Source organism: Arthrobacter senegalensis (genome assembly GCF_059091765.1).
This window is the reverse complement of the sequence record NZ_JBNHGZ010000002.1, coordinates 507,288-562,117: the sequence shown is the minus strand read 5'-3', so window position 1 is coordinate 562,117 and position 54,830 is coordinate 507,288. Positions and strand designations below refer to the sequence as shown.

Genomic DNA, 54,830 nt, shown 5'->3' with positions numbered 1-54,830 from the left:
GCAGGTCCCGCCGCAGTGCGGAGACGATGCTGATGATCATGATCCAGAGCAGGATCAGGAAACCGAACCGCAGCGCGGTGACGACAAGCTCGCCCATTAGGCCCCGCCGCCCCGTGTCGGCAGCAGGCGGAAGGTAATGCGGGTGCGGCCCATCGTGATGACGGAGCCGTCGGTGAGGTCAATCCGGCCGTCGATCTTCTGGCCATTGACATAGCTGCCGTTGGTGGAACCGAGATCCACGGCCACGGCCGACCCGCCGTCGGTGCGGATCTCCAGATGGCGCCGCGAGACCCCGGTGTCGTCCACCATGATGTCGGCCTCGGAGGAGCGTCCGAGCACGATGGACGGCGCGTTGAGCGAGTAGCGCTGCCCGTTGATTTCCAACACGGGCGTCAGCAGGGTGGGCTGGCGCGACGGCGCCGCGGGGGCACTGCGCTGCAGGGGCTGCGGCTGGTGGCCCTCGGACTTCACGACCGTGGCCTCGACTTCAAAGTCGCCGCCCTTGAGTGCGTCGTCCTTGGTGAAGGAAACGCGCACCGGGCCCTGCAGGGTGTACTTCTGGCTGTTGACGTGGCGGATGACCACGTCGCACAGTTCTTCGGCCAGGGTGGCGCCCCATTGTTCAGCCATCGCGTAGTCGGAATCGCCCAGCCTGACGTCGAAGACGTTGGGAGCCAACGTGCGGCCCTGGGCCAAGGTGATGGAACCGTTGTCCAGTTCGCGGCGCAGGCGGCTTGCGATCTCCACCGGCTGCACCTGGCCCTTGCCGCCGACAGAGAAGGCGCCGCGGACCATCTTCTCGATGCCGCGCTCCATACTGTCCAGAATGCCCATCGGGCCGCCTCCTCCCAGAGTTGTGGTCAGGTCTGCCCCCCGCTGCGACAGCGGACAGGGCACACCTGTCTGGCGATTCTTCCCTTCGATACTACTTGGGCGTGTCCCAAAAGGCCCCATTCGGCAACGATCGCCGCGGGCGCGGCGGCGCCGGGGCGTGGTGAAGCTCACCATCGCGGAATCACGACGGCGGGGCGTGCCGCCCGCGGCGCAGGCCCTCCGATCCCCGTCGTTGCGCGGTATCCAAGGGGGCCGGCGCCCCGATTGGGAATTTGGGACTGTTTCACGCTACTATTGATCTCGCTGTTCTTGAGGAAAGCGAACCGGGAAACCGGTTGGCACGCCGAGAGGGCAGGAACAATGCGCGCGAGTGGCGGAACGGCAGACGCGCTGGCTTCAGGTGCCAGTGTCCGAAAGGGCGTGGGGGTTCAAATCCCCCCTCGCGCACGCAGAGCAAGAGCCCCGGTCTTCGGACCGGGGCTCTTGGCGTTAACGGGCACCGGGCCCTCGCTGACCGCTTGGTTAGCGGGGGAGGGGGCCCGCCTCGCTCACCGCTTGGTCAGCGGGGGAGGGGGCCCGCCTCGCGCACCGCTTGATCAGCAGCAAGGGGGGCCCGCGGCGCGCTCAGCCCCTGCTGATCAGCCTTGCTTGCCGGCGGCCTTCACGCGCTGCTCCTCGGCACGCACGGCGGCGAACGAGGCGCGTTCCGCCACCAGCCATTCCGGCGGATCCTGCAGTAAAGCGGTGATTTCGGCCGTCGTCAGCGGCTCCGTGATGCCGCCGCGTGCCAGGCCGGAGATGGAGACGTTGAGTTTACGGGCCACCTCCGGCCGCGGATGCGGACCGTTGCGGCGCAGCTCCGCCAGCCATTCCGGCGGATCGGATTGCAGCTGGTTGAATTCCTCCCGCGAGATCAGGCTGTCCTGGAACTCCTGCGGGGCCGCGGGCAAGTAGATGCCCAGTTTCTTGGCGGCCGTGGCCGGTTTCATGGATTGTGCCGATTTCGCGCTCATAAGCCCAGCCTAGCCGCCCTGCGCTACGGTGATGAAGTGCAGGATGCAGACCAGGAGCCGACGACCACGGCCCAATTGGCCGGACTGAAGGTCGGCTATGTCCCGGGCGTGACACCGGGGAAGTGGACCCGCCGGTGGGCGGAGCGGCTGCCCGACGTCCCGCTGACCGCTTTCCAGTGCGGCGAGGAGGAGCAGACGGCCATCCTGCGCGACGGCCGGGCCGACCTGAGCTTCGTCCGGCTGCCCGTGGACCGCGAGGGGCTGAGCGTGATCCCGCTGTACGCGGAACTGCCCGTGGTGGTCGCGCCGAAGGAACACGATGTTGCCCTCTACGACGAAGAAGTCCCGTATCGGGAGATCGCGCACGAGAACTTCCTGGACCCCGGGGAAATGGGCGGCGCCAAGACCGGCATCGAGGTAGTGGCGTCCGGGGCGGGACTGATGATCCTGCCGATGTCCGTGGCCCGGCTCTACAACCGCAAGGACGTGGTGTACCGCACGGTCACCGATCACCCCGAGACGCAGATCGGCCTCGCGTGGCTCACCGACCGGACCGAGGCCGCCATCGAGGAGTTCATCGGAATTGTCCGCGGCCGCACGGCGCGCAGTTCGCGCCAGCCCTCGGTGCAAGAACAACAGGGCAAGGGCAAGACCCGCAAGAACACGGGGAAGAACGACGGCGGAGGCTCCGGCGCGGGGAAGGGCACCGCTGCGGGAAAGGGCTCCGCACCGGGCCGGACGCCGGCATCGGGCAAGGGCGCGAACAAGCCGTCCGACCAGGGCAAAGGCAGGCCGGGTGGCGGCCGCACCCCGAAGGGCCGCGGGCCGCGGCGGGGCCGCCGGTAGCAACTGCCCCTGCATGCCGCGATCGCCCCGCCGTTGGCTAGGCTTCAGATATGACCGTGAGCAGCCCTGACCATCTGGACGACACCGAACTCGCGGCCTGGCTGGTGCGCGCCGCCGGAACGCTGGCCAACGGCATGCGGTCGGGGGTGACCACGTTCGAGGAGAAGACCAGCATCTCCGACGTCGTCACCGCCGCCGACCACGCCGCGGAGAAACTGGTAGTCGATACGCTGCGCGAACTGCGGCCGGAGGACGCGATCCTGGGCGAGGAAGGCTCCAGCCACGAGGGAACCTCGGGCCGTACCTGGGTCATCGACCCGGTGGACGGCACCTACAACTTCTTCACCGGCGGGCACTACTGGTGCTCCGCGCTGGCGCTGACGGATGGAGCGGGAAGCCGGCTGGCGGCGGTCTACCACCCCGCCGAGGACGTCCTGTGGATCGGCGGACGCGACCTGCCCACCACCCGGAACGGCTTGCGCGTGGGCGAAATCGCCAGCGCTCCCTTGGCATCCAGCTGCGCGGCGGCGTACCTGCACCACACGTATTTGCGCGACAACGCAGCGGGCGAGCCGTACCTGCGCGCCCTCCTCGGTTCGGCCACCTACCGTACCTGGGGGTCGGCGTCGTGTGAGCTGGCTGCAACATCCGCCGGGATTTTCGGCGTCTGGTACCAACAGGGGCTGCCGGACTGGGACTGGCTTCCGGGCAAGACCCTGGTCGAAGCGGCCGGAGGTTCCACCGCCGTCCTGGAGGTCGACGGCTACCGCTGGTCGGTGGCCGGGGGACACCGGCAGGTGGCCGACGTGGTCGCCCTGCTGGGGGGATGACCACGTCCGATTCTGGGGGCCCGGCGTGGCATAGTGGGGCTGTGGAAAAGACTTACGAAACGATTCAGCTTGAATGCCTCGGCGAATTGGCCACCGTCGTCATCAACCGTCCCGAGTCGCTCAACTCCCTGAACACCCAGGTCGTGGCAGACCTGGCACAGTTCGTCACGGACATCCGTTCGCCGGAAGGCCGGGAAGTTCGGAGCATCCTGATCACGGGTGCCGGCGGGAAGGCCTTCGCGGCCGGCGCCGACATCCGGGAACTGGCCTCCATGGGACCGGCCGAAGCGGAAGCACACAGTGCCGCCATGCAGGACCTGACCCGATTGCTGGAGACCCTGGACCTTCCGGTGATCGCCTGCGTCAACGGGTTTGCCCTGGGCGGAGGCTTGGAATTGGCGTTGGCCTGCGACTTCATCTACGCGACGGCCAACGCGAAGTTCGGCCTGCCGGAAGTCGGACTGGGCCTCATTCCGGGCTTCGGCGGGACGGTCCGGCTGCCGCAGCGGGTCGGCCCCGGAATGGCCAGGGAACTGATTTTCACGGGCCGCAGCATCGGCGCCGAGGAAGCCCTGCGGATCGGGCTGGCCAACGCCGTCTTCGCCAGCAAGGACGACATGCTCGACGTCGCCGCCGCCACCTGCCGGGAGATCTCCGCAAAGTCCCCCGCCGCCGTCGCAAACGCGAAACGAACGGTCGATGCGGCGCTGGGCCGTCCCACCGCCGACGGGCTGCAGGTGGAGCGCCGGGCCTTCGGGCAGGCCTTCACCACTGAAGACTCGCGCATCGGCCGGGATGCCTTCCTGGCCAAGGAGGCGCCCGCCTTCACCGGGCACTGAAGGCGGGCGCGGGCAGGGAATTGATCAGCGACGGCGGTGCCACGCCGGATCGTACTGGGTGGCCAGCCGAGCCAGTGTCAGTCCCGCCAGCAGCAGGCCGACGTCACGCAGCGCCACGTCGTAGAACCCCGACAGCGTCAGCAGGTTGACGATGATGCCCGCCAGCCAGAGGGAAACAATGTGGGCGCCGTACCGCGGCTTGAACCAGACCACGATGCCGGCGGCTATTTCCACCACGCCGACGATCAGCATGGCGGTGTGCGCGCTGAAGGGCAGCAGGTTAACGACCCAAGGGGCTAGATACTGTTCCCAGTCAGTGAGCAGGTTGAAGAACTTGTCCAGCCCCATCAAAATCGGCAGGACGGTGAAGCCCAGCCTGAGCATCCAGAAAGCACCGTAGGCGGGCTCGGTGCGGACCCGTTGCAGCGCAGGAGTGGTGGTTGCCATGGGAACCTCCGGTAAATTCTAAAAACCGAATAAGTAGTTTTAGAATGCTCCGCTGCGGAGGGAAAGTCAATGGTCTTGCTGCTGCTGGTCAGGATCCCAAGATTCGGTCTGGGTCAGCCTCTTGACCAGGGCAGGGCCGCCCACCCTTGTGATGGCCGACCTTTCGCCCACGATGACCAACAGGCTGCGCGCGCGGGAGAAGCCTGAATAGAGCATCTCGCGCGCCCGCTCGGGGTCGCCGAAGCCGTTGACCGCCAGGACCACCACCGAGCGTTCGAGTCCCTTGAAGCCGAGCACGTCGCCGTAGAACACGTCGTCGTCGTCAAAAAAGGCGTCCCAGTATCCGCGCCAGCCCAGTGCGTCCACCGCTTGCTGATGGGCCGGATGCTTGCGCTTTGTGGTCAGCAGCGCCACCTGCTGCGGGGCCCAGCCTTCACGCTCGACCAGCTGCGCCACCGCATCGCCGGCCCGCTGGATGACGTTCCCGGCCGTCGCCTCCACCAGCCGGATGCGCGGGCCGGAGAGGCCCCGCGGAATCGCCAGCTCGGTGGACAGCGCGCCGCAGAGCGCCGCGATCTGCTTCGTATTCCGCAGGTTTTCATTCAGCACCAAGGGAGGCACTTCAATCGGCGGCCAGCCGTCGCGGCCGAAAAGGCGCTGGTCTTCGTCCATAAACACATACAGGCCGCCGGCAGCAGGTTCCTTCAGGCACTCCAAGACGGCCTCCCACCACAGCGTGCCAAAGTCCTGGCCCTCGTCCACGACGATCGCGTCGAAGAGTTCGCGGACCGGCTGGTTCTTGGCCAGCCGTTTGAGTGTCCGGGGGAGGTAGTGCTCGTAGTACTGATTGGTGAGCAACCGGGGATCCAGCGGATGGTGCGCGGCCCAGCGGACCGGCAGGTCATAGAACATGCCCACGTGTGCCGGGCGTTCGGCCGGCTTCCACCCGGCCGTCTCGGTCTCGAAGTACCGGGCCAGGCCGCGGCTGGAGCACAGCAGCGCCACCCGCTTTCCGTCGCGCGCCAACCGCCGGGCCTGTTCCAATGCGAGCCAGGTCTTGCCCGTGCCCGCGCCGCCGATGACGCGTGCCCGCGGCTGGTCCTTCAGGACATCAAGGATCGCCGATTGGTCCCGCGTCATCTGCTCGGCGCGGCCTTCGTGCTCGGCCGCTGCGGAGAGCGCCCCGTTGCCCGGCCGGGGGCGCGTCAACCATGCCACGATGCGGTCGGCGATATCCGGCGCGGTTTCGCCGTCCCCGTCGCCGCAGAAGTTGATGGCTTCCCTGACCGTGTCGTCCGGATACTTCAGGTCCTCGCTGCCGATCACCATGGAACGCCTGAGGCCGGGGATGTCCCAATGCCGCGGAAGCCGCGTGTCCGGAAAGGCCAGCAGGTGGGCGAAGCGGACCCTGCGGCTGAGCCCCAACTGGGAGCCGAGGTAGCGCTGGAGCATGTGCCGGGCGTCCTGGGCGTGGACCAATGGATCCTTGATGCGGTGCTGCCGGCCGTTGGCGGACTGGTACCACTGGCCCGCGTCGTAGCTGATCTGCCCGCCTTTAACCTCGATGGCGGCGATGCCGACGCCGGGCCAGACAACGAGCAGATCGATCCGACGGGCGGCACCGTTTTCGACGATGTCGACCGAATGCAGCAGGGCGGCGGACGGCGGCAGGGTACGCTTCAGCGCCTCCCAGACCTGCCGTTCGGCAGGCTGGTCCCGGCCGAACTCAGGCTGTTCCGGAAAACAGCGCGGCATACCGCCCCCTCAACTTCAACGCAGTGGTTTACCACACAGACTACCAATGCAGGACATCGTCCCTTCTCGTCCCGGAACGCGGGCCCGGTTGCAGTCAACCCTCCCGCTTGTGGAGGCGTGGCCGTTCATTGCCGCGCCCCGGGCCGTTCTGTAGCGTTAACTGCAGGTGGCAAACTCATGGAGGCGGTGCCTGCGGCGCCGTTCCCTCGGCGGAATGAGGATGATCATGGCAACCATCGAAGAAACAGTCGAGATCTCGCTGCCCGCCGCAAAGGTTTATGACGAGTGGCTGCGCTTTGAGTACTTTCCCTCCTTCATGCACGGCGTGAAATCGGTGATCCGGACGTCCGACACCACGCACCATTGGGTCACGAAAGTCGGCGGCGTGCAGCGCGAATTCGATACGGCCGTGACCGAGGACGAGCCCGGAGAGCGGATCGTGTGGAGGAGCGAAGGCGGAATCAGGCACAGCGGCACCGTGACGTTCGGGAGCATCGATGCCGACACCACGTCGATGCACGTGCACCTCGATTGGGAGCCGCATTCCCTGCTGGAAAAGGCCGGTTCGGGACTGGGATCGGACCACCGGGAGGTGCGCAACGAGTTGTGGCGCTTCAAGACCTTCGTCGAGTCCGGAGGATCGGAAACGCACGAGCCGGGCAACCAGCAGTTCTACGGCGGAACCTTCGCCGGCGGATTTCCTCCGGCAGCCTCGGCCCAGCCGGACATCCCCCAGAACGAGGATGACAACGCCTACAACCGGGAGCCGGACGTCCGGGAGCCCGAGGACCGGGAGAACCGGAGGCGGGGTCCCGGCAGCTAATCTGCTACTCGGGGCCTGCGGCCGCTGTCAGGAACGGGCGCTGATCCGCTCCACGGAAGCCACGGCACGCTTCGACAGCTCCTCGGACAGCGGCGCGCTCTTGGCCGAGTCCGCCGCGTCGTTCTGGCCCTCGGGGCTCAGGACATACTGAGCGAACGCCTTGACCAGGTCCACCTTCTCCTGGTCCTCGTACGTGGTGCAGTAGATGTGGTAGGAGACCAGCATCAGCGGATAGGCGCCGGCGGCGGTAGTCGTCCGGTCAACTTCCAGGGCCAGGTCGTATTCCGGCCGCCCCTCGACGGGTTTGGCTTCGTCCAACGCCTTCGCTGCCGCTTCCGCGCTCACCGGGACATAGTCCTGGCCAACCTTGAGGTTGACCTTGCCCAGGGGATCCCCGACGGCGGAATCGTCCGCATAGGTAACGGCGCCCGCCGTGCCGGCGACCATGCTCACAACGCCCGTTGTACCCTGCGCGTTTTCCCCTGCGTATTCTCCGGGCCAGGTGTCGCTGGGCTCCGGCGTCCAGACTTCTGGGACCACGGCGTGCAGGTACTCGGTAAACGTCTCGGTGGTGCCGGAGTCCTCGGAACGGTTGACGGGAGTGATCGCAAGATCGGGCAACTCCACGTCCGGGTTGTGCTCCGCGATGGCGGGGTCGTCCCAAGACCGGATTTCGCCCTGGAAGATCCTGGCAATGGTTTCGGCATCCAGGTTCAGCTCGGTGATGCCCGGAAGGTTGAACGCCACGGTGATGGGGGAGATGTAGGACGGGACGTTGAAGGCGCCCTCGGGGCCGCAGACCTTGCGCGACTGGTCAACTTCTTCGTCGTCCAGGTAGGCATCCGAGCCGGCGAACTCGACGGCGCCGGCCAGGAAGGCGGTGCGTCCTGCGCCGGAGCCGTCCGGCGAATACTGGACCTGCGCGTCGGAATGGAGCAGGCCGAAGCCGGCCACCCACGCGTCCATCGCCGCGTTCTGGGATGATGCTCCGGCCCCTGTCAGCGTGCCCGACAGGGAGGAGCCCTGCCGGGCGGCGGCTTCCTGGGCCGGACCCAGCGGGTAGTCGGAGCCGCAGGCGGCCAGGGACAAGGACATCAAGGTGGCGGTACCAAGGGCGGCCGCGCGGCGTTTCAACTGAGGCATCCGCACTAGACTACCGGTGCGGCGGCGTCAGTCCCAAGGGGGCTACCGTGCCTCGAGGTCCTTGACGGCGGGGCCTTCCAGCACCTTGCCGTCGGCGCTGAAGCGGGACCCGTGCAGGGGGCAGTCCCAGCTGCCCTCCGCGTCGTTCCAGGACAGCACGCCGCCCAGATGCGTGCAGACCGCGCTGACCCGGTATGTGGCGGAGTCCACGGTACAAATGCCCACCGGCCGCGAATTTTCCCGCACCACACTGCCCTGACCCTCCGGCGGTGCCGCATGCGTGGTCCTGGTCAATCCGCCCAGCCAGCCGGACAGCAATTCCAACCCGACGGACAAATTGGTGCCGGCGGTGCTGGCGGCGTCCCGTCCGGAGATGCGTGACTTATAGAGGTCCTTGGCCCAATGATTGTCGCCGCCCAGGATGGAGGCCGACAGCGCCAGTGCCGCCGCCACCCCGTTGGTCATGCCCCACTTGTTGAATCCGGTGGCCACCATGATGCGCTTTTCCCCGGGCAGGATCGGACCCACGTACGGCACCGCACCGGCGGGTTCATAGTCCTGCGCAGACCAGGCATGCGTGGGCTCGGCACCCGGAAAGTGCTGTTGGGTCCAACGGAGCAGGTCATCGACCAGACCCCGGGTATGGCCGTGGCGGCCGACAACGTGGCCGTTGCCGCCGACCAGCAAGACCTCCCGGTCGCCGTGGCGCGCGGTCCGCAGCGAGCGGGTCGGCCCGTCGATGGACAAATACATCCCCGACGGGATGCGCCCGGGCACCGTCAAGGCGGCGGCGTAGGAACGCATTGGCTTGAGCACGCTGAAATGTCCGCCGCGGTTGAGCATGGGCGTGCCGGTCGCCAGCACCAGGATGCCGGTCTTAATGTCGCCCAGCCCCGTGCGCACGGTAAGGTTTCGCGGCCCCGCCCCGTCACCGCCGTCGTCCGCGCGGGCGATGCCCGTGACCCGCATGCCCTCGAAGACCAGGCCTCCGCGGCTGCGCAGTTCTGCAACGAGCGCCGCCAGGAGGTGCATCGGATGGATCTGGGCCTGGTCGGCCAACCGCAGCATCCCGGCGACCTCGAACGGCAGCTCGCCGGCACCGGAGACTTTTTCGACCGGCAGGCCGGCGGATTCGCTGGCGCGCTGCTCCGCCGCCAGGTCCTCGGCGCCCTCGGGGGTGGTGGCGTAGGTGAATGCGTCCCGCCGGTCGTATCCCACCCGGTGTTCGTCGCAGTACCGCAGGATCCACGCCTGGGCTTCCCGCTGGGCGGCCACATAGGCCGCGGCGGTGCCGGAATCGTGATGGTTCGCGATGCGCGAAAGCTGGCTGCCCTGCAGCAGGGATACCTTGGCGGTCGTGTTGCCGGTAGTGGCGGCGCCGACCGACCGCGCCTCCGCCACGGCAACCCGGTGCCCGGCCCGCGCCAGCAGGACAGCAGTGGTGAGGCCGGTAAGCCCTGCTCCGGCGACGACCGAGTCGAACCCGGTTTGGCCGGAGTACGTGTCCACGGGAATCTGTTGGGCGGTATCGAGCCAGAGTGAGTGCATGACGCTGTCCTTTCGGCCGGATGGTAGTACACACCACACCCTGTCGCTGCTGGCGCGTCAAGACCCAAACTGCGGGTGCACCTGACAGGATGGAAGCGAGGACGACCGGCGGAAGGCGGAGGGCATGAAAACTGCGGTGCTGATGATCGACTTGCAGAACGCGTACTTCGAGGACCCTGCCTTGGCCAAGCGGCAGGAAGCCGTGGTGGAGTCAGCCAATCTGTTGATCAGGACCGCGACGGCGGCGCAGGTGCCGGTGCTGCTTGTTTACACGCAGCACCTCAGGGACCGTTCAACCTGGACCCTCAGCATGCTCGACGATGACCAGGGATTCTTGTTCGAGGGGACCGAGCAGGCCGAATTCCTGCCCGGGCTGCAAACAGAGGGCCTCGAGCGCGTCGTCAAGACACGCGACAGCGCGTTTTTTGGTACAGGCCTGGCCGAGCGGCTGCGGGACGCCGGGGTGGAACGGCTGGTCCTGGCAGGCGTGGCGACCCACAACTGCGTGGCGCAGACGGCGGCCGATGCGTTCGCCCACAACTTCCGCGTGGTCTTCGCCAAGGACATGATTGCCTCGACCAATGAGGACTATGCCGGTTCCATGCTGCAGATCCTCAGCGATGAGTACCGCCAGCCCGTGCTGGGCCGCGGGGCGCTGGCCGAATTGCTGGCGGGCGCGCGCCAAGGGTGATCCAGCTGGAGGCTTACCCCTCCGAGAGCAGGTGGCACCAGGAATCCGTCAGGGTTTCCAGGCACATCTCCCGATCCATAATCCAGCCCGTGCGGATCCACCGCTGCGAGAGGTATTCCAGCTGGCCAAAGGCGAGGACGCAGCGGACCTGGCGGCTGGCCGGGTCGAACCGCCCCGACCGATCCAGCCCGGATGTCATGTCCGCCGCAACATCGCGGAACCAGTCCTCCATGACCTTTGCAACCTCGGGCTCGACCGGGGCCGCCTGATAGACGGCATGCAGATAGGGGCGGGTTGCTTCCCATTGGTCGAATTTCCGGCTGATCCAGGCGCGGATCAAGTCGCGGGTACCCAGTTCCACCACGGTGGATAGGGCCGGGTCGTCCACGCTGGTGAGAATGGAGTCCACCGTCTTCACCACGTCGCCCATCAGCTGCGCCTTCGACGCGAAGTGCAGGTAGAAGGTCGTCCTCGTGGTGCCGGCACGGGCGGCAATGTCGTCGATCGTGGTGGCCGCGTAGCCCTTGGACTCAAAGAGGTCCAGGCCGGTGTCCAAGAGAAGTTGCCTGGTCTGCTGTTTCTGAGCCTCGCGGAGTGTTGCCATGCCACACAGGATAGCCGGTGTCCGCGGCTCGTCCGGACCAGCCGAGGCTGCCCTCCGGATTTCCCCGCACCGCTGTAGCACTTCAGCCCGGCGACTCTTGGAGCGGAAGCCCTCTCAAATGACACGTCGAATGTTCACTTGACACCGTGTATTTCGAATCACTACTGTTAGCCCCATCACGATGGGCCTGTCGCCTGCGTCACAGGGTGCCGCAGACAGCACAGGGCGTTGCGGCAGGGTCTCGTCTACCACCGGTTCCAGCGAGTGCGGACGAATGCGGCCGCCCATGCCCGGACCGGTTCCGCCGAGCACCACCCGTTCACCACACCGCTCACACCATGACAAGGAAGTTCATATGAGCCAGGACCAGGGGACCCACACGTCATCGCCGCAGTCCGATCCGCCGCCCCAAACGCCGCCCGTGCAGGTCACACCCGCGCGCACCAGGGGCACATTGGTCGCTGCATCATTGGTGGTCATGGTGGCGCAGATCGCCAACGCTCTGCCAGGCGCGCTCAATGGCGAATTCCAGGTCACCTTTAACACGTTCGGTTCCCAGCTGACCTGGATCACCGCCGCGTTCATGATTCCGGTGGTGGTTTTCGAGCTGACCTTCGGTGTGCTCGGTGACAAGTACGGCCACCGCAAGCTCGTCGTGGGCGGCGCCGTGCTGGTCATGATCGGCTCGCTGGTCTGCGCCATATCCCCGACGGTCCAGGCCATGTGGATTGGCTCCGCCCTTAACGGCCTGGGTGCGGGTGCGATTTTCCCCGCATCGTTGGCCCTGGTTGCTTCGGTGGCGCGCTCCATGCAGGAGCGCGTGCGAGGCATCGCCATCTGGGCAGGCTTCCTTTCGGCGGGTTCGGCCCTGTCGCCCTTGCTCGGCGGCGTATTTGCCGGCTTCGGCTGGTGGCGCGGGGCCTATGCGGTGGTGGTATTGACGGCCCTCGCCGCACTGCTGCTGACCGCCCTGCGCTCCGCCGAGGCCAAGGTGGCCCGGGAGCGCCGGATGGATATCTGGGGCCAAATCACCTTCGCACTGGGCCTGATCCTGGTTCTCTTCGGGCTGGTACAGGGTCCCGAAGACGGCTGGACCAGCGCCCACGTGGTAGCCGCCCTCGCCTCCGGTGTGGTGCTGTTGGCGATCTTTGTGGCCATCGAACTGCGAGTCGAGTCCCCGCTGCTGGAGCTGAGGCTGTTTCTGAACCGCCAGTTCGCCATCGCGTCGATCGTGGCCGTGGTCGGCATGTTCGCCTTCCTGGGTGCCTGCTTCTCCACGAGCATGTGGCTGGGGCCGGTCCAGCACCAGAACCCGCTGTACCTCGGCCTGCTGTTCCTGCTGCTGCAGGGGCCCGCCTTCGTGCTGATCCCCGTGCTGTCCCGGCTGCAGGCCCGCGTCTCATCCCGCTGGCTGATGACGTTCGGATTCCTGGCCATGGCTGTCGGCGCATTGATCAACTCCACTGCCGATGTCACCAGCCGCGACGTGACCGCTTTCATCCTGCCGTCCCTGCTGGTCGGACTTGGTTTCGCCTTCACGCTGAGCCCGATGACCGCTATTGCCGTTAACTCGGTGCCTCGGGAGATGACCGGCATGGCCAGCGCCACCACCAACCTCCTGCGCGACCTCGGGTTTGCGCTCGGACCGGTGCTGGTGGGCGCCATTGCCCTCTCCACCGCCGGCGGAAAACTCATGACCTCCCTGCAGACCTCCGGTTTGGCTCCGGACCAGTTGGGTCCGGCGATGGGCATTGCGGAAGCGGGCGGTCCGATCGCGCTCAACAGCATCCCCGAGGGCGTTCCCGGATCGGGCGGCAGCCAGTTCGCCCTCGAGGCCCTGGGCAGCGGATTCACGCAGGCCTTCCTGGTGGTTGCCATCGCGGCCCTGGCCGCGGCATTGCTCAGCTTCTTTGGGTTGCACGGCGTCAAGGAAACCGAACCGGAAGCAGCGGCACCGCGCACGGCCGCGTAGCATCCCGCAGCGCCGCGACCGAGACAGAGGAAGCCGGCCATCCCTTGGGGTGGCCGGCTTCCTCTGAGCGTGCGGGCGGGGCAACCGGGCCTTAGTGGCCGGTGTTCTCCTGCAGGCGCCGAACGAACGGTGCGCACACGACGGCCGCGAGGCCGAGGATGCCGCCGACCGTGAAGGCGACCCGGACGCCGTCAACCAGGGCGACGTTCGCCGCGATGCCGCCGGCGGCTGCCGCCGCCGTGCCGATGGTCATGGCGGCAACGAGAACCGCGGTACCCGCGGCGCCGGCCAACTGCTGCAGGGTATTCATGATCGCGCTGCCATGGCCGTACTGCTCACGCGGCAGGGCGCCCAGAGCCACGGTCATCAGCGGAGTCATCAGCATGGCCATGCCGACGCAGAACACAGTATGGAAGACGACGATCGTCGGCACCGGGGTATCAATATGGACGCTGCCCAGCAGCCACTGCCCACCGGCCAGCAGGAAGGCGCCGGGAATGACGATGGGCCGGGGGCCCACCTTGTCGTAAAGGCGGCCGACGAGCGGGGACACGATCCCTTGGATCAGGCCGCCGGGCAGGAGGGCCAGGCCGATGGTCAACGTGCTCAGGCCCATGCCGTTCTGCATGAAGATCGGCATCACCATGACCGTGCCCAGCATGGTGGCCATGGCGATCATCACGATGATGACCGAGATGCGGAAGTTGTGCACCTTGAACGGACGAAGGTCCAGCAGGTCCGACTCCGTCTTGCGCAGGGCACGCTGGCGCTGAATAAAAAGGACCAGCGCGACGGCGCCGACAACCAGTGCCACGCCCGGGGCCCAGGAACCTGCCATCAGGTCGGCGATCGAGGACAGCGCATAGACGATGCCGCCGAAGGCGAAGGCGGAGAGGATGACCGAGAGGACATCCAGCGGAGCCTTGCGCGTCTCCTTGCCGGTCTTGATGGCAATGACGCCGAAGAGGAAGACGATGGTGGCCACCGGCACCATCAGGCCGAAGACCCAGCGCCACGTCAAGGAGTTGATGACGGCGCCGGAGAGGGTGGGGCCGATGGCCGGAGCCACGGAGATGACCACGGAGTTGAGGCCCATGACAGTGCCGCGGTGCCGGACCGGCACGGAGGTGAGCGTGGTGGTCATCAGCAGCGGCAGAATGATGGCCGTGCCGGCCGCTTGGACGATGCGCGCGATGAGCAGCACCGCGAACGTCGGGGCGATGGTCGCCAGCGCCGTGCCGAGGATGAAGAGCAGCATCGCACTGACGAAGAGGCTCTTCGTGGTGAACCGCTGAAGCATGAAGCCGGTGGTCGGAATGACGACGGCCATCGTGAGCATGAAGCCCGTGGTGAGCCACTGCGCCGTTGTGGCCTGGACGCCCAGGTCCGCCATCAGGTTGGGCAGGGCGACGGTCAGCACGGTCTCGTTGAGGATCATGATCAGCGCTGACAGCACCAAGGCGGTGATCACGGCGGCGATGCGCTTGGGCGAGACCCTCTCGGGCTCCACGGCCTCTGCCGCCTCCACCTCTTTGGGCGGAATTTTCTCCTCTAGGACGTCTTTCATGGACACCTTTTCTGTTTGTGGGGTGCGGCAGACAGGTGCGCCGCTAATAGTTACAAAAGTATAAGTATATAGAAAAAGAAAAGCCCGACTGGCCGACGGTTCAGCGCTGGTCGGGCTCGTTGATCAGCGCCGCCAGGCGCTGGAGGGCGGGCAGGCTCGCGGCGATCTGCTCCTGTTCCCCGGGGTGCAGCCTGGCTGCCGCCGTCCCGAGGGTTTCCGCCCACGCGGTTTCCAGCATGATCCTGATCCGCTGGGACTCGTCGGTGGGGTGCAGCGTCACGTAGCGCTTGTCCGCCTCGTCGCGTCTCCTCGTCACGAGCCCGCGGGCCACCAGTTCGCGCAGCTGGGTGCTCACGTTGCTGAACTGGCGGTCAAGCCTGGAAGCGACCTCGGCCACGGTTATGCCCGGGTGCGCTTCGATGACCCGCATGATGTCCACCATGCCGTTGGGCAGCAACGGGACGCCGGAATTCTCGTGGGATTTTCGGCGGACATCGGAGGAGATGTCGATCAAGGCCACCGCCAGATCGCGGTTGTCCTCGACGGCTTTCCGCGCCGTGCCGCCCTCGGTTGTTTCCATTACCCAAGGATAAGAGGTGCGCCGGGCACCTCCGGCCGTGACGTTCAGGATCGCTGATCACCACGGCCGGGGAAGCCTCGGGGGCACCTCGAGGGCGCCCGGCCGGCGGTCGGGGCTGCCGTCGCGTTAGTTCGCCCCATCCTCGGCCTTGCAGGCGGTGAAGGGCAGGACCAGCCGGGACCGGTGTGCAGCGTCGCGGTAAATCTTGTGCGTCACCGGGCGTCCCACCGGGAGGTGGAAGGCGTCCGGAGGCAGCAGTGCGTTGTGCTCGTCGGCCAGCGGCTCGCCGTTGGAAAGCTCGGCCACCAGCCGGTGTCCCGGCCTGAAGGTGTTGGCGAACGGGTAGAGGCGCAGGACATACTCCTCGATCTTCCCCGGCTCCACCGGCACGGCTCGGGTGTGCGGGTGGATCGGGCTGCCCTCGCTGGTGCGCTCCTCGTCCAGCTCGCGGTGCGAGGCCTTGAGGTAGCCGGTGGTGATCAGTTGGCGCTTGCCGTTCGGGGCGTAGTCCCACAGGCGCAGGATGAAGTTCGAGTCCGGCTGGTCGATCTCGGCGAAGATGTGCGCGGCGCCGGTGCCGATCATCTCCGTGTCCTCTTCGAACGGCCCGGTACTCCAGCTGAGGATCTCCACCTTGTCGGTCACCGTCAGGGGCGCCTGGTAGAAGCCGTCCGGGGCCGCATACTCCACGCCCATCAACTCCGGCTCGGCGGACAGCTTGTGGCGCGGACGAAGGTAGAGGGAGGTGTACTCGATCTCCTTCGGCGGCCACTGGTCCGCCTCGACGGTCTCGCGGGAACCTTCGACGAAAACGCTCACGGCCGGCTCGTCCATCACGCCGTTGTCGATGCCCTTGATCCAGTAGTCGTACCAGCGGAACATCTTGTCGTGCTCCTCGATGAACGGGCGCGACTGCATGGGCGGGTAGGGGCCGATGGTCAGCTTCTTGGGTCCCTTGAGCGAGTTGTACAGCTCGATGGTGCCGTCCATGGTCCAGCCGCGGCCCTGGTCGATTTGGAGCCAGACCGGGATGTCGATGTTCGGAGCGAGCGTGATGGGGTTGCGCTCCTCGTACCACTCGCCGTCCAGCTCGTTCATGACGATGTCGAACCAGGCTTCGTGGTTCTTGGGGTAATGCAGCACGTGGACCAGGTTCGGCCAGGCGGCAACGTCCGGGTCCTCGAGGCGCCTCGCGACCAGCTTCTTGAGCTCCTCGGGCGAGTATTTTTCGATCATGCGGGACTTGACGCCGTCGGTGAAGGCCCAGCCGGAGTCTCCGCCGCGGCCTTCGCGGGCGGCGCGGGGCATGAACCACATGATGCCGCCGTGGTAGGTGGTTTCGTAAAAGTCGTAGTGGCCGCCGCTGACGAAAATCGCCTTCAGGTGGGGCGGGCGTTCGGCCGCGGCCAGTACCTGCATGGAGCCGAAGTAGGAGATGCCGACCATGCCGACGTTGCCGTCGCACCACGGCTGTTCGGCAACCCATTCGATGAAGTCGTACGCATCCTGGCCCAGCGATACGCCGCCGGCGTTGTAGTTGCCGATGTGTTCGCCGCCGGAGTCGCCGGACCCCCGCAGGTCGCCGATCACGTGGACGTAGTCCTCCTTGACGATGCGGGCGATGTCGCCGGCCTCGATGCAGCCGTCCCACATCGGGCTCGGACGCCGCTGCGGGGGAGTGGTCAGCGCCAGCGCCTGCAGCTCCTTGCCGTACGGGCTCAGGGCCACCAGCGCCGGCCGGGGCTTGTCCTCCAGGCCCTGGTAGGTGTCCGCGGCGAGCTCGACGCCGTCGCGCATTGGGATCCGCAGGTCCTTGCGGATCTTGATCGTCTCCCCACCGGCATTCCACGTCGTGAAATCAGTCATGTGTGCACTTCCTTGTTGACGTTCGAGTGCCAGGTGTCCCGCTGGCAGGCGCGCTCTCCGGAGCCACGCTCAATTATATTATTATAATAAAGTGCCGTGCAAACGATGGTGACCAGGCCCGGGCCGCGGCGCGGAAAGGCCGCGCGAGGGCAAGGGTCCGCGCTGTCGAGCCGTACCATCAGGACCGTGAACGGGTCCCGGAGCTGAGGAGAGAACAATGACGCAAGAAGTGACCATTCATCCGCTGGTCTCGCCCTGGGGCCGCTTCGGTCTCTACAGCTTCTTCATCGACGCGCCCGAGCCGGCCATCGTCGACACGGGCATCACCACGTCACCGGTCGAGGGCATGGTGCCGGAGCTGGAGAAGCTGGGCCGGCGCATCGAGGACGTCAAGTGGATCCTGCTGACGCACGGCCACATCGACCACCTCGGCGGTGCCCACGCCCTCTGGGAGCTCACCGGCCGGAAGGCGAGGGTCGTCATCCACCGGGCGGACGCCCCGTTGCTTCGCTCCCGGCAGGCGCACGTGCAGAACTACCTCGACGTCCGCCGGCAGTACCTCGACAGCCCGAACGGCGTCGAGGAGCAGGTGAAGGCGGCCGGGCATGCCATCTCGGGCGAGATGGAACCGGACATGCTTTTGGAGGGCGGCGAAACCCTCAGCCTTGGCGGGGATGTCACGGTCTCCGTGCATCACATCCCCGGCCACACCGCGGGCTCCGTGGCCTACGTGGTGGACGGGCAGGACGCGGTGTTTGTCGGCGACTCCGTCCAGGTCCACGGCGCCGCCAACCACTTCCCGGGGTATGAGGATCCGGACGCCTACCGTGCCAGCCTCCGCTACCTGCGCGACGAGATCCGTCCCAAGCGCCTGTACCTTGGCCACCCCTACCGCAACACCGAGGGCGTGCCCTTCGACATCGGGATGGACGCCGGCACGGCCCGGCAGGCCCTGCAGGAGAGCCTGGACATCGAGGCCCGGGTCCGCGCCGCCGCGCGCCGCTCCGTGGAGGGCGGCCTGCAGGAGACCGGCTCGCCCTATTCGCCGTTCGCCTCGGTGGCCGAGGAACTCGGCTATACCGGGGATCCGACGCTGGAGCCTTCCCCGTTCTTCACGACCCTGCACGGCTACCGCAAGCTGTACGGCAAGACCGCCTAACCGGCTCCACGCCCCAAACGACGACGGCGGCGCGCACCTTTGGGTGCGCGCCGCCGCTGCGTTCGGGTGGGGTGGGTCAGCCCTGGTTAAGGAACTCGCCCGTTTCCTGGTAGGCCCGGTACATGTCCGGGATCCAGAAGAAGTTCTGGACGAAGCCGTGGTTGGCGCCCGCGTAGCGGCTGACGGTGGTGTCCACGCCGGCGTCCTTCAGGCGCCGGCCGTAGAGTTCGCCCTCGTCGCGCAGGGGATCGTACTCGGCGGTGATGATCAGGGCCTTCGGCAGGCCGGTGAGGTCCTCGCGCTTGATCGGGGAGACCAGCGGGTCGGCCGGGTCCGCGCCGCTCTCGAGGTAGAAGGAGTTCCACGGCTTCAGCGCCGGGGTCTCCAGGCCGTAGCCGGTGGCGTTCTCCCACAGCGAGGCGTAGCGGTCCTCGTCGAAGTCCAGGTCCAGCGACGGGTAGCACAGGACCTGGTGCGTGATCCGGTCGAAGCCCTCGTCATGGGCCATCGCCGTCACCGCCGCCACGAAATTGGCGCCCGAGCTGTCGCCGGCCAAAGCCAGGTTCTGGCCGTCCCAGGCCAGGCTCCCGCCCTGCTCGGCGGCCCAGCGCACCACGCCGTAGCACTCCTGCAGGCTGGTCGGGAAGGGCGCCTCCGGTGCCAGCTGGAAGCCGACGGAGATGACCTTGTAGCCGCTCTCCTTGGCCAGCGCCCGCGCGACGTGGTCGTGCGTTTCCAGGCTGCCGGAGAAGAATGCGCCGCCGTGGAAGTACACCAGCAGCCCGTAAGACTCCGCCTCCGCCGGGGTGTAGATCCGCACCGGGACCTCGCCCGCGTCAGTGGCTGCAACGGTCTCCTCGACGGCGTGCAGTGGCAGCCGTTCCTCCACGGGCGCGACGAACTGCAGGTCGCCCGCGCGCTTTGCCTCGGGGTCGGGCCGCGTGCCGTGGTCGAACGGCGGCAGCGTGGCGAGGAGTTTGCCGATCTCGGGGTGGATTGTCACTCGACACCCGCCCCCTTCTCGAAGGACGTGGTCTCCGGGAAGGAGTCACCGATGTCGAACGGCTTGCGGGAGATGTCCTGCAACACGTCGGTGATGGGCTTGCGCTTGGCCTGGTAGGTGCGCAGGGCGTCCTGCAGGTCGGAGCCGTCCTTGATGGCGTCGGCCAGCCAGGCGGCATCCTGCATGGCGGAGTTCGCACCCTGGCCCTGGTGATGCAGCATGGCGTGCGCGGCGTCGCCCACCAGGGCAACGCTGTCCGTGTGCCAGGTCGGCTGCTTGTCGATGTCGTAGACACCGCGGTTCGTCATCGAGGCGATGTCCAGTTCCTGGCCGATCTTCTGCAGGCGCTCGTCGAAGCCCTCCAGCAGCGACCCGATGTACTCGTGCGTGACCTCGGGCGCCCACGCGGTGTCGTCGCTCGGGGCGGTGATGTCGAAGGACACCTGGTTGCGGTGGCGCAGCGGCAGGAAGTACACGGTGGTGCCGTTCTGGCCCACGTAGACGCGGAAGTTGTCGTTCTCCACCAGGCCATAGGCGTCGTCGGCGGAGATGACGGCGCGCATGGCAATCGTGTGGGAGAACACCGGCTGGACCTCACCGAAGATCTGGTTGCGCACGCTGGAGCGGATGCCGTCGGCGCCCACTACCAGGTCGGCGGTGACCTCCACGCCGTTCTCGAACTTCACGGTGGCGGAGTTGCCGTTGTCGGCGATGCTGATCATCTTGTGCCCGATATGAACCCGCTCGGCCGGCAGCAGGCGCAGGAGGGTCTCGATGACGTCCCCGCGGTGGACCATGCGGCAGTGGTTGGTCTGGGCGTACTCGTTGATGCCCGGCCACGGGTCGCGGGCGATGAGCTCGCCGTTGGCCTGGTAGACCTCGATGGCCTCGGAGGGAGCGGAGACCTTCTCGAATTCTTCGAACACGCCCCACTTGCGCAGCACCTCCACGGTCGGCGGGCGCAGGCCGATGCCGGCCCCTACTTCGCCAAGCTCGGGGGCCTGCTCGTAGACGTGCACGTCGGCGCCGAGCTGCAGCAGTGCCAGGGCAGCGGAAGCGCCGGCGTAGCCGCCGCCCACGACGGCCACCTTCAGGTTCTGGATTTCGGAAGTCTGCATTGTTCTGTTGTTCCTTCACTGGGCGCCGGTGCAGGCGTCCTCGGGGTGAGTGTTGGGTTGGAGTCGCCGCCGTCGTCGTAGGCGGCAGCGGAGCCGGCGCGTGACGCCGGATGGAGTGATGCGGGTCAGGCCTTGATGGAGAGGAAATCGGCCGGGTTGTCCTCGAGGAGGAGCTTGATGGTGGCGTCGTCGATGCCGGCGGCGCGCATGTCCGGGAGCATGTCGTCGAAAATGTAGTTAATGGTGTGGCCCTTCACGCCCGGCCAGCCCAGCGGGCTGCAGTTGGCGTCTGCCGAGACGAGCAGCTTGTCCGCGTAGCCCTTGTTCACCAGCTTGACGAAGTGCTCCATGCGCTCGGCGCGTTTGCGGCCCCAGAACGGCGGGTCGGGCAGTTCGAGGTCGTACCCGAAGGTGTCGAAGCCGATGCGGCCGCCCTGCTCGTAAATCCAGTCGTGCGGCGTGATCGGTGCGTTCAGGCCGTCGTCGGCGTGGCCGAAGAGGACGCGATCCAACGGGAGGCCCTCCTCGTTGAAGATGTTCACGGCGGGCTCGGGGTCGATCGCCAGATGCGTGAGGATCGGGACCCCGGTGAGGACGGCGGCGCGGGCGGCGGCGCGGTAGATCCGCTTGTCGAGTTCGGTCATCTTGCCGCCGCGGCTCACGCCGACCTTGATGACGCCGGCCTTGGCGCCCGTGTCGCCGATCCCCACTGTGATTTCGTGGATGAACACCTTCGCCAGGTAGTCCACCGACGCCCGTGCAAAGTGCGGCAGGGCGGTGTCGCCGCCCACGAAGCCGGTGCAGGCCACGATGTGGACGCCGGTCTTGGCCGAGAGGGACTTGTAATAGTCGACGTCGCGGCCGTTGCAGATGCCGGTGGCATCCACGAAGGTGCCGCCGCCGTTTTCACGGAACCTGCGCAGCTTCGGCACGGTTTCTTCGTAGGCCTGCTCCGGCGACTTCCACCATCGCGTGTCGAGCTCGGAGCCGGGCATGCCGTAGCCGATGTGTTCGTGGACTGCCACGATTTCCAGTTCTTCAGCCGGGATTGTTCCCAGCACGGTGTTGACCTTGGTCATTCCTTCACCTCAGGGTTTCGAAAGCTTGTTGATGGCGGGCCGCGGTGCTCAGCGCACAGCCAGCAGGTTGCGCGGATTGTCCACCAGGATGCGGCGGGCGTCGTCGTCGCCCAGGCCCAGTGATTTCAGGAAGGGGACGAAGGCGGTCAACACGTGGCTGAACGGCAGGTCGTAGTCCGGCTGCCCCTTGGCCACGCCGATCGCGTTGGACGAGAGGATGACCTGGTCCGTGTGGCCGGCCCCGACAAGCTCGAGCACCAGTGAGGCCCGCTCGCGGTCGCTGAGGTAGCCGCCGTCGTCGTCCAGTCCCACGTGGTCCAGGCCCACGAAGGCACCGCGGCGGGCCACCTCAAGCGCCGCACCGGCGGCCGCGGCGTCCTGGCGGTCCAGGCCGCCGACGAGCACCCGCCCGGCGGGCAGTCCCTCGTCCAGGACGACGTCGAGGTCGTGCAGGGCGTCGGCGCCGTAGCGGATGGAGACCGGGATGCCGGTGGCCAGGGCGGTCCGGGCCGCCCCGCGGAACAAGCTCTCGTCGGTGGGGGTCATGCCCTCGCGGGTTGCGGTGCTGGTGACCAGCCCGGCGGCTCCGCGGCGCTCGACCCGCGGGACCACCATGCCCTCGCTGACTTCCTTCGAGAAGAGGTCGGCGAACTTTTCGGCCGGCCACGGGGTCGGCGGGTTGGTCTGCGGGGTGAGGAAGTAGCCGCCGAGCATTTCCTCCGGCCCCATGCCGGTGGAAGCGATGATGTGCACGCCGGTCGAGCGCGAGAGCGCCTCGTACAGCTTCACGTCGCGGCCGTGGAACATGCCGGTGCTGTCCACGATCGTCTGGCCGCCGGCCGCGCGGAAGTCGGTCAGCTTTCCGGCCAGGACCTCGAAGATCTCCGCCCGGTCCATGCTGATGTCCGGGGCGTACTGGGCTCCCGGGACCACCGAGAGCAGGGCCTCGTGGACCGCGACCACACCCAGTTCGTGGGCGGGAACGGGGCCAAGAACGGTATTGGCCGTCGGGTGGGGGGTTGTTGTTGTATCCGTCATTGGCACAACCTTTCGTCTGACGCCACGCCATGCAGACGTCACGCGGGGAAGGATCATGCACCGCGACCTCTGGATTCATTCCTCGCCGAAACCGGTGCAGGCGGCAGTAAACGAAGGAGGAGCCCATCGGGAGGCCCGGCGTCCGCTAACGGCCGCGGGCTCCCGCTGATGTGACCTTGATTACCTGTCAACTAGGTTTACATGATGTAGTGCCAAAGTCAAGGCAATTGACCGGAAAACATCTCGGTTCGTCTTGGCTGACGGAGTGGATTTCCCGCGCGGTCGCGGCCTACTGCCCGGTGCTGAACCGGTACTTGAATTTGTCTGCCTGGTGCACTGCGGAGCGCCATCCGGCGGGCAGGTCGCCCGTGGTGAAGAAGACCGTCTCGATGACGAGCAACGGGCTCCCCACGGCGACCCCGAAGGTCGCGGCCTGTTCGGCGGTGGCCGCGGTTGCCCAGGCTTCGTGCTCGGCGCGGACGTGTGCGATGCCGAACTCTTTCTTGAGGAGTTCGAAGGCGGAGCCAACGCGTTCCAGTTCCGCGGCGGTGGGGCTGAAGTCCCCGGGCGCCCGAATGTAGACGTCGGCTTCGACGAGGGGCTCATCCTCGACCGAGATCAGGCGGGTGAAATGCAGGAGCCGCTCGTGCGCTTCGAGTCCCAGGAGGTCCCGAATCCGGCCGGGCGGTTCCACCCGTTCGATGCCGGCGACCTTCCCCGTCGGATGCAGTCCGCTCTCGGCGAGGTATTGGTACAGGGCCCCCGAGCGCACGTCGGCCGGCCGCTGGACCCTGGTGCCGATGACCGGGAACGTCCCCTTGCCTTGTTTCCGGTAGATGTACCCCTCGCTGGCAAGCTCCTGGAGTGCCTGCCGGATGGGCGCCCGGCTGACCTCGAACCGGCTGAGCAACTGCGCCTCGGTCATTGGCTTCCGTGGATCAGCGATCCCCTCGGCTATTTCCCTGCGCAGGATTTCCCTGATCTGGCGATACAGGGGTACCCCGGACGAGGTGTCGAGCTCGCCATATGCCATGAGTCTTCTGTTCCTCCACGTCGCCCGCCACCGGGATTGCCCTGCAGGAAGTCAACCACAGAACTCAGTCCATTGAGGAGGCGGCGGCCCTAGCCTGCCGATGGCGTGCGACGTAGCCTGAGGTGACTACCGCCGGAGGGGCGTGCCATGGACCAGGACATCCAAAAGTACATCAGCGCGTTGGTCGAGAAGGAACAACAACTGCGCGACTCCGCGCCGGAGGAGCCGGACAAGGCCGCCGCCCGCGCCGCCGAGCTGCGCCGCCTGGAAGAGCAGCTGGACCAGTGCTGGGACTTGCTGCGCCAGCGCCGTGCCAAGCGCAAGGCCGGCGAGGACCCGGGCGAAGCTGAGACCCGGCCGGCCGGGGAAGTGGAAAACTACCGGCAGTAGCGGAGCGGCAGGCGGTCCCGGCGGGCTGGGCCCCGCCCCGCCGTCGTCCCCCGCCCCGTCGTCGTCCGTTTACCGCGCGTCAGGCGCCCTTTGACGCCTCGGACTTGGAGCCTGACTTCTTCTTCTTCGAGGAGCCGGCGGAAGACTTGGCCTCCCGGTTCTGCTCGACGCTGCGGCGCAGCGCCTCCATCAGGTCCAGGACCTTGCCGCCTTCTTCCTCTTCGTCCGTGCCGAAGGTCTTTGCCGTATCCAGCGCCTCGCCCTGCTCCAGCTTCGCCTCGATCAGGGTCCGCAGCTGTTCCTGGTACTCGTCGGTGTAGTCCCCGGGCGTGAAGTCGGAGGAGAACGACTCCACCAGCGCGGCGGACATCTCCTTCTCTTTAGCCGAGATCCGCACGGTTTCCTCGAGCGACGGGAAGCTGGCCTCCCGTACCTCGTCCTCCCACAGCAGGGTCTGCAGCATCAGGACCTTGCCGCGGACCCGCAGCGCCGCCAGCCGGGTCTTCTGCCGCAGCGCGAACTGCACGATGGCCGTGCGGTCCGTCTCTTCCAGGGTCCGCCGGAGCAGGACGTAGGCCTTGGACGACTTCGAATCCGGCTCCAGATAGTAGCTGCGGTCGAACATGATCGGATCGATCTGGTCGCTCGGGACAAACTCGACGACTTCGATCTCGCGGCTTTTTTCGACCGGCAGGGACTTGAAATCCTCGTCCGTGATCACCACGGTGTGCTCACCGTCGTCGTACGCCTTGTCGATGTTCTGGTAGTCAACGGTCTTGCCGCAAACCTCGCACCGGCGCTGGTAGCGGATGCGCCCGCCGTCCTTGTCATGGACCTGGTGCAGGCTCACGTCGTGGTCTTCGGTGGCGCTGTAGAGCTTGACCGGCACGTTCACCAGACCGAACGCCACCGCGCCTTTCCAGATGGCTCTCATGCCACTAGTGAACACCCGCGGGCGGTACAAAGCCAGAGGCGAGGGCCTAGCCAACCGGCCGCGCGGCGGACAGACTGGCGGTATGGCCAGCCAGAATTCCAGCCGGATATCCAGCCAGAAGGAGACCGTAGACGTCGACGGGCGCCGGCTCAGGCTGACTAATTTGGACAAGGTGCTGTACCCGGAAACCGGGACCACCAAGGCGGAGGTGATCGCCTACTATTCGGAGATCGCCGAGTTCCTGGTTCCGCATGCCGCCGACCGGCCGGTGACGCGCAAACGCTGGGTTCACGGCGTCGGCACGGCGGAGGAACCGGGCGAGGTGTTCTTCCAAAAAAACCTGGACAAGTCCGCGCCCGACTGGGTCTTGCGGCACACCATCGAGCACAAGAGCAACATCAACGTCTACCCGTTGGCCAATGACCGGGCCACCCTGACGTGGCTGGCGCAGATTGCGGCCCTGGAAATCCATGTTCCGCAGTGGAAGTTCGGACCGCGCGGCAAGATCAACAATCCCGACCGGATGGTGCTGGACCTGGACCCGGGGGAAGGGGCCGGGCTGGCCGAGTGCGTCGAAGTCGCCTTCCTGATCAAGGACATCCTCGAGGGGATGGGGCTCGACCCGAGGCCGGTGACCTCCGGTTCCAAGGGCATTCACCTTTACGCCGGGCTGGACGGCAAACAGACCTCGGAGGACGTCAGCCAGGTGGCCCACGAACTCGCCCGCCTGCTGGAGGCCGACCATCCGGACCTCGTGGTCAGCGACATGAAGAAGTCCCTGCGCACGGGCAAGGTGCTGGTCGACTGGAGCCAGAACAACTGGGCCAAGACCACGATCGCCCCGTACTCCCTGCGCGGTCGGCCGCACCCCACCGTGGCGGTGCCACGAACCTGGGCCGAGCTGGAAGACCCGGACCTGGCTCACCTCGACTTCAGGCAGGTGCTCGAGCGCGTCAAGGAGATCGGCGACCCGCTGGCCGGCATGGCGGGCGGCACCGCCGACGAGCAGTCCCTGCCGGAGCCGGGGCCGGACCGGCTCAGCACGTACCGTTCGATGCGCGACCCGGACCGCACGCCCGAGCCGGTGCCTGCGGTGATCGAGCGGCGTGAGTCGGACGATGAACCGGTTTTCGTCATCCAGGAGCACCACGCACGCCGGCTGCACTACGACGTCCGCCTGGAGCATGACGGGGTGATGGTGTCCTGGGCCGTGCCCAAGGGACCGCCGGTCACGACCGGTAAGAACCACCTGGCCGTCCACACCGAGGACCACCCCATGGAATACGCCACTTTCGAGGGCACCATCCCCAAGGGCGAATACGGCGCCGGGGTGATGACCATCTGGGACAGCGGCACCTACGAAGTGGAGAAGTGGCGCGAGGGCAAGGAAGTCATCATCGTGCTGCACGGACGACCCGACGGCGGCCTGGCGAACGACGGCGGGCCCCCCGGTCCGCGTCGCTACGCCCTGATCCGCACCGGCGGCGAGGACGGCAAGGACAATTGGCTGATGCACCTGATGAAGGACCAGCCGCGTCCTGCTGCCGGGACGGCGGACGGCGGCGGGTCCGGGCGCGCCGGGCGGGCGGTCGTCACCGCCGCGCCTGCGGATGATACCGGCTCCGCACTGCACGACGCCGGGCCGCCGCAAGCGGTGAAACCGATGCTGGCCGTGCAGGGCACCGAGGCCTCCATCGACGAGGAGGAGGGCTGGGCCTACGAAATGAAGTGGGACGGAATCCGGGCCGTCGCCGTCGTTGCCGACGGGTCCGTGCGCTTGGTCAGCCGCAACGGCATCGACATGAGCAAGACCTACCCCGAACTGGCCGACCTGCCAGACCACGTCCTGGCCCAAACCGCGGTGCTGGACGGCGAGATCGTCGCGCTCGATGCCAAAGGACGGCCGGATTTCGGCCGCCTGCAGAACCGCATGAACCTTACCAAAAAAGCGGATATCGAGCGCGCGGCCGCGAAATACCCGGTGGAGTACTTCCTCTTCGATTTGCTGGAACTGGACGGAACACCAACACTTGGGCTGGAATACTCCCAGCGGCGGGAAATCCTCAAGGAAGCGGTGGAGACGCCGGACGACGGACATATCCAGGTGCCGCCGGAGCTGGATGCCAGCGCGGCCGAAGCGGTCGCAGCCAGCCGCGAGGTCGGCCTGGAAGGCATTATCGCCAAGCGCACGGACAGCAACTACGCGCCGGGCCTACGGACGAGGAGTTGGATCAAGATCAAGAACCAGCTGACGCAGGAAGTGGTCATCGTGGGCTGGCGGCCGGGCAAGGGCTCGCGCGCCCGCAAGGTCGGCTCGCTGCTGGTGGCCGTGCCCGACGGCGTGGAGCTGAGCTACCTCGGCCGCGTCGGGTCCGGCCTGACGGAGCGCGAACTGGCCGAAATCGGTGCACGGCTGAAGAAGATGTCACGCAAGACCCCGCCGCTGGAGGGCGTGCCGGCGGCAGACGCCTCCGACGCGAACTGGGTGCGGCCCGCGCTGGTCGGCGAGGTCCAGTTCAGCGAACGCACCGGGTCCGGAAAGCTCCGCCACCCGGTCTGGCGCGGCTTCCGGCCGGACAAGAAGCCGTCGGATGTCGTCGTCGAAATCCCGCAGATTCAGGCCTGACCCGCGGAGCTGCCGCTCAAAAATTTTGACCCTACCCCTATCATTCTGCCGATGAATCGTTAGTCTTTACCAAGGGGAACTTCTGGGGGGAAGTTTCGGGGGATGATTCTTGGGGAAGAAGGCAGAACTGCATCATGGGGAGTTCATTTAAGCCGACTATTCGCGACGTCGCCGAGCGGGCCGGCGTTTCGCTGGCAACGGTCTCATACGTCTTGTCCGGCCGGCACGGGGGTTCAACGAGGATCAGCGAACCGACCAAAGCCCGGGTAATCGAGGCGGCCAAGTCGCTGGGATATGTGCCCAACCACGCCGCCCGGGGCATGCGCCGCGGGCGGACGGACACCGTGGCCGTCGTGGTGGAAAACCTGGATTCGGCCTGGGACCGGCAATTGGCGGAGGTTGCCAACCGTGTGCTGCCGGAGCACGGGTACCGCGTGGTGGTCCTTCTGGGCCAGGAGGCATGGCGGAACTTCATGCTCTCCGGCGGCGCGGACGGGGCCATCCTGGGTTTCAGCACCGAAACGCCCGAGGAAGACCACACCCTGCGCGACCTCGCCGACCGGGGCGTGGCGCAGGTGGTCGTGTCACAGTTCCTGCAGCCTGACGGCTTCGACGTGCTGAAAGTGGACGCGGAGGTCGGCATCGCCGAGGCGGCTGCGTATCTTGCTGCCAGGCACCGCCGCATCGCCGTGCTGCACCGGGGCGGGCCCGCCCCGGGTCCCCGGGGTTCCCGGCTGGGGTTGTTCCGGCAGGCGATGGCCGACCTCGGCGCAGAATTGGACGAAAACCTGGTGCGTGCAACGCACGGGTCTTGGCGTGAATCCTACGAGGAGACCGGCACGCTGCTGAAGTTGTCCGATCCGCCCACGGCGTTCTTCACCACTGCGGATCTGGAGGCCCTGTGCGTCTCCGGCTCCGCCACCGCGGCGGGACTCCGGATCCCGGAGGAGATGGAGATCATCGGCGTGGACACCTCGGATCTGGGACACCACTCCGAACCGCCGCTGAGCTCGGTGGGACCGGAGCCGCTGGTGGGTACCGTGGTGGACCTGCTGATCGACCGGCTGGAGGGGCGCGCCTCCGCCGGCGGGCGCCTGGTGCCGGCGCCGTGGAAGCTGAACCACCGGGGGACCACCGTGGCGGGGATGTCCGGTGATGGCAGCGCCGAAGGCTCGGGCGAGGTGGAGGACAGCGTCTCCAACGGGGCTCCCTAGCGGCGGGCGGCTACAGTGCAGGGATGGAGTACACCCGGCACAGCTACGGCCCGGATCCCAGCCAGTACGCGGAACTGTATGTGCCCGCCCGGCGGCGGCACACCGCCGTCGTCGTCATCATCCACGGCGGGTACTGGCGCGCTGCCTACGGTGCCGAGCTCGGACGCCCGCTGGCCCGGGACCTCGCCAGCCGCGGCTGGGTCTGCTGGAACATCGAATACCGGCGCGCGGGCAATGGCGGCGGCTGGCCGGAGACGTTCGACGACGTTTCCTCCGGCATCGACCGGCTCGCCGACGTTGCGCACGAGTCTGGATTTGCGCTCGAGCGGGTGGTGGGGCTGGGCCATTCGGCCGGCGGTCAACTGGCGGTGTGGGCGGCCGGACGGGGCCGGCTGCGGTCGGAGGAGTCCGGGGTGCGGGTGCCCGGCGCGGCCCCGCGGGTGGAGCTCGCTGCGGTGCTCAGCCAGTCCGGGGTGCTGGATGTGGCGCGCGCCCACGAGCTGGGCCTGAGCGACGGCGCCGTCGAAAACCTGCTCGGGCGGCCGGAGGACGCTGATCCAGGTGCCGCGCATCCCTACCGGCTCGCCGATCCCATGCGGAACGTTCCGCTGCCGGTCCCCGTCTACGCCTTCCACGCCGAGCAGGACGCCGACGTGCCGAGGGAACTGTCCGAGCGCTACGTCGACGCCGCCCGGGCCGCCGGCGGGACGGCCGAACTGGTGCTCGTTCCCGGGGACCACTATGCGCTGATAGATCCTGCCTCTGTTGCGTTTGCGCGCATCCGCGGGGTGCTGGCCGGCCTGGGCTGATGCCGGTGCCGCAACCGGCGGCGCTCTGCTACGTTGGCACTGTGCTCACGGTCATAGGCGAAGCCCTGGTGGACGTCGTCCGCTCCGACACGATGCCCCCGCGGGTGCACGTCGGCGGCAGCCCAATGAACGTGGCGGTGGGCCTGGCCCGGCTGGGCCACCCGGTCCAGTTCGTCGGCCGGTACGGCAAGGACCGGTTCGGGGACCTGGTCCACGGCCATCTGCGCCGCAACTCCGTGTTGGTGCCGCTGGATCCGGATGCGTCGCCGACCAGCGCTGCCACCGCTACCCTGGATCCCGCCGGTGCCGCCCATTACTCTTTCGACCTGCTCTGGGAACTGCCGGACCTCGAAAAGATCCGGCCCCGGCTGCTCGACGAGACGGTCTGGCTGCACACCGGCTCCGTCGCCGCCATGCTGGAGCCGGGCGCGCACACGGTGTACAGGACCGTCCAGCGGGCCCATCCGCGGGCCCTGGTCAGCTACGACCCGAACTGCCGGCCCACGCTGATTACGGACCGGGACTTCGCCCGGCGGCAGGCCGAAAAGTTCGTGGTCCTGGCCGATGTGGTCAAGGCCTCCGACGAAGACCTTCAGTGGCTGTACCCGGACCGTACCGTCGAGGAGACGGCCCGTGCGTGGTTGAAGCGGGGGCCGGCCGCGGTAGTGGTCACGCGCGGGGCGAAGGGCAGCTGGGGAGTGGTCGGTGCCGGGACGGCAGAGGTCACGGCACCGGCGTCGGCCGTCGTTGACAGCGTAGGCGCCGGCGACGCGTACATGTCCGGGCTGCTCGATGCGCTGCTGAACGCGGGATTCTCCGGTTCGGCCCGGCGCGGCAAGCTGCGCGACATGGGCTCCGCCACGCTCGAAGACGTGATGGCGCACGCTGCCCGTGCCGCGGCCATCACGGTGTCCCGGGCAGGGGCGAATCCGCCGCGCCGCGACGAGCTGGGCTAGCCGCCTGCGCCGCCGGAGGCATCCCTAGACTGGTGCAATGCGCCTTATCGCCAGCGACCTCGACGGAACCATCATCGGCCGGGACGGCAAAATCAGCCCCCGCACCGTCCGGGCGTTTCGCAGCGCGGCGGCCGCGGGTGTGGAAATTGTCTTCGTGACCGGCCGGCCGCCGCGCTGGCTGACTCCGCTGGCCGAACAGATCGGACACCGCGGCCGGGTGATCTGCTCCAACGGCGCCGTGGTCTACGATCTGGTGGCCGAGCGGGTGCTCTCGGCGCAGACGCTGCCCCACGCGAACATTCTCGAGGTGCGCCGGATCATCCTCGGCCTGCACCCGGCGGTGACGTTCGCGGCGGAAACGACCGAGGGATTCCTGCTGGAACCGAACTTTCTGCAGCCCGGCTCGGTGGAGCTTCTGGACGGCACCGTGCCCAAACTGTTGCCGGAAAGCCTGCGCCGCTCCGACTCGGTCGTGAAACTGCTGGCCCGGGGGACGGACATCGACCCCGACGCCTTCCTGGCCGAGGTGGGCCCGGCGGTGGGGCATCTGGCCGCCGTGACGCATTCTGCCCCCGGCAACCCGCTGCTGGAGATGGCACGGCCGGGGCTCAACAAAGCGGTGACCCTGGCCGAGTACGCCGGTTCGTTGGGCATCGGCCCCCAGAACGTGGTGGCCTTCGGCGACATGCCGAACGACATCGAAATGCTGCGGTGGGCCGGGGCCGGCTACGCGATGGCCTCCGGCCACCGCACCGCGCTGGAAGCAACCCCGTTCCGCGCCCCGGCGTTCGCCGAGGACGGCGTCGCCCAGGTGATCGAGGAACGGCTGGCGGACCGGCGGCAGGCCTCGCGCGGGGTCTGACCCCTGCGTGGGTCCCGCGGTCAGGAGCCTCGCGCCGCTCCGGCGGGCGCCGCCTCCCGCCGGGTTTCGGGACGCTCGTCCAGATACCGGCGGGCGAACCAGCTGGGGCCGGTGCTCCGGCTGCGCCGGGGCGGTTCTATGTCCGCAACGATCAGCTCTTCATACAGGCCGGCCTCGGCCACCACACCCGTCCCCGGTGCAGCGATGAAGCTGTGGCCCGGCCCGCTCCAGGCCACCGCCTGTGCAGAAGCTCCCCGGCGGGCCAGTGCACGGAACCAGCCGTCCCGGCCGCCGCTGCCGCCGGGCACCACGAGCAGTTGCGCGCCGTCGTCGGAGACCGACCGGCGGGACGTGCCGGGCGCCGGCAGGGCGACCGAGCCGGCGTCGTCCTCCGCAGCCAGCCCGATGAGCAGCCCCTCCAGCGGCACGACCGCGGCGGCGTCCGTGCAGGCCTGGAGCCCGCCGTACGCATCGAACAGCCACAGTTCGGGGCCGTTGCCGTGGCTGCTGCTGCCGGCCGCCACCGCGACCCTGTGTTCCGCCGCGAGCCCGCCCAGTTCGCGGCGGAAATGCGGAGCGAACCCCGCGGGCAGCACCAGCAGCCGTGCCCCCAGCCCGGCCGCCTCTTCCAGCCACATCCGGCACCGCGGCCGGGACCCGTCGCCGAGCAGCCCGGCAGCCTGCACCACGGCAAGACGCATGGACTCCTCCTCATCGGCGGTCGTGGCGGGGCCGGTAGAGTACCGAAGGTGAGCAGCGCCAGCCCGTACCTCAATCCTACGTTTCCCGGTTCCGGGCAGGGCCGGCCCCTGGCCATGTCGCACCGGGGTTTCTCCTTGGACGGTCGGGAGAACTCGATGGCGGCCTTCCGCGCGGCAGTCGATCTCGGCTACGCCTACCTGGAGACCGATGTCAGGTCCACCCGCGACGGCGTGCTGGTGGCCTTCCACGACCGGACGCTGGAGCGTACTACCGACGGCCGCGGAGAGCTGGCGGAGCACACGGCCGGCCAGCTGGCGCGGGTCCGGATTTCCGGTGAGCCGATCCCGACGTTCGAGGAGTTGCTGACCGCGTGGCCGGACGTGCGACTGAACGTGGACGTGAAGGACATGGCCGCCGCCGACGAATTGGCCCGGCTGATCGAGGCCTACGACGCGCACGACCGCGTGCTCGTGGCTTCCTTTTCCGACCGCCGCCGCTTCCGCGTGCTGCGCGGCCTGAGCCGGCCCGTCGCGGGATCCGCCGGCGTGTATGCGACCCTGGCAATATACTTGCTGGGCTATATAGGTCTGGCGGGCCTGATGGCCCGGCTGGTCCGCGTCCACGCGGTGCAGGTGCCGGTGAAGTACGGTCCGTTTACGGTCGTCACGCCCGGGTTTGTCCGGCGCTGCCGTCGGGCCGGCCTGCAGGTACACGTGTGGACCATCAACGACCGCGCCGAGATGGAACGGCTGCTGGCACTGGGAGTGGATGGCATAGTCTCCGACCGCGCCGATATTCTGGCCGAAGTGATGGCTGAACGCGGCAGTTGGCCGCAGAGGGAGTCCGCATGAAGGTCTTGATCGCACCGGACAAGTTCAAGGGAACATTGTCGGCCGCCGAGGCGGCCGCCGCAATGGCCGAGGGCGTGCTGCGGGTCTACCCGGACGCCCACGTGCAGCTGCTCCCGGTTGCCGACGGCGGAGAGGGCACCTTGGAGGCTGCCCTCTCCGCCGGTGCGGCCGAGCACACCGAACGCGTCGTGGGGCCGCTGGAGCGTGAGGTCACCGCATCCTGGGCCATGCTCGAGCGGCCGGAGGGCAAGACCGCCGTCATCGAAACCGCGCGGGCGTCCGGCTTGCTGCTCACGGAGCCCAGCGTGCAGTCGGCGCTCACGGCCCACTCCTACGGGTCCGGCCAGCTGATTGAGGCGGCGCTGGACGCCGGCGCCACCGAGATTGTGCTCGGGGTGGGCGGCTCGGCCATGACCGATGGCGGGTCCGGGGCCCTCCGCGCGCTCGGCCTGAAGGTCCTTGCCGGCGGCGGCGCCGAAGTCCTGCTCGGCGGCGCGGCCCTGGCCACCGCGGACCACCTTGACACCTCCGGCCTGGACCCGCGCCTGGCGGAGACCGTGATCCGGATAGCGGCAGACGTCTCGAATCCGCTGTACGGGCCAGACGGGGCGGCGCACGCTTTCGGTGAACAGAAGGGCGCCGACGCGGTCTCGCGGCGGTTGCTCGACGAGGCGCTGCAGCGCTGGGCCCAGCTGCTGCTGAAGGCAACAGGCCGCGACGTCAACGTGGCGGGCGCCGGCGCGGCCGGCGGCTTCCCCTCCGGCTTCATGGCGCTGGCCGGGGTCCGGGTGGAGCCGGGGTTCGACGTCGTCGCGGACCTGGTGGGCCTCGAGGCCGCCCTGGCGGATGCAGACTTGGTCCTGACCGGCGAGGGGTCGCTGGATCGGCAATCCGAATTCGGGAAAGCGCCGCTGGGAGTCGCCGGGCGTGCCCAAGCCCGGGGCATCCCCGCCGTCGTCGTCGCCGGGCAGATCGACCTGGCGCCGGACCGCCTGGCCCAACACGGGGTGCACGCGGCCGCCAGCGTGGTCGAGGCGGCAGGCAGCCGGGAACAGGCCATGGCCCAGGCCGCGCGCTATGTCACGTTGGCCACGCAACAGGCGCTCGAAGGGGCTTGAGCCCGGGAACCACGCCTATCATGAGGGCATGAGCAGCACCGTCGTCCCGCCGCCCTCGGCCGTCCGCCAGGGTTTTCTCCGCACCTTGGTCCTTTGGCTGGCGATTCCGATGGCGGTGCTGGTGCCGCTCTGGGTGGTGGCCGGACGCGTGCTGTTTGGCATCGGCGGGCAGATGGTGCTCTGGCTGGGCATCAGCCTGGGGCCGGTGCTGCTGGTCCTGCTGTTGCTGACCGGCGTGAAGCTCCTCGAGACCGCCCGCCGGGGCCGGCTGCTTCCGGTGCGGGCCGTCGTGGTGCCGGCGCTGGCCTGGCTGCTGGCGTTCGCCTTCGGCTTCACCGTCCCGGACTTCGGCGGCGGCGCCGGAGAGGGCGCGTCCATCATGTCGCTGCTTGCCGGTCCGTCCGCCTTGGGAATGTCCACCGCGCTGTGCAACCCGTTCGGAATCATCGCCGTCGGGCTGGCCATCGCGGCCACGGTTTTCGCCTACCGGGCCGCGGGCGATGCGCGTCGCGGCGTCACCGCCGACGGCCCCTGACGCAGGCGGGCCTGATGGTGCGCCTTAGGCCTGTTGTGCGTGCCGGGCTTCGCCGTTGCGCCGGACGTGACTGCGGGCATGCTCGACCGCCGCTTCCAGGTCGCCGAACAGGTGCTTGTCGTGGCGCAATGACTCCAAGACGCCGACCCGGCGGGCCAATTCCACATGGCGTTCCTGGATGCCCTTGATGAGCACGGTGACGCCGCGGCGCTCCAGCGCCGTGACCAGGTCGGCCACGACTTTGGCCCCGGTCGCGTCGAGGATCTGCAGCTGGGACATCCGGATGATCACCACCTGCACATTGCGGATGGAAGAGACTCGATCCAGCACCCGGTCGGCCACGCCGAAGAACAGGGCGCCGTCGAGCCGGAAGACTGCGATCTGCTCGTCGCCGTCTGCGGCCGGTCCGGGGATCTCCTCCCGGTGGACTCCGCTGGAATTCCCCAACGCCCTCAGCGCGAAGAACCCGGCGAAGACGATGCCGATCACCACGGCCTGGATCAGGTCGAAGGATACCGTGACGACGGCGGTGACGATGAAGACCGTGGTGTCCGCCCGGGTGGAGCCGAACACGCTGCGCAAGGTGTTCAGCGAGACCATGCGGACGGCGGTCACCATCAGCACGCCGGACAGTGCCGCCAGCGGGATTTGCGAGACGGGCCCGGTCGCCAGGTACACGACGCCCAGCAGCACCAGGGAATGCACGACGACGGAGGCCCGGGTCCGCCCGCCGGCGCGGATGTTTACTGCCGTCCGGGCGATGGCCCCGGTGGCAGGCATCCCACCGAAGAAGCCGGAGGCAACCGAGGCCAGGCCCTGGCCCACCAGCTCCCGGTCCGCGTCGTAAGGGCCCGTGTCGGAGATGGATGCGGCCACCCGGGCCGAGAGCAGGGATTCGATGGCAGCAAGTGCCGCGACGGTGAGGGCAGGCCCGGCCAATGCGCCCATCAGGGCCAGGTCGAGGGTGGGCAGGGACGGGGCCGGCAAGGAGCTGGGTAGCTCGCCGATCTGTGCAACGTCCAAATTCATCAGCTGGGCCACAAGCGTGGCGACGATGATCCCGATGATGGAGCCGGGCAGCTGTGGATTGATCTTCGGCGCGGCCACCATGATGCCGGCCACGATCAACGCCAGGATGACGGGCCAGAACAAGCCCGCCAACGAGGCCGTGCTCAAGGCTTCGACCGCCGACACGGCCGCGTTGGAGCTGGGCCCCGGTGCCGTCCCGAAGGCGGCCGGCACCTGCTGTATGAAGATGATGACGGCGATGCCCAGCGTGAAGCCCTCGATGACCGGCCACGGTATGAAGCTGACGGCACGGCCCAGTTTCAGCACACCGGCGGCGGCCACCATGACGCCGGCCATGAGCGTCAGCAGCGCGAGCGACGACACCCCGTGGCTCGCGATGACCGGCGCAAGCACCACCACCATGGCGCCGGTGGGTCCCGACACCTGGATGTTGGAACCACCGAAAACGGCAGCGACGATGCCGGCGACGATCGCGGTGATCAATCCCGACGCGGCGCCGGCACCCGAACTGACACCGAATGCCAAGGCCAGCGGCAGGGCGACGATACCCACGGTCACGCCCGCCACCAGGTCGTTCCGCCAGGTGCGCGGCAGCTGCGCGTAATCGGCCTTGCCGGGCAGCAGCGCGGCCGCAGCCCTCACCGACTTCATGGCGCCGGTTCCGGTTTGGTGCCCGCGTCCCGGGCTGATGCCGTCGGGCTGTTGTCGGCCGCACCGAAGCCGGCCAGTTGCTGCGTTGCGGTGTGCAGGAGCTGCTGCAGGAGGCTGCGGGCAACGGTCAGCAGGTCGGCCACCTGAGGGTACGCCAGGCGGTAGAAGACCTGCACGCCCCGGCGTTCGGCCAGGACGAGGTTGTGCCGGCGCAAGACGGACAGGTGCTGGGACAGGTTGGAGGCCTCTTGGCCCGTCTCGTTCATCAGCTCGGTCACGGTTACCTCGGGAGCGTCCGCGAGCAGTTCCAGCACCCGGATCCTGACCGGATGGGACAGTCCCTTGAACAGGTTGGCCTTGACTTCGTACAGCGGGGCGTCGGCAGCGGCAAATGGGTTCACGAGGGCTCCCTAGAGTTCATTACTTTAGGAAGCCATCATATAGCGTGCGTGCAGGCCACGCTAATGCCCCGCTCATGGCCCACGCGTCGCCTCACCAGTCAAGCGTCGCTCGGGCAAGGCCGCGCGGGCCCCGCCGCACGAACCCGCGTCTCGCGGTGCCGCGGTGCCGAGTTCCCGCCTGCTATCCGCCGGTGGGGGCGGAGGGGGGAACGAATCCGTCCTGTCCGGGTTCGTTCTCGTGCTCCGGGTCCTCGCTCTGGCGGTATTCGCCGTCCGGGCTCAGGCCCGGTACCCGCTGCCCCGCATTGAGCAGGCTGGAGGTGAAGTGCTCGCCGTCGAACGTGGCGGCGGAGTCGTTCTCCGGCTCCGGGGCGCCGATGTCGTGGCGCAGATGCTCGTCGTCGGGCATTGTGGATTCATCGCGTGGCTGGCTCATGGGTCGGTCAGCTTTCGTGCCGGAAACCGAGCTTGATGGTCACCTGCCAGTCGGCGACCCTGCCTTCGCTAAGGTGGCCGCGAACGGACTTCACTTCGAACCAGTCGAGGTTGCGCAGTGTCCTGGAGGCCTCGTTGATGGCGTTTGAGACCGCGGCATCGATCCCGTCGGGCGACGTACCCACAATCTCCGTGACGTTGTAGACGTGGTTGGCCATGCTTTCCTCCTCGAGAAGGTCCCGGGCCGGACGCCGCGGGAGAGATGGCTGCAACGCTAGCCTCCGATGTCCCCGCGGTCTAGGGCACGGCGGCCCGGAGCACGCCCTCGCCTCCAGGCGGCCGCCACGCCCGGCGGTCAGCCGAGCTTGGACGGCCTGACGCCCTCGTCTTCCACGGAATCCACGGGCTCGGTGTGGCGCCAGCGGGCCACCGCACTCATGCCATGGAAAATCAGCAGTGCCGCTGCCGAGCCCAGCGCGATGCCTTCGAACTGCAGCTCGCCTATCGCCCACTTGAAATTGGCGATGCCGATCACCAGGGCCACCCCTGCCACGGAGAGGTTGATGGGGTTGGCGAAGTTCACCCGGTTCTGGACCCAGATCCGCACCCCCAAAATGCCGATCATGCCGTAGAGCACGACGCCGGCGCCGCCCAGGACGCCGACCGGGACGGTGGCGATGGCGGCACCGAACTTCGGGAGCAAACTCAACAGGATGGCGACAATGCCGGCCACCCAGTATGCGGCGGTGGAGTAGACCTTGGAGGCCGCCATCACGCCGATGTTCTCGGCGTAGGTGGTGGTGCCGGAGCCGCCGCCGCTGCCGGCCAGCATGGTGGCCAGGCCGTCTGCCATCAACGCGCGGCCGGTGACGGGGTCAAGATCCTGCCCGGTCATCGCGGACACGGACTTCACGTGGCCGATGTTTTCTGCCACCAGGACCAACACGACGGGGAGGAACAGCCCGATCAGGGAGATGTGGAATTCCGGCGCGTGGAATTCGGGCAAACCAATCCAGGCAGCGTCATTGATCTTGGAGAAGTCCACCTCGCCCCGCAGGATGGCCACCACGTAGCCGACCAGCACGCCTATCAGGATGGACAACCGGCCCAGCAGCCCGCGGAACAACACCGTGACCAGCAGGATCGCGACGACGGTGACCAGCGCCGTCACGGGCCCCTTCTCGAAGTTCTGCTTGGCGGCCGGCGCCAGGTTGAGCCCGATCAGCGCAACAATGGCGCCGGTGACCACCGGCGGCATCACCACGTTGATCCAGCGCGTGCCGGCCTTGTGCACCAGCGCGCCGACCAGGAAGAGCAAGGCACCGGCCATGATGAGGCCGCCGAGCGCTCCGCCCATTCCGTGCTGATTCATGGCGGCGCCGATCGGGGCGATGAACGCGAAGCTGGAGCCCAGGTAACTGGGGACCCTGCCTGCCGTGATGATCAAAAACAGAATGGTGCCCACGCCGGAGAACAGCAGCGTGGTCGACGGCGGGAACCCGGTCAGCAGCGGGACCAGGAAGGTGGCGCCGAACATGGCGACCACGTGCTGGGCCCCGACGCCCATGGTGCGCGGCCAGGTGAGCCGCTCCTGGGGTCCGACTACCGTGCCCGGTGAAATGTTCTTGCCGTCGCCATGCAGGGCCCAACGGAACGGGGAAGATTTTGCAGGCGTGCTCATGGTGGGCCTCTTAGGGGGGAGTCAGCGGGAAAATGTCCGGGGGACATCCTACCGCCGGAATGGCGTGCCGGCTCGCCCGACCGGTCGCGGAGGCCGGGCGGGAACGGCCCGGCCTCCGTTGTCAGGCGGTGATCAGGCGATCACGGCGTCCACGATTGCCTTCGCCTCTGCCTGCACCTGCTGCAGATGGTCCTGGCCGCGGAAGGATTCGGCGTAGATCTTGTAGACGTCTTCCGTGCCAGAGGGCCGGGCCGCGAACCACGCGTTGTCGGTGGTGACCTTCAGCCCGCCGATCGGGGCGCCGTTGCCGGGCGCTTCGGTCAGCTTGGCGGTAATCGCCTCGCCGGCCAGTTCGGTGGCGGCCACGTCGGCGGCGGAGAGTTTCGCCAGCGCGGCTTTCTGCTCCCGGGTGGCCGCCGCGTCAATCCGTGCGTAGGACGGCGCCCCGAACTTCTCGGTCAGCCCCGCATAGAGTTCCGACGGCGAGTTTCCGGTCACCGCCACGATTTCGGAGGCCAGCAGCGCCAGCAGGATGCCGTCCTTGTCCGTGGACCACGGCTTGCCGTCGAACCGCACGAAGGAGGCGCCGGCCGACTCCTCGCCGCCGAAGACGCCTTCGCCGGAGAGCAGCCCGGGCACGAACCACTTGAAGCCCACGGGAACTTCCACCAGCTGCCGGCCCAAGTTGGCCGCTACCCGGTCGATCATCGAGGAGGACACCAGCGTCTTGCCCACGGACGCGTCGGCCGGCCAGTCCGGCCGGTGCCTGTAGAGATAGTCGATGGCCACGGCAAGGTAGTGGTTCGGGTTCATCAGCCCGGCATCAGGGGTCACGATTCCGTGCCGGTCCGCGTCGGCGTCGTTGCCGGTGGCGATGTCGAAGGCGGCGCCGCCGCCGCGAACGGCGTTGATCAGCGAGGCCATTGCCGACGGCGACGAGCAGTCCATCCGGATCTTCTCGTCCCAGTCCAGGGTCATGAACGCCCATTGCGGGTCCACCGCCGGATTGACCACGGTCAGGTCCAGCCGGTGCCGCTCGGCGATGGCGGCCCAGTAGTCCACCGAGGCTCCGCCCATCGGGTCGGCACCGATCCGCACGCCGGCGGAACGGATGGCGTCCAGGTCCAGCACCTTCGGCAGGTCGTCCACGTACGCGGCCAGGAAGTCGTACGTACCGATGGACCCGGAGAACCGGGCCTGTCCCAGCGTGATCCGCTTGACGCCGCGCAGGCCCGCCTCCAGCAGTTCGTTGGCGCGGGCGGCAATCCACCCGGTGGCATCCGAGTCGGCCGGACCGCCGTGCGGCGGGTTGTACTTGAAGCCCCCGTCGCCGGGCGGGTTGTGCGAGGGGGTGATCACGATGCCGTCGGCCTGGGCATCCGGATGGGCCGCGTTATGGGTGAGGATTGCGTGGCTGACCGCCGGCGTCGGGGTCCACCCGGTCCGGGAATCGACCAGCACTGCCACACCGTTTCCGGCCAGCACCTCGAGGGCGGTGTCCTGGGCCGGATCCGAGAGGGAATGCGTGTCTTTGCCGACGAACAGCGGTCCGGCGATGCCCTGCCCGGCGCGGTACTCCACGATCGCCTGCGTGATGGCGGCGATGTGGTCCTCATTGAAGGATGCCTTCAGGCTGGAGCCGCGGTGCCCTGAGGTGCCGAAAACCACGCGCTGGGACGGGTCGGCCGGATCCGGCTTGACGTTGAAGTACGCGTCGCGGAGCGCGGTCAGGTCAACAAGGTCGCTGGGAAGGGCCACTGTGCCCGCACGGTTTGCCATCCCTCCAGCATGCCAAAAAACTATCGATCCGTGGCGATCGGGTGGCGGATCCGACCCGATAGGCCCCCCGAACTTCCCGCGCTGACTGCCAGGAGCAAGCGGTTGGCGTGCCAAGAATGCAATGTATTTGGCCTTGCGCTGGCCAACACCTATGGGCCGGAAAATTAGGTCCCGTCCGGACCGACGTCTGCACGCAAGGCCATCCATAAAGTGAATCTGTCATCTGGATTCGACATGGACAGACCAGAAAGAAACTCGAAGCGCTCAATTCGTTTCCGCAGCGTGTGGCGGTGGATGTTCAGCCGCTGGGCTGCTGCTTGCCAGGAGCCATGCTCAGTGAGGAAGATGCGGGCGGTGTCGACCAGCGAGACCGCATCCGGACTCTCTGCATATACACGTTCAAGAGGGCGGCGCAGAGCGATGAGGGACACGGGGTCCATGCTCTCCAACAGCAGTTGCACCGTCGGCAATTGCTGGTAAAGCACGAACGGCATGCCGTCGGCAACGGCTACTTCGTGCGCGTTGCCAGCCTGGCTAAGGCTGGACGCGAGGTCCTCCAGCGCCGCCGGTCGCCCTACTCCGCACCGGATGGGCACGTTGTCTTTGTAGACCTCGGCTTCAATCCCGGCTAGGAACGCGTCTCTTGCGTCCGGATCGAGGAAGCCATGGAGCCGCTCCTTGTCGGTCTTGACCAGATGCGGCAACCCCAGCTCGTCCAGCCACTGAAGCACAAGCTGCTCCAGCACCACCGACCGTGAGCGTGAGGAGAGCACAAAAGCGCAGAGCCGGTCACCCCGGTACCCCCAGCGTCTAAGGGTGGCGGTAGCCAGCCCGGGATGGCCGCTGGTCAGGTTTTCGACCATCACCTCCCGGCCCAGACGCTCCAGCGCAGTGTGGTCATGGGTCCGCAGCACCAAGTCGATGAGTGCAGCGGCGTGTGTGGACAAATCGCGGGTGCGACTGGTCACGCCCGAGCGAGAGGACACCACTAGGTGCGCCCGGAGGTCCTGCCCCAATCCCACAGAGTGCACCTGCATGCCCGGATGTCGCACTTTTACCGGCCGGTTAAGTGCGACGGCCATGGCGTCACCAATATGCAGCGCCCCGGCGCCCGCGCTGGCAATCGCCCTGCCATGCGTGTCCAGCAGTACCGCCCAGCCCTGCAACCGATGGGCCAGTTCCGCGAGCACGGCTTCGGCGCCGCCCCGTCGGGCCACTTGAGTCAGCACTGCCGTTCCGTTGGAGATTAACCGGGCCTCCGCTGCGTCATTGGAGGCGAGCACGGCTTCTGCGTTGGCGCGGAGGGTCTCTAACGGAATCTTGTCGGAGAAGGTCACCAGGCGCAGGCCGTCGACCGACAGACTGCGGGCCACTGCAATGTCGACTCCCGATACCGCCAACACAGCCTGTCGAAACAGCTCGACCGAAGACTGATTGGCCGCCACCTCGTCCAGTTCGGCAGCGGTCACGAAAACCATCTGCACAGCATCCGCCGCGGTAATCACGGGCCGGTCGGCGTAGAGCAAGGCTGCATTCACCCGGCGCCGGACCCAATCCCCCGGTTCCACCGGGGTCCCCTGCAACTTGCGACAAACGTCCTCGACAGTTCTAGACATACATCAAATGTACAAAATGGAGCCCCAAATGATGACAGCGCTCCAATCTGCACAATGATATGTCCAATCTCACATGAATACGATCGAGGCTGGCAAGAGACGAACTTGAGAAAGGCCCTTCATGAAAGCTGCAGTGTTCCGCGATTCCGCGACACCCATCGTGGTCACCGACGTCGAGTTGGCCGATCCAGGCCCCGGGGAAGTACGTGTCAAGATCGCCGCGGCCGGTGTCTGCCACTCCGACCTGCATGTGAAGCGGGGCGAGTGGGACGCGGCCGTCCCCATGGTCATGGGCCACGAAGGGTCGGGCGTCGTGACCGCCATTGGGGAGGGTGTAACCAGTCTGTCTATGGGCGACCACGTGGTGCTGTCCTGGGTGCCGCCGTGCAATGAATGCCGTTACTGCAAGTCCGGGCACGAGGCCCGCTGCCAGGCCGTCGCCACGCTTGTGGCACCCAAGGGCGTGCTCCATGACGGCACATCCCGGCTGTCCAAGGATGGCGAGACCCTCCACCACTACCTTGGCGTTTCCTCCTTCGCGGAGGAGGCAGTGGTGCCGGCGTCGGGTGCCATCAAGGTGCGCGACGATGCTCCGCTGGACGTTATCGCCCTGGTGGGCTGCGCCGTCGCTACGGGTGTTGGCGCAGTAACCAATACTGCGGCCGTCGAGCCTGGTTCTACCGTCGTCGTGATTGGCTGCGGCGGCGTAGGGCTGTCGGTGGTGCAAGGGGCCAAGTTGGCCGGCGCCGAGCGCATCATCGCCATCGATGTCCGCGAAGAGAAGACCGCGCTGGCCATGCAGTTGGGTGCCACGGATCAAATCCATGTCAAGAAGGGCGACGCCGTCGAGCAACTCCGTGCGCTGGTGCCGGACGGGGTGGACTACGCCTTCGACGCCATCGGACAGACCGGCACCACCGAGCAAGCGATCGAGATGCTCGGCTTGGGCGGCGCGGCGGTCATCGTGGGGCTGCCGCCCACGGGCGCTCGCGCCTCGTTCGAGCCTCTGGTGCTGGCCGAGGCAGACCAGCGCATCCTCGGATCCAACTATGGCAGCGTCCGTCCATCGATTGACATCCCGGCCTTGGTGGACCGCTACATGGACGGCCTGCTCCAACTGGACCCGCTTGTTTCGTCCCGACGCCCCCTCGCCGAGGCCCCTCAGGCCCTGGAGGACCTGGAGAGCGGCAACGCTTTGCGGACCCTGCTCATCCCCTGACGATTCCAAGGAGAATCATGACAACCACTTTCAAACAGACCCGCCCCAAAGACGCCGGTCTGCGTCGCGGAGTGATGAGCACTCCGGAGCTCTTCGCCCAAGCCATCGCCAACATCGCACCGAGCGCGGTCATCGCGTTCACAGCGGCCGGAATCTACACCACTGCGAGCAACGGCACTATCCTCTCGTTCGCCCTCGCGACCATCGTGATCCTCTCGGTCGGCTACTGTATATCCCAGTTCGCCAAGCGCAACGCTTCGGCCGGCTCGCTGTATACCTATGTTTCGAAGAGCCTGGGCCCCTTTGGCGCCTATGTGACCGGCGTTGCACTGCTCATCGGTTGCTGGGGCATTGCTGCAGGCTCCCTAGGCGGCGCCGTGTCCTACTTCAACCAGTTCCTGAATCTGGTCGGTATCCCGGCGACCGGTGTGGTGACACAGATCGTCCTTGCCATCGTGCTGGGCGGCTTCGCCACGCTCTTCACCATTCGCGGGATTCGCCTCTCGGCCCGCGTCTCGCTGGTGCTCGAGCTGGTCTCGGTCGCCATCATCTTCATCCTGCTGGCGCTGGCATTGATATGGGCCGGTCCGCGGGCGTTTGATCCGGCTCAGTTCACCTTCGACGGGGCCAGCTTCCAAGGCGTAGCCGTCGGCATGGTGCTGGGTATCCTGGGCTTCGTCGGATTCTCTTCCGCCGACGCCCTGGGCCGCGAGGCGAAGAACCCCTACGTTGCCATTCCGCGCGCCATCATGTGGAGTGCCGCCGCTGTGGGCGTGCTGTACATTTTCTCCGCCTATACCCAAGTCGTCGTCCTCGGTGAGGGACTCGCCACGAGCGCCAGCCCCTTGGAGGAGATCGCCACCACTATCGGAATGCCTGCTTGGTTCGGACCTGTCCTGACCTTTGGCGTGGCCGCGTCCTTCTTCGCCGTCGTCGTGGCCCCGCTTAACGTCGTCGGTCGGATTTTTTACGTCATGGGCAAGGAGGGAGTCGCTCCGGAACGGTTTGGCCGTACCCACGAAAAGTTCTTGACCCCGCACCGCGTGCTGCTGGTCTTTGGCCCGGCGGCCATTCTGCTGGACATCATCCTGCTGCTCGCCCGGGTGCATCCGATGGACATTGTCGTCTGGGTCGACACTTACGGCACCTACGGCTACATGGTGGCCTACTCGCTTGTCGCGGTGGCCTGCATCATCTACACCCGCCGTGAAGGCATTCCAAACAAACTGGTGTGGGTTTGCGCCACAGTTGCGGTGGCCAACATGACTTTCGTCTTCTATGCGAACGTCTATCCGGTTCCGGCATTCCCGCTCAACATCATCCCGTACCTGTTCTTCGCCACCATCGCTGCGGCGTTGATTTGGTACAGGTGGCTAAGCAAAAAGCGCCCCGACGCCATTCGGAATATCGGCAAGACCGAGACGGACATTCTTGAGGGGGTCGGCTAACCACTGAGAAGTCGGGGGGCGGGCGGCCGGCTTGATGCCCGGCCGCCCGCCTTCGTTGACGAGGCGGGCGGGCGCCATCAGCACGGATCGGTGGCGGACTATGGATCCCGCCCGATAGGCTCCCGATCTTCCCGCGCGCCTAGACTGGTAGGTAGCACCGAAGCTGCGCAGCAGCGAATCAATCTCAGGGGGAATCAACAGTATGTCCGGCACGGAGAACAGGCCGCCCTTTAACGACCCGAAGCATCCGGGGTGGTACACCGATCCCAATGCGGGCCAGGCCTTGCCGCAGCCGCCGGCGCTGCCCGAGGCGGGGAACCCGTACTCCTACCAGCCCGGCCCCGGCGCGCAGCCGTATACCGGGCAGCAGCCGTACGGCGGACCGGACTACAACCAGCCGATGTACTACACGCCGCAGGTCGAGCCGAAGGGGCTGAGCATCGCGGCGCTGGTGCTGGGCATCGTCTCCGTGGTCACGTTCGGCTTCATGCTGGTCCCGCAGGTCCTGGCCATCGTGTTCGGCCACATCGCGCTGGGGAAGGAACCGGCCGGCCGCAGCATGGCGCTGGCCGGCCTGATCATGGGCTACGCGGTCACCGGCATCTGGTGCCTGCTGATCTTCATCGGCATCCTCGCCGGGGCGTAGGTCCGTCCGGCGCCTCGCTACGTCGCTGGTCGGCTTCACCAGCTTCCCCCGTCTACTATTCAGCACCGGCCCTGCTGAGCGCTCAAAAGGGCCGGAGCTGAAAGGCGGATGAGGAAAAGGCACCTTACGACGGCGATGCCCGGGCGGGAGTGAATCTCCGCCCGGGCATCGCCGTCGTCGTTAAGGTTCCGTCCTAGCGGATGCCGCCCATCAGCTTCTTCAGGGACGGCACGGCCGCGGCCAGGCCGACGCCGAGGATGATCGCCGTCACCCCGATGAAGCCGAAGTACGGGGCTTCATTCGCCGGGTCGTAGTAGCCGGCCAGGATGCCCGCCAGCGTGGTGCCCAGCGAGATGGAGAGCAGGAACAGCGCCACCATCTGGGTCTGGAAGGCCTTCGGCGCCAGCTTGGTGGACACCGAGGAGCCGGTCGGGGAGAGGAACAATTCCGCCATGGTGAACAGGAACAGGATTCCGACCATGGCCAGCAGCGGGGTGGAGTTGGCGCCGCCGCCGGTGAGCGGGATGAACGCCAGGAACGCCAGGCCCATCACGACCAGGCCCAGGGCGAACTTCAGCGGCGAGCTGGGCTGCTTGGGGCCGAGCTTGGTCCACAGGGCAGCGAAGATGCCGGCGAAGATGATGATGAAGACGGGGTTGATGGACTGCACCCAGCTGGCCGGCATTTCCCAGCCGCCCAGCGTGCGGTCCAGCTGCTTGTCCGCGTACAGGGCCACCACGGTGAACTGCTGCTGGAACAGCGCCCAGAACGCGGCGGAGGCGATGAACAGCGGGATGAAGGCGTAGACGCGCTTGCGCTCCACGGCGTCGACCTGCTTGCTGGAGAGGATCACCACGAAGTAGACCACGGCGGCGATGATCGCCAGCCAGGCCATGATCGGGGCCAGGTTCGAGGCGGTCACCAGGCCGAAGGCCACCAGCAGCACCATGACGACGACGGCGGCCACGGCCGCGGCGGCGACCTTGCCGTAGTTGCCCCGCGGCAGCGGGTTGGCCACATGGTGCGCGGCCTCGGGCAGGTTCTTGCGGGTCAGGGCGTACTGGGTGAGGCCGATGGCCATGCCCAGCGCCGCCAGGCCGAAGCCGTAGTGGAAACCAAGCTGCACCTGGGCCAGGCCGGTGAGCAGCGGGCCGAAGAGGCCGCCGATGTTCACGCCCATGTAGAAGATGGAGAAGCCGGCGTCGCGGCGGTCGTCCTTCAGGCTGTAGAGCGAGCCGACCAGCGAGCTGGCGGTGGCCTTGAGGCCGCCGGAACCGATGGCCACCAGGATCAGGCCGATGGCCAGCCCCACACCGCCCGGGATCAGGGCCAGCGCGATGTGGCCCAGCATGACCATGATGCCGGTGTAGAAGAGGACCTTCTCGGACCCCAGGATGCGGTCGGCCACCCATGCGCCGAGGATCGAGGAGAGGTACACGCCGCCGCCGTAGGCGCCCACCAGGCCGGTGGCGATTCCCTCGTCGATCCCGAGGCCGCCCTCGGCGACCGAGTAGTACATGTAGTAGAGCAGGATGCCCTGCATGCCGTAGAAGGAGAAACGCTCCCAGAGTTCTACGGAGAAAAGATTCGCCAGCATCCGTGGATGCCCGAAGAAGGTTTTGCCGGTTTGGGTGGACTGTTTTGTTGTTTCCGGCTGCGGATTCCCGGACTGCACGGTATTGCTCACGGTGTTCTATTCTGACAGTCCCCTACATGAAATGTCATATTCTGCGCCCGTGACCGGGCGGCGTGTTAATGCAAATCCGCAGGTCAGGCCGGGGTTGCAGGATTCATCGCACGCCCTCCAGCTGCGCGGCGGCGGCCAGCAGCATGGCCTCCGAGCCGGGCTTGCCGATCAGCTGGACGCCCATGGACAGGCCCTCCTCGGTGGTGCTGACGGGAACGGCGATCGCGGGCAGCCCGCACACGTTGACCAACGAGGTGTACGGCGAATACTGGCACTGGCGCATGTAGTCCACGTCTGCGCTGTTGGAGGTGTACCAGCCCACCGGCCGGGGGGTCTGGGCCAGCGCGGGCGTCAGAACCAGGTCGTAGCGGCCGAACTGTGCCCGGGTGTCGTCCTGGAAACGCGCCAGCGTGGCCAAGGCGTCCGGCAGCGCCTCCGGCCCGCGCTTCAGGGCGCGGCGGCGGAAGGAACGGGTGAGCGGCATGAGCTGCGGTTCGTGGCCGCCGGGCAGCTCCAGCCGGGCCAGGCCGGAGGTCCAGACCGTGGCAAACGCCTCCGGGTAGCGGTTGTCGTAGCGGATCTCCGCTTCGTCGAGCGCGTGGCCCATCCCCAGTAGCAGCTCCACCGCGGTATCCAACGCCTCGCGCGCCTCCGGCTCCAGCGACAGCGGGTAGGTGGACTCGAACGGAGAGTCGGTGCTGATGCCGATCCGAAAGCGCCCTTCGGCGCGAAGCGCGGCGGCCAGGAATCCGGGTTCCCCCGGGAAGGCCGCGCGGGCCAGCTGCTCGTCCGCCATGGCGTCCATCAACAGCCCGGCATCGGCCGCCGTGCGGGCCAGGGGCCCGGCGACCACCAGCCGGCCCGGGTCGTCTCCGATGCTGCCGGCCGGGAGCCGGCCGCGCCCCGGTTTCAACCCCACCAGCCCGGTGGCGGCCGCCGGAATCCGGACCGAGCCGCCGCCGTCCGAACCCGGGGCGAAGGGCAGCAGGCCGGCGGCCACGGCGGCCGCGCTACCGCCGGAGGAACCGCCCGGGCTCAGCGCCGGGTCCAGCGGGTTGCGGGCCGGCGGCGCCACACGGTTCTCGCTGTAGGAGGTCAGGCCGAATTCGGGGACCTGGGTCTTGCCGAGGCTGATGCTGCCGGCGGATTCGAGGACGTCCACCAAGGGGTGGTTGGCCAGGGCGGGCCGATGCTCCAGGGCCGCGCTGCCGTGGGTGGTCGGGACGCCGGCCACGTCCGTGAGGTCCTTGTAGGCCACCGGCAGGCCGTGCAGCCGGCCCAGGGTCCCGCCGCGTGCCTGATGGTCGTCCGCGGCGCGTGCCTGCTTGAGCGCCTGGTCGGCGGTGACGGTGACGAAGGCGCCGAGCCTGGGATTCAGGGCATCGATGCGCTGGAGGTAATGCTCCGTCAGTTCGAGGGCGGACAGTTCGCCGCGGGCCACGGCGTCGCGCTGGGCGACGGCCGTCAAGTCATGCAAAGCAGTCATCGCCCGTAAGCGTAGCCCCGCCCGGCGGTGCGGGCTAATCCGCGCGCCGGGTCAGCCGAGGAACCTGGTGTCGATCGGTTCCTCCACCGCGATGGCGTCGGGCCCGTCCCCGGCCTGGGCTGTCACGCGGTAGGCGAGTTTCCCGTCGGTCTCGCTGACCGCCTCGGCCAGTTGGGTGCCGTGGTAGACCAGTCCGACGCCGTCATCGGTGCAATGCGTTTCGCCCAGGATGCCGTCCGCCACGAGCCGGTGCACCAACGGCCGGCGCTGCGGTTCCGAGTCGTAGTGGACGCCGTTGTCGTAGGGCAGCAACGCCAGCCCGTTCGTGACCGGCCGCAGCTCGGGGCCGAAGGAGTCGGTGGTGCCGCCACGGAACCAGCAAATGGAACCGGCGGAGACCCCTGCCAGCACCACGCCGGCCTGCCAGACCCGCCTGAAAATGGCGTCCAGGCCGTGGACCCGCCACACCGCCAGCAGGTTCGCCACCGAACCGCCGCCCACCCACACCACATCCTGGCCCAGCAGGTGTTCCTCGATGTCCGCCACATTGGGCATGGTGAACAAGTTCAGATGGCTCAGGCCGTAACCGGCAACCCTGGCCGCCTCGTCCAGCTCGGCCTGCAGCCAGCGCTGGTCGCCGCCGGCGGTGCCCACGTGGACCAGCCGCGGTGCACGCCCCGTGGGCCCCGCCAGTTCGACGGCGTGGTGCACCAGGTGGTGGAACGCGATCCGGCTGCGAACGCCGGCCGTGATTCCGCCGGACGTAGCAAGGATGGTCGGCTGGTCTGCGGCCATGGGTGCCCCTGTCTCATTACGGTGCGGCGGACGATCCCACTATAGGCTTGGAAAGGGGGCAAATCGCGGGTACGCCCGGAGCAGGAATTCACCAGCGGCGGCACGGCCCGCCGCGGATTACGGAGGTTGCCATGAGCGATATCGAGAATGTGGATGTCAACAGCATCGGCGGCGACGCCACCATTCTGGACGTGCGCGAAGACTATGAATGGGAAGCCGGACACATTGCGGGCGCCGTGCACATCCCGCTCAACGAGCTGCCGCTGCGCCTGGAGGAACTGGACCCCGATGTGGACCTGCATGTGGTGTGCCGCAGCGGCGGTCGGTCCTTCCGGGCCACCGAATGGCTGAACGGGAACGGGTACTCGGCGGTGAACGTCGACGGCGGGATGGGTGCCTGGCTGGATGCCGGCAAACCGATCGTCTCGGAGAACGGGCAGGAGCCCCGGGTCCAGTAATGGCAGGCGTCTACACCTTCCTGGGGCCGGAGGGAACCTTCACCGAGGCCGCCCTCCTCCAGGTTCCCGGGGCGGCTGCCGCGCGCCGGATTCCGGCCGCGAGTGTCGACGCCGCCGTGGACGCCGTTCGCGCGGGCGAAGCCGGCGCGGCCATGGTCCCGATCGAGAACTCGGTCGAGGGCGGCGTCAGCGCCACGCTGGATGCCATCGCGGGAGGCGAGCCGCTGCGCATCATCGGCGAGGAACTCGTGCCCATCCGCTTCGTGCTGGCGGTCCGGCCCGGAACCGAGCCCGACGACGTCGCGGTGGTGTCCACCCATCCGCATGCCTGGGCGCAATGCCGTGCCTGGGCCGCTGCGAACATTCCCCAAGCGGAATATCTGCCGGCGTCCTCGACGGCGGCGTCCGCGGTGGGACTGCTGGAGCCCGGGGCCGGCTACGAGGCGGCGATCTGCTCGCCGCTGGTGGCCCGGCAGCGCGGGCTGCGCGTGCTCGCCGAGGATATCGGCGATATTCCGGACGCCGTCACCCGGTTCATTCTGGTGAGCCGCCCCGGTGTCCTGCCCGCTCCGACCGGCGCCGACAAGACCACCCTGGTGGTCCCGCTGCCGCAGGACCGTCCGGGGGCGCTGGGGGCAATCCTGGAACAATTTTCCAGCCGGGGCGTGAACCTGAGCCGGATCGAGTCCCGCCCCACCGGCCAGTTTTTGGGAGATTATTTCTTCAGCCTCGATGCCGAAGGCCACCTCGCCGAGGAGCGGGTGGCCGACGCCGTCCGCGGGTTGCACCGGATCAGCCCCGGCATCCGGTTCTTGGGCTCCTACCCGCGCGCCGACCGCCGCGGACTGACTGTTCCGCGCCGCAACCAGGACGAGGCATTCCGGGAGGCCGACCGCTGGGTGCAGGACCTGCTGTCGGCCCGCTGACCGGCCCTGCCGGACTGTCGACCCGCGGTTATGGTCAGTATGCTGAGGAAAACCGCACCTGCGAACCAAGGATCGGAGCACCATGACGCAGCAGAACGACAGGGACCAGTACCAGGACGGGGAGCCGACGCCGGTGGAGGCGCTCAACCAGACTCCGAGTGAAAATCGCGCGGGCGACCTGGGGGACCAGGGCAACGACCTGCGCTTCGCCGAGGAGCAGCAGTTGATCGACCAGCAGGCGGCCGGCGAATTCCCGGTTCCCCGGGACGAAGACCTGCAGCAGCCGGATGCGGATGTCCCGGCGCTCGAAGCAGACGAACAACCCATCGACGTTCCGGGCGAGGAACTGCACAACACCGACCGGGCCGATGCCAGCGACGATCCGCTCAACACCGGGGGCGACGACACGTAAACATCTCCGTTCCGGGCGGCCGCCGGCCCAGGTGGCCGCCCGGCCGCTGCAGGCCCAAGCCCGCCGGCCCAGGTGGCCGCCCGGGCGCGGCAGGCCCTAGTCGGCCACCTGGTGGCTGCCGGCGGAGGGGAGCGACTCGGTGCGCACCGCCAGCGACCGCGGCCTGACCTGGACGGTCAGTGACGTGACCGGCCCGGAGGGATCGCCGTCGAGCTGGCTTCCCATCGGCTCGTGCGCCGTGATGCGGACCTTCCGCCCGCGGTGGTACTCGATCACGGGAATCGGCGCGCTGTGCCGCACCAGCGTCTTGGCGGCAATCCACAACCAGCCGATCGCGCTGCGCGGACTGAGCACCACGATGTCCAGTTCGCCGTCGTCGATTTCCGCGGTGGGGATGAAATCGATCCCCGCCGGCAACTTCCCGCAGTTGGCCAGCAGGACGCTGCGGACGCGGCGGGGACGGGCGGGCCCATCGTCGATGCTGACCATGACACGCTCCCGCTGGCCGGCAAGGTGGCGGACGCCGGCTTCGGAATAGGCCATCCAGCCGAACCGGCGCTTCAGGTCGTCGCGGGTGTCGGCCAAGACATCCGCATCCACGCCGATGCCGGCGATCACCAGGAAGCTGTCCTGCGACCGTTCGCCGGTCGCCTCGTTCTCCAAGATGATGTCGGCGGTGTCGATCTTGCGGATGATCCCGTGCAGCGCCACATGGATGTTGGTCCGCAGGGCCGCCGGATCCAGACCCAGATTGCGGGCCAGCAGGTTGCCGGTGCCCAGCGGCAGCACCCCCATCGGCACCTGGGTGCCGGACAATTCCGAGGCCACCACCCGGATCGTGCCGTCTCCGCCGCCGGCGATCACCACGTCCGCACGCTCGGCGATGGCCCGCCTGGCCTGTCCGTGGCCCGGGTCCTCGGGCGTGGTTTCCAACACCAAGGGCGGGCTCCAACCGGCCGCCGCGCAGGCTGCCTCCACCTCGCGGCGGGCCTCGTCGGCCGAGTTCTTGGCCGGGTTCAGGATGAAGACCACGCGCTGGTCGGGCAGGCCCGGGGAAGGCGCAAGGGCGGCCGGCACCGCTGTCCGGCGGCGCCCCAGCATGCCGCGAAGGCCCGGCCATCCCACCGCCAAGGCGGCCACCGCTAGCAGGATGATGAGGGCGGGCATCCATTCGGCAGTCATGTTGGTCATAGACTATCCAGCCCCGCCGCTTTGGCCCATTGAGGCCCGCTACCGGCTGCGGCGGGCGCGGAGCGAGGCCGGAAAGCCTTTTTCGGTACCCTTAGCAGGTGATCGATGTAAACGAACTCCGCGCCAATCCAGAGATTTTCCGTGCCTCCCAACGCGCCCGGGGCGCCGACGAGTCGGTGGTCGATGCCGTGATCGCCGCCGATACGGCCCGCCGGGAAGCGATCAACCGTTACGAGGGACTGCGCGCCGAACAGAATCTCTTCGGCAAGAAGGTGGCCCAGGCCACGGGCGGGGAGAAGGCAGAGCTCCTGGCCCAGGTCAAGGAGTTGGCAGCATCGGTCAAGGAAGCCCAGGCCGCGTCGGATGCCGCCCGGAACCAGCAGGAATCGCTGCTGCGCAGCATCCCCAACCGGATCGAAGACGGCGTTCCCGCCGGCGGCGAGGACGACTTCACGGTGCTCAAGACGGTCGGCGAGCCCCGGGACTTCGCCCGGGACGGGTTCGAGCCGAAGGACCACCTGGCCATCGGCGAGCTGATCGGTGCCATCGACATGGAACGCGGGGCCAAGGTTTCGGGCTCCCGCTTCTACTTCCTCAAGGGCGTGGGCGCCCGGCTGGAGATTGCCCTGATGAACATGGCGCTGGACCAGGCCGTGTCCAACGGCTTCATCCCCATGATCACCCCCACCCTGGTCCGCCCCGAAACCATGCAGGGGACCGGCTTCGATGTGGAGCACGACGACGAGATCTACCGGCTGGAACGGGACAACCTGTACCTCACGGGCACCTCGGAGGTGGCGCTCGCGGGCTACCACGCGGACGAGATCCTGGACCTGTCCGCCGGGCCGACGCGCTACGCCGGCTGGAGCTCCTGCTACCGCCGTGAGGCCGGGGCCGCCGGCAAGGACACCCGGGGCATCATCCGCGTGCACCAGTTCAACAAACTGGAAATGTTCATCTACTGCCAGGTCGAGGAGGCCGCCGACGAGCACGCCCGCCTGCTCGCCTGGGAAGAAGAAATGCTGGCCAAGGTGGAACTGCCCTACCGGGTGATCGACACCGCTGCGGGAGACCTCGGCATGAGCGCGGCCCGCAAGTTCGACTGCGAGGCCTGGGTGCCCACCCAGGAGGCCTACCGGGAGCTGACGTCCACCTCCAACTGCACGACCTTCCAGGCCCGCCGGTTGAACATCCGTGAGCGCCAGGCTTCGGCGGACGGCGAAAAGAAGGGCACGAGGGCGGTGGCCACCCTGAACGGGACCCTTGCCACCACGCGCTGGATCGTCGCCATCCTGGAGCACCACCAAAACGCCGACGGCTCCGTGAATGTGCCTGCCGCGCTGCGGCCCTACCTGGGCGGCATGGACGTCCTTCCGGTGCTCTCCTAGCTCGCCGTTCCGCCCCGCCGGCGGCACTGCGGTGCCGTCGCGGCGGGGCCGCATTCACCGGCGCTTCATTCGCCCGTAGAAAATTTCCTACCCGCGTGTCTGCCGCCCATGTTTGACTAGGGACATGACAACTACAGCTGACAAGGCTAACGCTGGCATCGACGACCAGCGGATTGCTACGAAAGATATGACAAACGATAAAAACGAAGCCCGGCGCCACAACTTCGTGGAGAACGGGTCCCGCAAACTCGTGGCGCTGGATGTGGACGGCACCCTGGTCAACCACGACGGCCACATGAGCGATGCCGTGCGCGAAGCAGCGCGCGCCGTCGTCGACGCCGGCCACGAGGTGGTCGTCTCCACCGGACGGTCCCTGAATGCAACGCTGCCGATCATCCAACTGATCGGCGTCACCAAGGGGTACGCCGTCTGCTCCAACGGCGGTGTCACCCTTCGGATCGACACGTCGCTGGAGGACGGCTACGAGGTGATCGACCGGGTGACGTTCAACCCCGGACCGGCCCTGCGGGTGATGCGGTCCAAGCTGCCCACCGCCAAGTTTGCGCTCGAGGACGAAGAGGGCAATTTCCTGGCCACGGAGCGCTTTCAGGACGCCAGCTTCGGCATCGAGGCCAAGGGCGTCGACTTCGAGGCGCTGCTGGAGTCCACGGCCGTGCGCGTGGTGGTCTCCAGCGCCGAAAACACTCCCGAGGAGTTCAAGGAAGCCATCGACACGGCGGGGCTCAAGGGCGTGACGTACTCGGTGGGCTGGACCGCGTGGCTGGACATCGCGGCCA

53 protein-coding genes and 1 tRNA gene (2 of these 54 cut by a window edge) are annotated in these 54,830 nt (G+C 67.6%); 25 read left to right on the top strand and 29 right to left on the bottom strand.

Annotation, left to right across the window (positions count from 1 at the left end; genetic code table 11):
- Together AC5RVG_RS08045 and AC5RVG_RS08040 are read right to left on the bottom strand one after the other, a co-directional pair.
- Positions 1–97, bottom strand: the 5' portion of a protein-coding gene (locus AC5RVG_RS08045) for an FHA domain-containing protein FhaB/FipA (protein WP_493978260.1). It extends 380 nt beyond the left edge of the window; only the first 97 of its 477 coding nucleotides appear in the window; the start codon lies at positions 95–97; its stop codon lies beyond the left edge, outside the window.
- Positions 97–834 carry an FHA domain-containing protein gene (locus AC5RVG_RS08040; RefSeq protein ID WP_494013421.1) on the bottom strand — a complete coding sequence of 246 codons (738 nt, stop codon included), beginning with the start codon at positions 832–834 and terminating at the stop codon, positions 97–99. Before AC5RVG_RS08040 ends, AC5RVG_RS08045 begins: the two co-directional genes overlap by 1 nt.
- A gap of 364 nt (positions 835–1,198) precedes the next feature.
- Between AC5RVG_RS08040 and AC5RVG_RS08035 the strand changes: the two genes are divergently transcribed.
- Positions 1,199–1,281, top strand: a tRNA-Leu gene (locus AC5RVG_RS08035).
- A gap of 191 nt (positions 1,282–1,472) precedes the next feature.
- Here the strand turns inward: AC5RVG_RS08035 and AC5RVG_RS08030 are convergent.
- Positions 1,473–1,823 (bottom strand): DUF5997 family protein, encoded by a 351-nt coding sequence (locus AC5RVG_RS08030; protein ID WP_494001331.1) that lies wholly within the window; start codon positions 1,821–1,823, stop codon positions 1,473–1,475.
- 60 nt (positions 1,824–1,883) lie between these two features.
- On the opposite strand from AC5RVG_RS08030, the gene AC5RVG_RS08025 reads away from it, so the two are divergent.
- The 3 genes from AC5RVG_RS08025 to AC5RVG_RS08015 are packed head-to-tail and all read left to right on the top strand — an operon-like array spanning position 1,884 to position 4,362.
- Positions 1,884–2,693: a LysR family substrate-binding domain-containing protein gene (locus AC5RVG_RS08025; RefSeq protein WP_494013420.1), complete on the top strand. Its 810-nt coding sequence runs from the start codon at positions 1,884–1,886 to the stop codon at positions 2,691–2,693.
- Positions 2,694–2,743: 50 nt separating this feature from the next.
- Positions 2,744–3,523, top strand: coding sequence for an inositol monophosphatase family protein (locus tag AC5RVG_RS08020; RefSeq protein ID WP_494013419.1), 780 nt, complete (start codon positions 2,744–2,746; stop codon positions 3,521–3,523).
- A gap of 41 nt (positions 3,524–3,564) precedes the next feature.
- On the top strand, positions 3,565–4,362 hold the full coding sequence (locus AC5RVG_RS08015; RefSeq protein ID WP_494013418.1) for an enoyl-CoA hydratase/isomerase family protein: 798 nt from the start codon (positions 3,565–3,567) through the stop codon (positions 4,360–4,362).
- Positions 4,363–4,386: 24 nt separating this feature from the next.
- On the opposite strand, the gene AC5RVG_RS08010 is transcribed toward AC5RVG_RS08015, so the two are convergent.
- The gene (locus tag AC5RVG_RS08010; RefSeq protein WP_494013417.1) at positions 4,387–4,809 is read right to left on the bottom strand and encodes a hypothetical protein; all 423 of its coding nucleotides are present in this window, start codon (positions 4,807–4,809) and stop codon (positions 4,387–4,389) included.
- A gap of 66 nt (positions 4,810–4,875) precedes the next feature.
- Positions 4,876–6,564 (bottom strand): nuclease-related domain-containing DEAD/DEAH box helicase, encoded by a 1,689-nt coding sequence (locus AC5RVG_RS08005; protein ID WP_494013416.1) that lies wholly within the window; start codon positions 6,562–6,564, stop codon positions 4,876–4,878.
- A gap of 226 nt (positions 6,565–6,790) precedes the next feature.
- Here AC5RVG_RS08005 and AC5RVG_RS08000 point away from each other — a divergent pair, with 226 nt between their 5' ends.
- A complete protein-coding gene (locus tag AC5RVG_RS08000; RefSeq protein ID WP_494001226.1) occupies positions 6,791–7,387 on the top strand; it encodes an SRPBCC family protein in 597 nt (198 codons plus the stop codon).
- A 27-nt stretch (positions 7,388–7,414) separates the two neighbouring features.
- On the opposite strand, the gene pstS is transcribed toward AC5RVG_RS08000, so the two are convergent.
- A complete protein-coding gene (gene pstS, locus AC5RVG_RS07995; protein WP_494013415.1) occupies positions 7,415–8,530 on the bottom strand; it encodes a phosphate ABC transporter substrate-binding protein PstS in 1,116 nt (371 codons plus the stop codon).
- A 42-nt stretch (positions 8,531–8,572) separates the two neighbouring features.
- Complete coding sequence (locus AC5RVG_RS07990; protein ID WP_494013414.1) at positions 8,573–10,078, bottom strand: FAD-dependent oxidoreductase; 1,506 nt, start codon at positions 10,076–10,078, stop codon at positions 8,573–8,575.
- 124 nt (positions 10,079–10,202) lie between these two features.
- Here AC5RVG_RS07990 and AC5RVG_RS07985 point away from each other — a divergent pair, with 124 nt between their 5' ends.
- Positions 10,203–10,769, top strand: coding sequence for a cysteine hydrolase family protein (locus AC5RVG_RS07985; RefSeq protein WP_494001229.1), 567 nt, complete (start codon positions 10,203–10,205; stop codon positions 10,767–10,769).
- A 13-nt stretch (positions 10,770–10,782) separates the two neighbouring features.
- Here the strand turns inward: AC5RVG_RS07985 and AC5RVG_RS07980 are convergent, their stop codons facing one another.
- The gene (locus tag AC5RVG_RS07980; protein ID WP_494001230.1) at positions 10,783–11,373 is read right to left on the bottom strand and encodes a TetR/AcrR family transcriptional regulator; all 591 of its coding nucleotides are present in this window, start codon (positions 11,371–11,373) and stop codon (positions 10,783–10,785) included.
- A 355-nt stretch (positions 11,374–11,728) separates the two neighbouring features.
- Between AC5RVG_RS07980 and AC5RVG_RS07975 the strand changes: the two genes are divergently transcribed.
- The gene (locus tag AC5RVG_RS07975) at positions 11,729–13,345 is read left to right on the top strand and encodes an MFS transporter (protein ID WP_494013413.1); all 1,617 of its coding nucleotides are present in this window, start codon (positions 11,729–11,731) and stop codon (positions 13,343–13,345) included.
- Positions 13,346–13,436: 91 nt separating this feature from the next.
- Here the strand turns inward: AC5RVG_RS07975 and AC5RVG_RS07970 are convergent, their stop codons facing one another.
- The 3 genes from AC5RVG_RS07970 to AC5RVG_RS07960 form a co-directional block, all read right to left on the bottom strand.
- Positions 13,437–14,912, bottom strand: a complete 1,476-nt coding sequence (locus AC5RVG_RS07970) for an MDR family MFS transporter (RefSeq protein ID WP_494013412.1) — start codon at positions 14,910–14,912, stop codon at positions 13,437–13,439.
- Between the two features lie 100 nt (positions 14,913–15,012).
- Complete coding sequence (locus AC5RVG_RS07965) at positions 15,013–15,492, bottom strand: MarR family winged helix-turn-helix transcriptional regulator (RefSeq protein ID WP_494001233.1); 480 nt, start codon at positions 15,490–15,492, stop codon at positions 15,013–15,015.
- A 126-nt stretch (positions 15,493–15,618) separates the two neighbouring features.
- Positions 15,619–17,358 (bottom strand): CocE/NonD family hydrolase, encoded by a 1,740-nt coding sequence (locus tag AC5RVG_RS07960; RefSeq protein ID WP_494013411.1) that lies wholly within the window; start codon positions 17,356–17,358, stop codon positions 15,619–15,621.
- Positions 17,359–17,575: 217 nt separating this feature from the next.
- On the opposite strand from AC5RVG_RS07960, the gene AC5RVG_RS07955 reads away from it, so the two are divergent.
- Positions 17,576–18,517 (top strand): MBL fold metallo-hydrolase, encoded by a 942-nt coding sequence (locus tag AC5RVG_RS07955; RefSeq protein WP_494013410.1) that lies wholly within the window; start codon positions 17,576–17,578, stop codon positions 18,515–18,517.
- A gap of 76 nt (positions 18,518–18,593) precedes the next feature.
- On the opposite strand, the gene AC5RVG_RS07950 is transcribed toward AC5RVG_RS07955, so the two are convergent.
- From AC5RVG_RS07950 to AC5RVG_RS07930, 5 genes are all read right to left on the bottom strand, one after another.
- Positions 18,594–19,520, bottom strand: coding sequence for an alpha/beta hydrolase (locus AC5RVG_RS07950; RefSeq protein ID WP_494013409.1), 927 nt, complete (start codon positions 19,518–19,520; stop codon positions 18,594–18,596).
- Positions 19,517–20,638 carry an FAD-dependent oxidoreductase gene (locus AC5RVG_RS07945; RefSeq protein ID WP_494013408.1) on the bottom strand — a complete coding sequence of 374 codons (1,122 nt, stop codon included), beginning with the start codon at positions 20,636–20,638 and terminating at the stop codon, positions 19,517–19,519. Before AC5RVG_RS07945 ends, AC5RVG_RS07950 begins: the two co-directional genes overlap by 4 nt.
- A 125-nt stretch (positions 20,639–20,763) precedes the next feature.
- Complete coding sequence (locus tag AC5RVG_RS07940; RefSeq protein WP_494001891.1) at positions 20,764–21,717, bottom strand: phosphotriesterase family protein; 954 nt, start codon at positions 21,715–21,717, stop codon at positions 20,764–20,766.
- Between the two features lie 48 nt (positions 21,718–21,765).
- Positions 21,766–22,755 (bottom strand): phosphotriesterase family protein, encoded by a 990-nt coding sequence (locus tag AC5RVG_RS07935; protein WP_494013407.1) that lies wholly within the window; start codon positions 22,753–22,755, stop codon positions 21,766–21,768.
- A gap of 289 nt (positions 22,756–23,044) precedes the next feature.
- Positions 23,045–23,788 (bottom strand): GntR family transcriptional regulator, encoded by a 744-nt coding sequence (locus AC5RVG_RS07930; RefSeq protein WP_494013406.1) that lies wholly within the window; start codon positions 23,786–23,788, stop codon positions 23,045–23,047.
- 147 nt (positions 23,789–23,935) lie between these two features.
- Between AC5RVG_RS07930 and AC5RVG_RS07925 the strand changes: the two genes are divergently transcribed.
- On the top strand, positions 23,936–24,178 hold the full coding sequence (locus AC5RVG_RS07925) for a DUF2630 family protein (protein ID WP_494001894.1): 243 nt from the start codon (positions 23,936–23,938) through the stop codon (positions 24,176–24,178).
- A 79-nt stretch (positions 24,179–24,257) separates the two neighbouring features.
- On the opposite strand, the gene ku is transcribed toward AC5RVG_RS07925, so the two are convergent.
- Entirely contained in the window at positions 24,258–25,112 is an 855-nt protein-coding gene (gene ku / locus AC5RVG_RS07920; RefSeq protein WP_494001895.1) for a non-homologous end joining protein Ku, read from the bottom strand.
- A gap of 82 nt (positions 25,113–25,194) precedes the next feature.
- On the opposite strand from ku, the gene AC5RVG_RS07915 reads away from it, so the two are divergent.
- The 5 genes from AC5RVG_RS07915 to AC5RVG_RS07895 all read left to right on the top strand — a co-directional run bounded on the left by AC5RVG_RS07915 (position 25,195) and on the right by AC5RVG_RS07895 (position 31,579).
- Positions 25,195–27,738, top strand: a complete 2,544-nt coding sequence (locus AC5RVG_RS07915) for an ATP-dependent DNA ligase (protein WP_494013405.1) — start codon at positions 25,195–25,197, stop codon at positions 27,736–27,738.
- Between the two features lie 134 nt (positions 27,739–27,872).
- Positions 27,873–28,952 carry a LacI family DNA-binding transcriptional regulator gene (locus AC5RVG_RS07910; protein ID WP_494001897.1) on the top strand — a complete coding sequence of 360 codons (1,080 nt, stop codon included), beginning with the start codon at positions 27,873–27,875 and terminating at the stop codon, positions 28,950–28,952.
- A 23-nt stretch (positions 28,953–28,975) separates the two neighbouring features.
- A complete protein-coding gene (locus tag AC5RVG_RS07905) occupies positions 28,976–29,761 on the top strand; it encodes an alpha/beta hydrolase (RefSeq protein ID WP_494013404.1) in 786 nt (261 codons plus the stop codon).
- 41 nt (positions 29,762–29,802) lie between these two features.
- Entirely contained in the window at positions 29,803–30,717 is a 915-nt protein-coding gene (locus tag AC5RVG_RS07900; protein ID WP_494013403.1) for a carbohydrate kinase family protein, read from the top strand.
- Positions 30,718–30,754: 37 nt separating this feature from the next.
- Positions 30,755–31,579, top strand: coding sequence for an HAD family hydrolase (locus AC5RVG_RS07895; RefSeq protein ID WP_494013402.1), 825 nt, complete (start codon positions 30,755–30,757; stop codon positions 31,577–31,579).
- Between the two features lie 20 nt (positions 31,580–31,599).
- Here the strand turns inward: AC5RVG_RS07895 and AC5RVG_RS07890 are convergent, their stop codons facing one another.
- On the bottom strand, positions 31,600–32,280 hold the full coding sequence (locus AC5RVG_RS07890) for a hypothetical protein (protein WP_494013401.1): 681 nt from the start codon (positions 32,278–32,280) through the stop codon (positions 31,600–31,602).
- Between the two features lie 48 nt (positions 32,281–32,328).
- Between AC5RVG_RS07890 and AC5RVG_RS07885 the strand changes: the two genes are divergently transcribed.
- Genes AC5RVG_RS07885 through AC5RVG_RS07875 form a run of 3 tightly spaced genes read left to right on the top strand, consistent with a single transcriptional unit; the run spans position 32,329 to position 34,785 of the window.
- The gene (locus AC5RVG_RS07885; protein ID WP_494013400.1) at positions 32,329–33,132 is read left to right on the top strand and encodes a glycerophosphodiester phosphodiesterase family protein; all 804 of its coding nucleotides are present in this window, start codon (positions 32,329–32,331) and stop codon (positions 33,130–33,132) included.
- Entirely contained in the window at positions 33,129–34,250 is a 1,122-nt protein-coding gene (locus tag AC5RVG_RS07880; RefSeq protein WP_494013399.1) for a glycerate kinase, read from the top strand. Before AC5RVG_RS07885 ends, AC5RVG_RS07880 begins: the two co-directional genes overlap by 4 nt.
- 28 nt (positions 34,251–34,278) lie before the next feature.
- Positions 34,279–34,785, top strand: coding sequence for a hypothetical protein (locus AC5RVG_RS07875; RefSeq protein WP_494013398.1), 507 nt, complete (start codon positions 34,279–34,281; stop codon positions 34,783–34,785).
- A 24-nt stretch (positions 34,786–34,809) separates the two neighbouring features.
- On the opposite strand, the gene AC5RVG_RS07870 is transcribed toward AC5RVG_RS07875, so the two are convergent.
- The 7 genes from AC5RVG_RS07870 to AC5RVG_RS07840 form a co-directional block, all read right to left on the bottom strand.
- Positions 34,810–36,465, bottom strand: a complete 1,656-nt coding sequence (locus AC5RVG_RS07870) for a SulP family inorganic anion transporter (RefSeq protein WP_494013397.1) — start codon at positions 36,463–36,465, stop codon at positions 34,810–34,812.
- Positions 36,462–36,866, bottom strand: a complete 405-nt coding sequence (locus AC5RVG_RS07865; RefSeq protein WP_494013396.1) for an ArsR/SmtB family transcription factor — start codon at positions 36,864–36,866, stop codon at positions 36,462–36,464. Before AC5RVG_RS07865 ends, AC5RVG_RS07870 begins: the two co-directional genes overlap by 4 nt.
- A 181-nt stretch (positions 36,867–37,047) precedes the next feature.
- Positions 37,048–37,302 carry a hypothetical protein gene (locus AC5RVG_RS07860; RefSeq protein ID WP_494013395.1) on the bottom strand — a complete coding sequence of 85 codons (255 nt, stop codon included), beginning with the start codon at positions 37,300–37,302 and terminating at the stop codon, positions 37,048–37,050.
- A 7-nt stretch (positions 37,303–37,309) separates the two neighbouring features.
- On the bottom strand, positions 37,310–37,519 hold the full coding sequence (locus AC5RVG_RS07855; RefSeq protein ID WP_494013394.1) for a dodecin: 210 nt from the start codon (positions 37,517–37,519) through the stop codon (positions 37,310–37,312).
- A 137-nt stretch (positions 37,520–37,656) separates the two neighbouring features.
- A complete protein-coding gene (locus AC5RVG_RS07850; RefSeq protein ID WP_494013393.1) occupies positions 37,657–38,982 on the bottom strand; it encodes a uracil-xanthine permease family protein in 1,326 nt (441 codons plus the stop codon).
- 132 nt (positions 38,983–39,114) lie between these two features.
- Positions 39,115–40,761: a phosphoglucomutase (alpha-D-glucose-1,6-bisphosphate-dependent) gene (pgm, locus tag AC5RVG_RS07845; RefSeq protein ID WP_494013392.1), complete on the bottom strand. Its 1,647-nt coding sequence runs from the start codon at positions 40,759–40,761 to the stop codon at positions 39,115–39,117.
- Positions 40,762–40,925: 164 nt separating this feature from the next.
- Entirely contained in the window at positions 40,926–42,377 is a 1,452-nt protein-coding gene (locus AC5RVG_RS07840; RefSeq protein WP_494013391.1) for a PucR family transcriptional regulator, read from the bottom strand.
- Between the two features lie 121 nt (positions 42,378–42,498).
- Here AC5RVG_RS07840 and AC5RVG_RS07835 point away from each other — a divergent pair, with 121 nt between their 5' ends.
- The 3 genes from AC5RVG_RS07835 to AC5RVG_RS07825 all read left to right on the top strand — a co-directional run bounded on the left by AC5RVG_RS07835 (position 42,499) and on the right by AC5RVG_RS07825 (position 45,690).
- Complete coding sequence (locus AC5RVG_RS07835; RefSeq protein WP_494013390.1) at positions 42,499–43,596, top strand: alcohol dehydrogenase catalytic domain-containing protein; 1,098 nt, start codon at positions 42,499–42,501, stop codon at positions 43,594–43,596.
- 17 nt (positions 43,597–43,613) lie between these two features.
- The gene (locus AC5RVG_RS07830) at positions 43,614–45,044 is read left to right on the top strand and encodes an APC family permease (protein WP_494013389.1); all 1,431 of its coding nucleotides are present in this window, start codon (positions 43,614–43,616) and stop codon (positions 45,042–45,044) included.
- Between the two features lie 202 nt (positions 45,045–45,246).
- Positions 45,247–45,690, top strand: coding sequence for a DUF4190 domain-containing protein (locus tag AC5RVG_RS07825; protein ID WP_494013388.1), 444 nt, complete (start codon positions 45,247–45,249; stop codon positions 45,688–45,690).
- A gap of 193 nt (positions 45,691–45,883) precedes the next feature.
- On the opposite strand, the gene AC5RVG_RS07820 is transcribed toward AC5RVG_RS07825, so the two are convergent.
- From AC5RVG_RS07820 to AC5RVG_RS07810, 3 genes are all read right to left on the bottom strand, one after another.
- Complete coding sequence (locus tag AC5RVG_RS07820) at positions 45,884–47,377, bottom strand: peptide MFS transporter (RefSeq protein WP_494013387.1); 1,494 nt, start codon at positions 47,375–47,377, stop codon at positions 45,884–45,886.
- A 103-nt stretch (positions 47,378–47,480) separates the two neighbouring features.
- A complete protein-coding gene (locus AC5RVG_RS07815) occupies positions 47,481–48,863 on the bottom strand; it encodes an amidase (RefSeq protein WP_494013386.1) in 1,383 nt (460 codons plus the stop codon).
- Positions 48,864–48,914: 51 nt separating this feature from the next.
- The gene (locus tag AC5RVG_RS07810) at positions 48,915–49,658 is read right to left on the bottom strand and encodes a Type 1 glutamine amidotransferase-like domain-containing protein (RefSeq protein ID WP_494013385.1); all 744 of its coding nucleotides are present in this window, start codon (positions 49,656–49,658) and stop codon (positions 48,915–48,917) included.
- Positions 49,659–49,789: 131 nt separating this feature from the next.
- On the opposite strand from AC5RVG_RS07810, the gene AC5RVG_RS07805 reads away from it, so the two are divergent.
- The 3 genes from AC5RVG_RS07805 to AC5RVG_RS07795 all read left to right on the top strand — a co-directional run bounded on the left by AC5RVG_RS07805 (position 49,790) and on the right by AC5RVG_RS07795 (position 51,454).
- On the top strand, positions 49,790–50,116 hold the full coding sequence (locus tag AC5RVG_RS07805) for a rhodanese-like domain-containing protein (RefSeq protein WP_494001915.1): 327 nt from the start codon (positions 49,790–49,792) through the stop codon (positions 50,114–50,116).
- Positions 50,116–51,042: a prephenate dehydratase gene (gene pheA / locus AC5RVG_RS07800; protein ID WP_494013384.1), complete on the top strand. Its 927-nt coding sequence runs from the start codon at positions 50,116–50,118 to the stop codon at positions 51,040–51,042. Before AC5RVG_RS07805 ends, pheA begins: the two co-directional genes overlap by 1 nt.
- Before the next feature lie 82 nt (positions 51,043–51,124).
- Entirely contained in the window at positions 51,125–51,454 is a 330-nt protein-coding gene (locus tag AC5RVG_RS07795) for a hypothetical protein (protein ID WP_494013383.1), read from the top strand.
- Positions 51,455–51,550: 96 nt separating this feature from the next.
- On the opposite strand, the gene AC5RVG_RS07790 is transcribed toward AC5RVG_RS07795, so the two are convergent.
- Positions 51,551–52,645, bottom strand: coding sequence for a diacylglycerol/lipid kinase family protein (locus AC5RVG_RS07790; RefSeq protein ID WP_494013382.1), 1,095 nt, complete (start codon positions 52,643–52,645; stop codon positions 51,551–51,553).
- Between the two features lie 98 nt (positions 52,646–52,743).
- On the opposite strand from AC5RVG_RS07790, the gene serS reads away from it, so the two are divergent.
- Both serS and AC5RVG_RS07780 read left to right on the top strand, forming a co-directional pair.
- A complete protein-coding gene (gene serS / locus AC5RVG_RS07785; RefSeq protein ID WP_494001919.1) occupies positions 52,744–54,033 on the top strand; it encodes a serine--tRNA ligase in 1,290 nt (429 codons plus the stop codon).
- Between the two features lie 187 nt (positions 54,034–54,220).
- Positions 54,221–54,830 carry the 5' portion of an HAD family hydrolase gene (locus AC5RVG_RS07780; protein ID WP_494013381.1) on the top strand. Its footprint extends 233 nt past the window's final position, so 610 of the gene's 843 nt are visible here — the first part of the coding sequence; its start codon is at positions 54,221–54,223; the stop codon falls past the right edge of the window.

Excerpts from the sequence above, each read along its gene's own strand:
- AC5RVG_RS07975 (WP_494013413.1), top strand. The coding sequence starts at position 11,729 with ATGAGCCAGGACCAGGGGACCCACACGTCATCGCCGCAGTCCGATCCG.
- AC5RVG_RS07970 (WP_494013412.1), bottom strand. The coding sequence starts at position 14,912 with ATGAAAGACGTCCTAGAGGAGAAAATTCCGCCCAAAGAGGTGGAGGCG.
- AC5RVG_RS07805 (WP_494001915.1), top strand. The coding sequence starts at position 49,790 with ATGAGCGATATCGAGAATGTGGATGTCAACAGCATCGGCGGCGACGCC.
- AC5RVG_RS07795 (WP_494013383.1), top strand. The coding sequence starts at position 51,125 with ATGACGCAGCAGAACGACAGGGACCAGTACCAGGACGGGGAGCCGACG.
- AC5RVG_RS07915 (WP_494013405.1), top strand. The coding sequence starts at position 25,195 with ATGGCCAGCCAGAATTCCAGCCGGATATCCAGCCAGAAGGAGACCGTA.
- AC5RVG_RS07835 (WP_494013390.1), top strand. The coding sequence starts at position 42,499 with ATGAAAGCTGCAGTGTTCCGCGATTCCGCGACACCCATCGTGGTCACC.
- AC5RVG_RS07965 (WP_494001233.1), bottom strand. The coding sequence starts at position 15,492 with ATGGAAACAACCGAGGGCGGCACGGCGCGGAAAGCCGTCGAGGACAAC.
- AC5RVG_RS07895 (WP_494013402.1), top strand. The coding sequence starts at position 30,755 with ATGCGCCTTATCGCCAGCGACCTCGACGGAACCATCATCGGCCGGGAC.
- AC5RVG_RS07870 (WP_494013397.1), bottom strand. The coding sequence starts at position 36,465 with ATGAAGTCGGTGAGGGCTGCGGCCGCGCTGCTGCCCGGCAAGGCCGAT.
- AC5RVG_RS07890 (WP_494013401.1), bottom strand. The coding sequence starts at position 32,280 with ATGCGTCTTGCCGTGGTGCAGGCTGCCGGGCTGCTCGGCGACGGGTCC.
- AC5RVG_RS07840 (WP_494013391.1), bottom strand. The coding sequence starts at position 42,377 with ATGTCTAGAACTGTCGAGGACGTTTGTCGCAAGTTGCAGGGGACCCCG.
- AC5RVG_RS07880 (WP_494013399.1), top strand. The coding sequence starts at position 33,129 with ATGAAGGTCTTGATCGCACCGGACAAGTTCAAGGGAACATTGTCGGCC.
- AC5RVG_RS07905 (WP_494013404.1), top strand. The coding sequence starts at position 28,976 with ATGGAGTACACCCGGCACAGCTACGGCCCGGATCCCAGCCAGTACGCG.
- pgm (WP_494013392.1), bottom strand. The coding sequence starts at position 40,761 with ATGGCAAACCGTGCGGGCACAGTGGCCCTTCCCAGCGACCTTGTTGAC.
- AC5RVG_RS07935 (WP_494013407.1), bottom strand. The coding sequence starts at position 22,755 with ATGACGGATACAACAACAACCCCCCACCCGACGGCCAATACCGTTCTT.
- AC5RVG_RS07860 (WP_494013395.1), bottom strand. The coding sequence starts at position 37,302 with ATGAGCCAGCCACGCGATGAATCCACAATGCCCGACGACGAGCATCTG.
- AC5RVG_RS08000 (WP_494001226.1), top strand. The coding sequence starts at position 6,791 with ATGGCAACCATCGAAGAAACAGTCGAGATCTCGCTGCCCGCCGCAAAG.
- AC5RVG_RS07990 (WP_494013414.1), bottom strand. The coding sequence starts at position 10,078 with ATGCACTCACTCTGGCTCGATACCGCCCAACAGATTCCCGTGGACACG.
- AC5RVG_RS08005 (WP_494013416.1), bottom strand. The coding sequence starts at position 6,564 with ATGCCGCGCTGTTTTCCGGAACAGCCTGAGTTCGGCCGGGACCAGCCT.
- AC5RVG_RS07980 (WP_494001230.1), bottom strand. The coding sequence starts at position 11,373 with ATGGCAACACTCCGCGAGGCTCAGAAACAGCAGACCAGGCAACTTCTC.
- AC5RVG_RS07925 (WP_494001894.1), top strand. The coding sequence starts at position 23,936 with ATGGACCAGGACATCCAAAAGTACATCAGCGCGTTGGTCGAGAAGGAA.
- AC5RVG_RS07960 (WP_494013411.1), bottom strand. The coding sequence starts at position 17,358 with ATGACTGATTTCACGACGTGGAATGCCGGTGGGGAGACGATCAAGATC.
- AC5RVG_RS08010 (WP_494013417.1), bottom strand. The coding sequence starts at position 4,809 with ATGGCAACCACCACTCCTGCGCTGCAACGGGTCCGCACCGAGCCCGCC.
- AC5RVG_RS07825 (WP_494013388.1), top strand. The coding sequence starts at position 45,247 with ATGTCCGGCACGGAGAACAGGCCGCCCTTTAACGACCCGAAGCATCCG.
- ku (WP_494001895.1), bottom strand. The coding sequence starts at position 25,112 with ATGAGAGCCATCTGGAAAGGCGCGGTGGCGTTCGGTCTGGTGAACGTG.
- AC5RVG_RS07945 (WP_494013408.1), bottom strand. The coding sequence starts at position 20,638 with ATGCAGACTTCCGAAATCCAGAACCTGAAGGTGGCCGTCGTGGGCGGC.
- AC5RVG_RS07850 (WP_494013393.1), bottom strand. The coding sequence starts at position 38,982 with ATGAGCACGCCTGCAAAATCTTCCCCGTTCCGTTGGGCCCTGCATGGC.
- AC5RVG_RS08020 (WP_494013419.1), top strand. The coding sequence starts at position 2,744 with ATGACCGTGAGCAGCCCTGACCATCTGGACGACACCGAACTCGCGGCC.
- AC5RVG_RS07810 (WP_494013385.1), bottom strand. The coding sequence starts at position 49,658 with ATGGCCGCAGACCAGCCGACCATCCTTGCTACGTCCGGCGGAATCACG.
- AC5RVG_RS07815 (WP_494013386.1), bottom strand. The coding sequence starts at position 48,863 with ATGACTGCTTTGCATGACTTGACGGCCGTCGCCCAGCGCGACGCCGTG.
- pstS (WP_494013415.1), bottom strand. The coding sequence starts at position 8,530 with ATGCCTCAGTTGAAACGCCGCGCGGCCGCCCTTGGTACCGCCACCTTG.
- AC5RVG_RS08040 (WP_494013421.1), bottom strand. The coding sequence starts at position 834 with ATGGGCATTCTGGACAGTATGGAGCGCGGCATCGAGAAGATGGTCCGC.
- AC5RVG_RS07910 (WP_494001897.1), top strand. The coding sequence starts at position 27,873 with ATGGGGAGTTCATTTAAGCCGACTATTCGCGACGTCGCCGAGCGGGCC.
- AC5RVG_RS07930 (WP_494013406.1), bottom strand. The coding sequence starts at position 23,788 with ATGGCATATGGCGAGCTCGACACCTCGTCCGGGGTACCCCTGTATCGC.
- AC5RVG_RS08030 (WP_494001331.1), bottom strand. The coding sequence starts at position 1,823 with ATGAAACCGGCCACGGCCGCCAAGAAACTGGGCATCTACTTGCCCGCG.
- AC5RVG_RS07985 (WP_494001229.1), top strand. The coding sequence starts at position 10,203 with ATGAAAACTGCGGTGCTGATGATCGACTTGCAGAACGCGTACTTCGAG.
- AC5RVG_RS07790 (WP_494013382.1), bottom strand. The coding sequence starts at position 52,645 with ATGACCAACATGACTGCCGAATGGATGCCCGCCCTCATCATCCTGCTA.
- AC5RVG_RS07940 (WP_494001891.1), bottom strand. The coding sequence starts at position 21,717 with ATGACCAAGGTCAACACCGTGCTGGGAACAATCCCGGCTGAAGAACTG.
- AC5RVG_RS07830 (WP_494013389.1), top strand. The coding sequence starts at position 43,614 with ATGACAACCACTTTCAAACAGACCCGCCCCAAAGACGCCGGTCTGCGT.
- AC5RVG_RS07875 (WP_494013398.1), top strand. The coding sequence starts at position 34,279 with ATGAGCAGCACCGTCGTCCCGCCGCCCTCGGCCGTCCGCCAGGGTTTT.
- AC5RVG_RS07855 (WP_494013394.1), bottom strand. The coding sequence starts at position 37,519 with ATGGCCAACCACGTCTACAACGTCACGGAGATTGTGGGTACGTCGCCC.
- pheA (WP_494013384.1), top strand. The coding sequence starts at position 50,116 with ATGGCAGGCGTCTACACCTTCCTGGGGCCGGAGGGAACCTTCACCGAG.
- AC5RVG_RS07955 (WP_494013410.1), top strand. The coding sequence starts at position 17,576 with ATGACGCAAGAAGTGACCATTCATCCGCTGGTCTCGCCCTGGGGCCGC.